The organism is Cellulomonas sp. NPDC057328 (assembly GCF_042667215.1).
Classification (GTDB): domain Bacteria; phylum Actinomycetota; class Actinomycetes; order Actinomycetales; family Cellulomonadaceae; genus Cellulomonas.
In genome coordinates this window covers 1-53,895 of record NZ_JBHUZW010000015.1, presented here as the reverse complement: position 1 = coordinate 53,895, position 53,895 = coordinate 1, and the positions used below count along the sequence as shown (strand labels likewise).

Annotated in this window: 39 protein-coding genes and 1 pseudogene; 29 read left to right on the top strand and 11 right to left on the bottom strand. The window is 77.0% G+C overall.

The features are described from left to right. Positions 1-78: 78 nt before the first annotated feature. Together ACFUMH_RS04905 and ACFUMH_RS04900 are read left to right on the top strand one after the other, a co-directional pair. Positions 79-1,032, top strand: a complete 954-nt coding sequence (locus ACFUMH_RS04905) for a 5'-3' exonuclease H3TH domain-containing protein (RefSeq protein WP_378201255.1) — start codon at positions 79-81, stop codon at positions 1,030-1,032. 69 nt (positions 1,033-1,101) lie between these two features. Next, the gene (locus tag ACFUMH_RS04900) at positions 1,102-1,704 is read left to right on the top strand and encodes a ribonuclease H (RefSeq protein WP_378201252.1); all 603 of its coding nucleotides are present in this window, start codon (positions 1,102-1,104) and stop codon (positions 1,702-1,704) included. 304 nt (positions 1,705-2,008) lie between these two features. On the opposite strand, the gene ACFUMH_RS04895 is transcribed toward ACFUMH_RS04900, so the two are convergent. The 3 genes from ACFUMH_RS04895 to ACFUMH_RS04885 all read right to left on the bottom strand — a co-directional run bounded on the left by ACFUMH_RS04895 (position 2,009) and on the right by ACFUMH_RS04885 (position 8,008). Then, positions 2,009-2,950: a DUF3806 domain-containing protein gene (locus tag ACFUMH_RS04895; RefSeq protein WP_378201249.1), complete on the bottom strand. Its 942-nt coding sequence runs from the start codon at positions 2,948-2,950 to the stop codon at positions 2,009-2,011. 105 nt (positions 2,951-3,055) lie between these two features. Next, the gene (locus ACFUMH_RS04890; protein ID WP_378201246.1) at positions 3,056-7,180 is read right to left on the bottom strand and encodes a S8 family serine peptidase; all 4,125 of its coding nucleotides are present in this window, start codon (positions 7,178-7,180) and stop codon (positions 3,056-3,058) included. Positions 7,181-7,420: 240 nt separating this feature from the next. Beyond that, positions 7,421-8,008, bottom strand: a complete 588-nt coding sequence (locus ACFUMH_RS04885; RefSeq protein WP_378201243.1) for a protein-L-isoaspartate O-methyltransferase — start codon at positions 8,006-8,008, stop codon at positions 7,421-7,423. 195 nt (positions 8,009-8,203) lie between these two features. Here ACFUMH_RS04885 and ACFUMH_RS04880 point away from each other — a divergent pair, with 195 nt between their 5' ends. Next, on the top strand, positions 8,204-9,835 hold the full coding sequence (locus ACFUMH_RS04880; protein ID WP_378201240.1) for an esterase/lipase family protein: 1,632 nt from the start codon (positions 8,204-8,206) through the stop codon (positions 9,833-9,835). Between the two features lie 67 nt (positions 9,836-9,902). Here ACFUMH_RS04880 and ACFUMH_RS04875 read toward each other — a convergent pair whose 3' ends face one another. Next, the gene (locus ACFUMH_RS04875; RefSeq protein ID WP_378201237.1) at positions 9,903-10,496 is read right to left on the bottom strand and encodes a hypothetical protein; all 594 of its coding nucleotides are present in this window, start codon (positions 10,494-10,496) and stop codon (positions 9,903-9,905) included. 266 nt (positions 10,497-10,762) lie between these two features. Here ACFUMH_RS04875 and ACFUMH_RS04870 point away from each other — a divergent pair, with 266 nt between their 5' ends. The 4 genes from ACFUMH_RS04870 to ACFUMH_RS04855 all read left to right on the top strand — a co-directional run bounded on the left by ACFUMH_RS04870 (position 10,763) and on the right by ACFUMH_RS04855 (position 16,776). Beyond that, a complete protein-coding gene (locus tag ACFUMH_RS04870; protein ID WP_378201234.1) occupies positions 10,763-11,929 on the top strand; it encodes a D-alanyl-D-alanine carboxypeptidase family protein in 1,167 nt (388 codons plus the stop codon). 38 nt (positions 11,930-11,967) lie between these two features. Continuing rightward, the gene (locus tag ACFUMH_RS04865; RefSeq protein WP_378201231.1) at positions 11,968-13,143 is read left to right on the top strand and encodes an AAA family ATPase; all 1,176 of its coding nucleotides are present in this window, start codon (positions 11,968-11,970) and stop codon (positions 13,141-13,143) included. Positions 13,144-13,304: 161 nt separating this feature from the next. Next, positions 13,305-13,745 carry an OsmC family protein gene (locus tag ACFUMH_RS04860; RefSeq protein WP_378201228.1) on the top strand — a complete coding sequence of 147 codons (441 nt, stop codon included), beginning with the start codon at positions 13,305-13,307 and terminating at the stop codon, positions 13,743-13,745. A gap of 79 nt (positions 13,746-13,824) precedes the next feature. Then, positions 13,825-16,776 carry an FAD-binding and (Fe-S)-binding domain-containing protein gene (locus tag ACFUMH_RS04855; protein ID WP_378201224.1) on the top strand — a complete coding sequence of 984 codons (2,952 nt, stop codon included), beginning with the start codon at positions 13,825-13,827 and terminating at the stop codon, positions 16,774-16,776. Positions 16,777-16,810: 34 nt separating this feature from the next. On the opposite strand, the gene ACFUMH_RS04850 is transcribed toward ACFUMH_RS04855, so the two are convergent. Both ACFUMH_RS04850 and ACFUMH_RS04845 read right to left on the bottom strand, forming a co-directional pair. Continuing rightward, the gene (locus tag ACFUMH_RS04850) at positions 16,811-17,224 is read right to left on the bottom strand and encodes a VOC family protein (protein WP_378201221.1); all 414 of its coding nucleotides are present in this window, start codon (positions 17,222-17,224) and stop codon (positions 16,811-16,813) included. A gap of 104 nt (positions 17,225-17,328) precedes the next feature. Further along, positions 17,329-17,844, bottom strand: coding sequence for a TetR/AcrR family transcriptional regulator (locus ACFUMH_RS04845; RefSeq protein WP_378201218.1), 516 nt, complete (start codon positions 17,842-17,844; stop codon positions 17,329-17,331). 155 nt (positions 17,845-17,999) lie between these two features. Here ACFUMH_RS04845 and ACFUMH_RS04840 point away from each other — a divergent pair, with 155 nt between their 5' ends. From ACFUMH_RS04840 to ACFUMH_RS04830, 3 genes are all read left to right on the top strand, one after another. Continuing rightward, positions 18,000-19,583, top strand: coding sequence for an MFS transporter (locus ACFUMH_RS04840; protein ID WP_378201215.1), 1,584 nt, complete (start codon positions 18,000-18,002; stop codon positions 19,581-19,583). A 212-nt stretch (positions 19,584-19,795) separates the two neighbouring features. After that, positions 19,796-20,092, top strand: coding sequence for an MTH1187 family thiamine-binding protein (locus ACFUMH_RS04835; protein ID WP_378201212.1), 297 nt, complete (start codon positions 19,796-19,798; stop codon positions 20,090-20,092). 199 nt (positions 20,093-20,291) lie between these two features. After that, positions 20,292-21,803 carry a hypothetical protein gene (locus tag ACFUMH_RS04830; RefSeq protein WP_378201209.1) on the top strand — a complete coding sequence of 504 codons (1,512 nt, stop codon included), beginning with the start codon at positions 20,292-20,294 and terminating at the stop codon, positions 21,801-21,803. A 37-nt stretch (positions 21,804-21,840) separates the two neighbouring features. Here ACFUMH_RS04830 and ACFUMH_RS04825 read toward each other — a convergent pair whose 3' ends face one another. The 4 genes from ACFUMH_RS04825 to ACFUMH_RS04810 form a co-directional block, all read right to left on the bottom strand. Then, positions 21,841-22,848 carry an alpha/beta hydrolase gene (locus ACFUMH_RS04825; protein ID WP_378201267.1) on the bottom strand — a complete coding sequence of 336 codons (1,008 nt, stop codon included), beginning with the start codon at positions 22,846-22,848 and terminating at the stop codon, positions 21,841-21,843. A gap of 117 nt (positions 22,849-22,965) precedes the next feature. After that, positions 22,966-23,937, bottom strand: a complete 972-nt coding sequence (locus ACFUMH_RS04820) for a zinc-binding dehydrogenase (RefSeq protein ID WP_378201206.1) — start codon at positions 23,935-23,937, stop codon at positions 22,966-22,968. A 33-nt stretch (positions 23,938-23,970) separates the two neighbouring features. Beyond that, a complete protein-coding gene (locus ACFUMH_RS04815; protein WP_378201203.1) occupies positions 23,971-25,293 on the bottom strand; it encodes a homoserine O-acetyltransferase in 1,323 nt (440 codons plus the stop codon). Positions 25,294-25,322: 29 nt separating this feature from the next. Then, positions 25,323-26,642, bottom strand: coding sequence for a bifunctional o-acetylhomoserine/o-acetylserine sulfhydrylase (locus ACFUMH_RS04810; RefSeq protein WP_378201200.1), 1,320 nt, complete (start codon positions 26,640-26,642; stop codon positions 25,323-25,325). 706 nt (positions 26,643-27,348) lie between these two features. On the opposite strand from ACFUMH_RS04810, the gene ACFUMH_RS04805 reads away from it, so the two are divergent. Next, positions 27,349-28,914 (top strand): NlpC/P60 family protein, encoded by a 1,566-nt coding sequence (locus ACFUMH_RS04805; RefSeq protein ID WP_378201197.1) that lies wholly within the window; start codon positions 27,349-27,351, stop codon positions 28,912-28,914. Between the two features lie 132 nt (positions 28,915-29,046). Here ACFUMH_RS04805 and ACFUMH_RS04800 read toward each other — a convergent pair whose 3' ends face one another. After that, positions 29,047-29,547, bottom strand: coding sequence for an inorganic diphosphatase (locus ACFUMH_RS04800; protein ID WP_135975607.1), 501 nt, complete (start codon positions 29,545-29,547; stop codon positions 29,047-29,049). A 148-nt stretch (positions 29,548-29,695) separates the two neighbouring features. On the opposite strand from ACFUMH_RS04800, the gene dacB reads away from it, so the two are divergent. The 18 genes and pseudogenes from dacB (at position 29,696) to ACFUMH_RS04710 (ending at position 53,859) form a co-directional block, all read left to right on the top strand. After that, positions 29,696-31,108 (top strand): D-alanyl-D-alanine carboxypeptidase/D-alanyl-D-alanine-endopeptidase, encoded by a 1,413-nt coding sequence (gene dacB, locus ACFUMH_RS04795; RefSeq protein WP_378201192.1) that lies wholly within the window; start codon positions 29,696-29,698, stop codon positions 31,106-31,108. A 53-nt stretch (positions 31,109-31,161) separates the two neighbouring features. Further along, positions 31,162-32,265, top strand: coding sequence for a zinc-dependent metalloprotease (locus ACFUMH_RS04790; protein ID WP_378201190.1), 1,104 nt, complete (start codon positions 31,162-31,164; stop codon positions 32,263-32,265). A 7-nt stretch (positions 32,266-32,272) separates the two neighbouring features. Next, positions 32,273-33,310: pseudogene (gene tilS / locus ACFUMH_RS04785) on the top strand (tRNA lysidine(34) synthetase TilS); the annotation flags it as partial. 111 nt (positions 33,311-33,421) lie between these two features. Further along, positions 33,422-33,976 carry a hypoxanthine phosphoribosyltransferase gene (gene hpt, locus ACFUMH_RS04780; protein ID WP_378201264.1) on the top strand — a complete coding sequence of 185 codons (555 nt, stop codon included), beginning with the start codon at positions 33,422-33,424 and terminating at the stop codon, positions 33,974-33,976. A gap of 132 nt (positions 33,977-34,108) precedes the next feature. After that, on the top strand, positions 34,109-36,154 hold the full coding sequence (gene ftsH / locus ACFUMH_RS04775; protein WP_378201187.1) for an ATP-dependent zinc metalloprotease FtsH: 2,046 nt from the start codon (positions 34,109-34,111) through the stop codon (positions 36,152-36,154). A gap of 76 nt (positions 36,155-36,230) precedes the next feature. Beyond that, positions 36,231-36,833, top strand: coding sequence for a GTP cyclohydrolase I FolE (folE, locus tag ACFUMH_RS04770; RefSeq protein WP_378201261.1), 603 nt, complete (start codon positions 36,231-36,233; stop codon positions 36,831-36,833). Between the two features lie 79 nt (positions 36,834-36,912). Continuing rightward, positions 36,913-37,815, top strand: a complete 903-nt coding sequence (gene folP, locus ACFUMH_RS04765; protein ID WP_378201258.1) for a dihydropteroate synthase — start codon at positions 36,913-36,915, stop codon at positions 37,813-37,815. Then, positions 37,812-39,695: a 2-amino-4-hydroxy-6-hydroxymethyldihydropteridine diphosphokinase gene (folK, locus tag ACFUMH_RS04760; protein WP_378201184.1), complete on the top strand. Its 1,884-nt coding sequence runs from the start codon at positions 37,812-37,814 to the stop codon at positions 39,693-39,695. Before folP ends, folK begins: the two co-directional genes overlap by 4 nt. Beyond that, entirely contained in the window at positions 39,692-40,183 is a 492-nt protein-coding gene (locus tag ACFUMH_RS04755) for a DUF3180 domain-containing protein (protein ID WP_378201181.1), read from the top strand. Before folK ends, ACFUMH_RS04755 begins: the two co-directional genes overlap by 4 nt. A 99-nt stretch (positions 40,184-40,282) precedes the next feature. Continuing rightward, positions 40,283-40,804, top strand: coding sequence for a PH domain-containing protein (locus ACFUMH_RS04750; RefSeq protein ID WP_378201178.1), 522 nt, complete (start codon positions 40,283-40,285; stop codon positions 40,802-40,804). Next, the gene (locus ACFUMH_RS04745) at positions 40,801-42,486 is read left to right on the top strand and encodes a PH domain-containing protein (protein ID WP_378201175.1); all 1,686 of its coding nucleotides are present in this window, start codon (positions 40,801-40,803) and stop codon (positions 42,484-42,486) included. Before ACFUMH_RS04750 ends, ACFUMH_RS04745 begins: the two co-directional genes overlap by 4 nt. Beyond that, entirely contained in the window at positions 42,483-43,556 is a 1,074-nt protein-coding gene (locus tag ACFUMH_RS04740; protein ID WP_378201172.1) for a Rossmann-like and DUF2520 domain-containing protein, read from the top strand. The genes ACFUMH_RS04745 and ACFUMH_RS04740 overlap by 4 nt, the downstream gene beginning before the upstream one ends. Next, positions 43,553-44,485 carry a pantoate--beta-alanine ligase gene (gene panC, locus ACFUMH_RS04735; RefSeq protein WP_378201169.1) on the top strand — a complete coding sequence of 311 codons (933 nt, stop codon included), beginning with the start codon at positions 43,553-43,555 and terminating at the stop codon, positions 44,483-44,485. Before ACFUMH_RS04740 ends, panC begins: the two co-directional genes overlap by 4 nt. After that, positions 44,482-45,003: an aspartate 1-decarboxylase gene (gene panD / locus ACFUMH_RS04730; protein ID WP_378201166.1), complete on the top strand. Its 522-nt coding sequence runs from the start codon at positions 44,482-44,484 to the stop codon at positions 45,001-45,003. The genes panC and panD overlap by 4 nt, the downstream gene beginning before the upstream one ends. Further along, on the top strand, positions 45,000-46,742 hold the full coding sequence (locus tag ACFUMH_RS04725; RefSeq protein ID WP_378201163.1) for an L-aspartate oxidase: 1,743 nt from the start codon (positions 45,000-45,002) through the stop codon (positions 46,740-46,742). Before panD ends, ACFUMH_RS04725 begins: the two co-directional genes overlap by 4 nt. 35 nt (positions 46,743-46,777) lie before the next feature. Next, positions 46,778-48,115, top strand: coding sequence for a sensor histidine kinase (locus tag ACFUMH_RS04720; RefSeq protein WP_378201160.1), 1,338 nt, complete (start codon positions 46,778-46,780; stop codon positions 48,113-48,115). Next, positions 48,094-48,816, top strand: a complete 723-nt coding sequence (locus ACFUMH_RS04715) for a response regulator (protein WP_378201157.1) — start codon at positions 48,094-48,096, stop codon at positions 48,814-48,816. The genes ACFUMH_RS04720 and ACFUMH_RS04715 overlap by 22 nt, the downstream gene beginning before the upstream one ends. A 165-nt stretch (positions 48,817-48,981) precedes the next feature. Beyond that, complete coding sequence (locus tag ACFUMH_RS04710) at positions 48,982-53,859, top strand: endo-1,4-beta-xylanase (RefSeq protein WP_378201154.1); 4,878 nt, start codon at positions 48,982-48,984, stop codon at positions 53,857-53,859. Positions 53,860-53,895: the final 36 nt, after the last annotated feature.

The window sequence follows — 53,895 nt, the reverse complement described above, 5'->3', positions numbered from 1 at the left end:
GGTGCCGGAGGGGCACCGCCCGGCCCGCGCACGTGCTCGGCCCGCCCGCGCGTCGGTGGACGTCGGTAGCGTTCGCCCATGCCCGGCGACCGCCTGCTGCTCCTCGACACCGCGTCGCTCTACTTCCGCGCCTACTTCGGCGTGCCCGACTCGGTGAAGGCGCCCGACGGCACGCCGGTCAACGCGGTCCGCGGGCTGCTCGACATGATCGCCCGGCTGGTCACCGACCGGCGCCCCACGCGGCTCGTCGCGTGCTGGGACGACGACTGGCGGCCGCAGTTCCGCGTCGACGCGATCCCGTCGTACAAGGCGCACCGCGTCGCGCAGGAGGTGCCGGGCGGCACCGCGGTCGAGGAGGTCCCCGACACGCTGTCGCCGCAGGTGCCGGTGATCGTGGACGTGCTCGCGGCGCTCGGCGTCGCGCGCCTCGGGGCCCCGGGGTTCGAGGCCGACGACGTCATCGGCACGCTCGTCGCGCGCGAGACCGCGCGGCCGGCGGGGGAGCGCGCCGCCGTCGACGTCGTCACCGGCGACCGCGACCTCTTCCAGCTCGTCGACGACGAGGTGCCGGTACGTGTGCTCTACACCGTCAAGGGCATCAAGGACCTGCTCGTCGTCGACCAGGCCCTGCTCGCCGAGAAGTACGCCGTGCCGACCGGCCGGGCCTACGCCGACATGGCGACGCTGCGCGGCGACGCCAGCGACGGCCTGCCCGGCGTCGCGGGCATCGGCGAGAAGACGGCCGCCGCGCTGATCCACCGGTACGGGACGCTCGAGGGCGTGCTCGCGGCGCGCGACGCCGGTGACGCCGGCCTCACGGCGACGCAGCGCCGGCGGCTCACCGAGGCCGCCGACTACCTGGCGGTCGCGCCGACCGTCGTCCGGGTGGCCGCCGACGCCCCCGTGGCCGACGTGGACGACCGGCTGCCCGCCACGCCCGCCGACCCGGACGCGCTCGTGGCGCTCGCCGAGCGGTGGGGGCTCGCGTCGAGCGTGCGACGGGTCGTGGACGCGCTGACCGCCGCCGCATGACGGCCGCGCCGGACGGCGGCGACGTCCGCCGTGCGGGGCAGGTCCGGCGGCGTGGCACGATCGTCGACCGTGATCACGGTCAGCACGGACGGCTCCTGCCTGCGCAACCCCGGCGGCGCGATCGGGTGGGCGTGGGTCAACCACGACGGCACGAGCGCCAGCGGCGGCGCGCGCTCCGGCACCAACCAGGTCGCCGAGCTGACGGCGGTGCTCGAGGCCGTCCTCGCGCACCCCGGTGACGAGCCCCTGCGCGTCGTCGCCGACTCGCAGTACGCCATCAAGTGCGCCTCGGAGTGGCTGCCCGGGTGGCGCCGCAAGGGCTGGCGCACCGCGTCCGGCGGGCCGGTGCAGAACCTCGGGCTCGTGCAGGCCATCGACCGCGCGATCGCCGAGCGCACCGGTCCCGTGACGTTCGGCTGGGTGCGCGGGCACACCGGCGACCGCTTCAACGAGCGCGCCGACGAGCTCGCCGGTGCCGCCGCGCGCGCCGCCCGCGACGGCACGCTGCCCGCGGGCACGATGCGTGAGACGCCGGTGCTCGAGCCGGTCGGTGCGGCCCCGGTGCGCCGCGCGCGGACGACGACGTCGACGACCGCCCGCACGCCGTCCCGCCGCACCGGCACGGCACCCGCGACGCGTTCCCGCCGGCCGGAGCCCGACGCCCTCTTCTGACCGCCCCGCCCGTGGGACCGGCACCCGCGGGACCACACGTCGCCGACGTGCCGGTCTCACGGTCGCGGACGTGGACGTGCGGCCGTGCGCGGCGGTGAGACCGGCGTCCGCGGGAGAACACGTCCCCGATCCGGCGGTCTCACGGCCCGGCGGACCGGGGTCCTCGGCGCGGCGGGCGCACCGGGCGGGACCTCGTCGGGCCGGAGGGGGCCGGTGCGCCGACGAGGTCCCGCCGGCGGGACCCGCCCGGGGGGAGGAGCGGGTCGTCCGGCCGCGGGCGGGAAGGGGGCCCGCCCGCGAGTCGTCAGCCCGGTGCGGCGAGCGCCGCCCGGACGGTCTGCGTGAGGCGCTCGACCTGGCCGGCGAACCAGCCCGGACGCGCGTCCTCCCAGTACTGGCCGACGGACGCCAGCGGGTACACGAGCACCTCGGGCGTGCCGTGCGCGAGCACGATCTCCGTGCCGAACCGGTCGCTGGCCGCGGCCCACCGCAGCGCCGGCGCGTGCGCGACGACGAGGTCGCCGAGCGCCACGCCGAACGCGTCCGCGAGCGGTCGCGGGTCGGGGCGCTCCGCCGCGTCGGCCCACTGGGCGCGGACCCGGTCGAACAGCGCGGCGACCGCGGCGGCGTCCGTCGGGTCGTCGCAGAGGTCCGCGAGGAGGGCGCGCTGCTGCGCGAGCCAGATGCGCTCCGCGGGGTTGAGCTCGTCGACGGTGTGCCGGTCGGCGGGCGCGGACGTCGGCGCGTCGGTCGGTGCCGCGACGGGCGCCGGCGCGACGGGCGGCGGCGAGAGGGGTGCCGGGGGCTCCGGGACCGGAGGGACGGCGGTCGGCGGCTCGACGACCGGCGGTGCCGGGACGACCGGCGCCGCCGCGACGGCCGGTGCCACGTCCGCGACCGGAGCAGCCTCCGCCACCGGCCCGGCCTCCGCCACGGACGTATCCGCCCCCGGCCCGCCCCGTGCCTCGCGGGCGTCGGCGAGCACGGCCGGGACGATCGGCACGAGCGGCAGGTGGTCGTCGGCGGAGTCGTCGTGCGGACCGCCGGGACGCGCGGGCCACACGGGCGTGATCGGGGCGTCGTCGAGGTCGTCCTCGTCGTCGAGGTCGTCGGCGACGTCGTCCGCGTGGGGGTCGGCGGGCTCGTCGACCGCGACGTCGGCGGCGCGCAGGGGCGTGTCGGCCGGGCCGTGCGGCGAGGGCAGCACGGAGCCCGGCGGCGGAGTCCGTCGGTCGAAGAGGCCCATGCGTCGTGCATCGGCGTGGGCGGTGGGTCCCTTGACAGGCGGAGGGCCGGTGTCGCCCGGACGGACGTCCGTGCGGCACCGGCCCTCGTCACCGGTCGGGGTGGGTCAGCCGACGCGGATCACCTTCGCCGCGGCACCCGGCAGGTAGCCGTCGTCGCCGCCGTACAGGACGGTCACGACGTTGGTGGAGCGCACCGCCGGGAGCGTCACCTGGGCCGTCCCGTCGGCGAGCTCGACGACGTCCAGCGGGCGCAGGCCCAGCAGGACGCGCACCGAGCCGGTGCCGGCGGGGGCGCCCTCGACCGTGCCGCCGACCGTCACCGTGACCGTCGGGGTGCTGCCCCGCGGCACGGTCCACGTGTCGGCCGACAGGGTCACGCGGGGCGCCGCCCGGGTGATCCGCAGCTCGGCACGGGCCGACTGCGACCGCTCGACGTCCGCCGAGCCGCCGTAGTGCGCGACGAGGCGGTGGCGGGCGGCCGGGAGGTCCCGCGGCAGCTCGACGGTCGCGGTGCCGACGAGCCCGTCGACGGTGAGCTCGCCGGTGGCGACGAGCCGTCCGTCCGCGCGGATCTCGACCGGGCCGGACGGGGCCCAGCTGGTGCCGGTCACCGTGACGGTGGCCGTGACGGGCGACCCGTACCGGGTCGTCGCGGGCGACACCGCCAGCGTGGTCGTCGAGGCCGACTTCGCGAAGTCGTACTCGACGACGTTCGACGTCGAGCCCGCGTACAGCGGCGTGTCCGGCACGAACTCCGCCCGGAACACGTGCGGGCCGGCACCCAGCGCGGTGGTGCTGAAGATCCCCGCACCGTCGACGACCTCCGCCTCGCCGAGCAGCGTCTCACCGTCGTAGACGCGGAACACGCCGGTCGCCTCACGGGGGCTGACGCTCATCTGGAACAGGTTGTCCTCGCCCGCGATGCGGATCGAGTCGACCTCGAGCGTCGTGGTCGTGGCGATCGCCTCGGGCACGGTCACGTCGACCACCTGCGCGCGGTCGCCCCGCGCGTTGAGGTGGTGCAGCGCGAGGATCCGCGCGTCGTCGGCGCCCGGGCCCTTGTGCACCTCGACCGTCGCGCCGTCGAACGACGCCGACACGAACTCGGCACCGATGTTCGACTCGAACCACAGCGGCGGGTCGTACGGGTCGACCGTGAACGGCCCGACCTGGTCGACGACGCCGTCGGCGGGGAACGCGTACTCGCTGTACATGGCCGCCCAGACGCCCACCTGCGTGCCCGGCTCCACGCCGAGCGCCGCAAGCGGCACCGGCACGGTGATCACGTTGTTGTCGAACGCGCCCGCCTCGACCTCGCCCGCGAACGGGAAGGCGAGCTCCGGACCGGCCAGCAGGTCCTCCGTCGCGAGGTCGTACGTCTCGACGACGGTGTAGTCGGTGTCGACGAGCTTGCGGACGATGCTCACGACGTCCGGCTCGGCGTCGCCGTCGGTGTCGACGAGGACGCGGGGCTCGAGCGAGTGGCCGATGACGGCCCAGTCGCCGTCGGTCGCGATGCCGACGCCGAGGTAGCCGTCCGCGGTCGGGTCGCCGCCGGCCGCGTCGACCGCGGGTGCGGTCGACGCCCAGCCGACGTGCCGGATGTCACCGGCCGCGACCGTGGACGGCGACGTCTGGGCGGTGGCGGGCAGCGCCTCGAGCCGCGGGCTGTCGGCGGCGTGCACGAGCGGCGTGACGAGCCCGTACCAGCCGTCGGCGACGACGTCGCGCCCGCTGATCGCGAGCTCGGCCGTCTCCGCGCCGGCGTCCGCGAACTCCACGGGCGCCGCCTCGAGGTCGGTGGTCGGCCGCGGTGCGGCCTGCACCGGCAGGCGCCACTCCTGGTCGCCCGAGGTGAGGACCAGGCGCCCCGAGACCTGCGAGACGAACTCGCGGGCGAGGCCCTCGAGCTGCTCGACCTGCTGGGTCGGGTCGATCTCGCGGGCCAGCGTGGCGGGGTCCGCCGTGAACGTCAGGGTGACGATCCCGGTGCCGCCGGCCGGCACGCGCAGCGACGCGGGGCTCGCGGTGATGCTCGCCTCGCCGGACGTGGTGCTCTCGGTGACCGACGTGGAGTACGTCCGCGCCGTGCTGCCGAGGTTCTGCACCGTGACGGCCTTGCGGATCGTCACGTCGTCCGCGCCGACCTCGACGACACCGAAGCTGACCGAGGTCTGCTGCGGGCGCTCCGCGTTGTAGAGCAGCGTCTCGTTGGTGACGGCCGAGAGGGCGTCGACGCGGCCGGAGCCCACGCGGGCCGGGCCGTAGAACAGGTCGCCGCCGGGCTCGGTCGACACGTCGTGCGTCGCCGTGTTCATGATCCCGGCCTTGACCTGCGCCGCGGACCAGCCCGGACGGGCCTCCTTGACGAGGGCGGCGATGCCCGCGACGTGCGGGGCCGCCATGGAGGTGCCGTTGCTCGTCGCGCCGCCGTTGCCGGAGCCGACGCCGGCGGACACGATCTGCTGGCCGGGCGCCGCGACGTCCGGCTTCGCCCAGCCGAGCGAGCCGTGCGCACCGCGCGAGGACGACGCGCTGAGCGTGTCGGCGCCGACGTCCTGCCGCGTGGACAGGGCGAGCGACGGGCCGATGCGCGCGACGAGCGTCTCCGCCTCGATCTCGGGCAGCAGCGCGTCGGTCGTGGCGTTGGTCATCTGGAAGCCGGGGATCTCGGTGTTCCCCGCGATGCCGGCGGGGAAGATGGTCTCCTCGGTCGGCAGCAGGACGCCGACGGCACCCGCCGCGGTGGCGTTGTTGAAGCGCGCGCCCGAGCCGCAGGCGCGGGTGGCGTCGTCGTCGTCCCACCACAGGTAGGCGATCTTGCCGGCGACGTCCGCGGCCTGGTCCGGCGTGAACGGCGTGCAGCCGTCGAACGTCGGGCCGACGTACGCGACCGGCGCCGTGACGTCCTCGCCGGTGTAGTTGACCGAGTTCTGACCGGCGTGGCGGCCGACGAGCGACGCGTCCGCCGCCTCGGTGACCTCCATGGCGTCGAACGCGAGGTCCTTGCCGATGGACCACGCGACGGTCAGGCCGGCGGGGCCGTTGCCGGGCGAGCCGCCGATGTCCTCGACGTCGCCCTCGTTGCCGGCCGACAGCACGACCACCGTGCCGAGGGTCGTCAGCTCGGCGACCTGGAGCGACTCCGGGTCGTCGGCCGGGGCGCCGGCGGCGCCGAGCGACAGGTTGAGCACGTCGAGGCGGTCGGAGAAGTCGCCGTCGCCGTTCGGGTCGGCGGCGTGGTCGAACGCGAGCGGCGTGAGGTTCGTGGAGCCCGCGATGTCGCCGAACACCTTGAGGGCGTACAGCTGCGCGGCCGGCGCGGTGCCGGGGCCGACGGGCCAGTCGGCGACCGTCTCGAGCGCGCTGTAGTCGCCGCGGAACGTCTCGCCGTCGGGCGTCACGCCGTAGCCGGCGGCGGTCCCGGCGACGTGCGAGCCGTGGCCGTTGACGTCGATCGGGTTGTCGTCGGGGACGGGGACGAGCTCCGCGCCCTCGCCGCCGGCGTTGTAGATCTCGCCGGCGAAGTCGATGCCGCCGATGAACTTCGCGGGGTCGTACGAGCCCGCCGGGATCGGCGCGCTGCCGTCCTCGCCGTAGGCGGCCTCGTAGGCCTCGACCGTGCCGGGGCCGCCGAAGTCGGCGTGCGTGTAGTCGATGCCGGTGTCGACGATGCCGACGCGGACGTCGGTGCCGAGGACGCCGGTGTCCTGCCACGTCGCGAGGGCACGGGTGAACTCGACCTGCGCGGCGTTGTCGAGGGTGCGCTCGGCGACGAGCCGGACCGACACGACGTCGGGGCGGTCGGCCAGCGTGCGGACCTGGGCGGCGTCGCCGACGACGAGGGCGCCGGAGACCAGGTTGGTGAGGGTGGCGATGCGGGTCGGCTCGGCGGCGAGCGTCTGCGTCGCGCCGGCCTCGGCGGGCACGACCTCGGCCGCCTTGGCCTCGGTCGTGCCGGCCGCGGCGAGGACGTCGGCGGGTGCGCCGCCCTCCTGCGCGACCTCGACGCCCGCGGGGGTGTCGAGCTCGACGAACGCGGTGACCTGACCCTCCGCCTCCGCGAGGGCGTCGCCGACGCCCTCCTTCTCGACGCGGACGGCGGGGTCGCCGACGAGCAGGCCGGACAGCTCGTCCGGCGGTGGGGCCGCGGCCGCCGGCGGGGCGAGCAGCGCGGAGGTGAGGACGACGGACGCGGCAGCGATGCCGGCGAGTGCGCGACGTGGCATGGGCTCATCCCGGGTGTCGGACGGCTGGTGCTGGGCACGGTGGGCGCCGCGGACGGCGTCCACGGCGTCACACCCGGTATGGCTGCTGTCACAGTTCCCCCCGGGCACGGTGCACGCTACTGACCGGTAGGCGATTCGTCACCCCTCTGGCGGAATCCGTGACCCGTCCGGGTCCGTCGGGTTCGTCGGGGTCCTCCCGGGCAGGTCAGCCGCCCACCGGCGCGCCGCGGCGACACGCCGTCAGCGCAGCGGGACGAACAGGTACGAACCGTGCGTCGTGACGTCCGTGCCGCCGTCCGGGCGGCGGACGACCCGGTGCATCGTCCGGCCCACCGGCACGACGAGGACGCCGCCCGGCGCGAGCTGGTCGACGAGCGCCGCCGGCAGCTCGTCCGCCGCCGCGGACACCAGCACGCGGTCCCAGCCGCCGGGTTGCGGCCGCCCGAGCACCCGCGGGTCGGCCGGCTCCAGCCGTGCCCACGGCACGCCCGCCGCCGCGAGGTTGCCGGCGCCCCACGCGGCGACCTCCGGCTCGAGCTCCAGCCCGAGCACCTCGCCCGTCGGCCCGACGAGCCGCGCCAGCAGCGCCGTCGTCCACCCGGACCCGGCGCCGACGTCGAGCACGCGCGCGCCGGCCGGCACGGCGAGCAGGCGCAGCATCGCCGCGACCGTGCTGGGCTGCGAGCCCGTCGAGCCGTGCCCGAGCGGCAGCGCCCGGTCCTCGCGGGCGTGCGGCCGCTGGTCGGGCGGCAGGAAGCCGGCACGGTCGATCGCGCGCACCGCCTCGGCCACGTCGGCGGCGCGGTCGTCCGGCGTCCGGCCCGCCATACGCGGCAGCCTACGACCGTCGACCGCGCGCCGCCCCGCCGCCGCCCGTACCGCCTCGCGGCCGCCCTCGCCCGCTCCCGCCCGCCTGCCCGGCCGCGTGTATCTGCGGGCACGCCCCGCGCCTCGTCCTGGGTGGCGGGGCGACCCGCCCCGGTGCGGCAGGGCCGCCGTGCCGCGCGGACGCGAGGAGCACCCATGCCGTACGAGGGCGACGGACGACTGCCCGTCATCTACGTCCGCGGTTTCGCGGGCGGCACCGGCGGCATCGACGCCGCCGTCCAGGACCCGCTCTGCGGCTTCAACGAGGGCTCCGTGCAGGTGCGCGTCGACGGGGCCGACCGTCCCGCGTACCACCAGTTCGAGAGCCCGCTGCTGCGGCTCATGACCGACCACCGCTACCAGCTGCTCGTGCACGGCGACCAGGAGGCGTACCTGCGGCAGCAGCCGGCCGGCACGGTGCCGGCCGCCACCGTGTGGGTGCACCGCTTCTACGACGAGTTCGCCCCGGCGCTGACGCGCGACCCGAACCCCTTCTCGCTCGAGCGCGCCGCGCAGAGCCTGCTCGAGCTGGTCCTGCTGGTGCGGCGCGCGACGGGCGCGCCGCGGGTGTTCCTCGTGGCGCACTCGATGGGCGGGCTCGTCGCGCGGTCGCTGCTGCAGCGCGTGCTGCCCGACCGCGACGAGGAGCACCGTCTCGACGCGGCGACCGACCTGGTCGACCGCGTCTTCACGTACGCGACGCCGCACGGCGGCATCGAGTTCGAGGGCTACGGGCTGCTCGAGCGGGTCCGCGACCTGACCGGCGTGCTGGGCGCCGACGTCTTCGGGCCGGACCGCATGTTCGAGTACCTGACGCCGACGCGCGCCGACGGGGCGCCGGCACGTGCGGACTTCGCGCCGGCGACGATGCCGGCCGGCGGCTTCCCCGTCGACCGCCTCTTCTGCCTCGTCGGCACGAACTCCGACGACTACTCCGCGGCGCTGGGCATGGCGGCGCGCGTGGTCGGGCCCCGCAGCGACGGGCTCGTCCGCGTCGAGAACGCGTACGTCGAGGGTGCGCCGCGGGCGCTCGTGCACCGCAGCCACAGCGGGCGGTACGGCATCGTCAACTCGGAGGAGGGCTACCAGAACCTGCGCCGCTTCCTGTTCGGGGACCTCGCGGTCGAGGCCCGCCTCGTCCGGCTGCGGCTGCCGGGTGACGTGGACGACGACACGTCGTGGCAGCTCGAGACGGCGCTGTCGATCCGCGGCCTGCCCGTGGTGCTGCACCAGCAGAGCGCCGCCCACCTGTGCCCGATCCAGATCGAGCGGCACGGCGAGCGCGACGCCACCGACACGCCCGTGCCGCTCGTGACGACGTTCCTGTCGAGCGACGCGACGCGCCCGACGGACGCGCGCACCGGCACCCGGGCGCCCGCGATGCGGCACGTGCTGCGCCTGCGGCTGGTGTCGCTGCGGTCGCACGACCACGTGCTGTCGTTCCTCGACCACCTCGAGCAGACCGCCGACTGGGCGGACACGCTCGTCGTCGACATCGGTCCGGACGCCGGCGGGCGCTGCGTGACGTGGGCGCGGTGGAACTCGCAGATCCCCGGCGCGGTGCGCGACTGGTCGTCGGCGGACGACGAGCCCCTCGAGGACCTCGACCCGCGCGCCGGGCGCTGGCGCGTCGAGGTGCCGGTGCCCGCCGGCGCGCGGGCGCTGCTCGGGCCCGACGCGGCGGTGGAGATCACCGTGGCGCCGCGGGCGACGCTCGACGCGACGGGTCTCGGCACGACGTCCGGCGCTGCCGCGCCGGCACCGGCCGCGGCGGGTGCGGGCGGCTGAGGAGCCCGGCCGGACGTGGGGTCAGGCCGACCCTCCGGTCAGGTCGACGGTCCGGTCAGGTCGACGGTCACGTCACCGCGTCGGTGCGCGGTGCGACGACCGGCACGGAGCCGGTGAGCGCAGCGTGGCGGCCGCGGCGCTGCACCACGGGGATCTGGCCCGTCATCGCCGCGACGTGCGCGGACGTGGCCGCGACCGGCACCACGGGGATCTGCCCGGTGGCGGCGGCGACGGCCGCGACGGCGGCCGTGCGCGCGGCCGGCTCGACGATCGGGATCTGCCCCGTGAGCGGCCCGGTGCGCGGGACGTCCGCGGCGGCCGGTGCCGTGACGAAGCGGGGCTTGCGACCGGGGCGGCGGCGGAACCGCCGCTCCTCGACGCCCTCGAGGGTGGACGCGCGCCACACGGCGCCGCCGTTCAGCCGGCCGTCGGGCGGGGGCAGCCACGGCACCTTGCGGGACAGCCACACGCGGATCGTCGCGTGCTCGACCCCGAGCCGGCGGGCGAGCCGCGCGATGTCGTAGAGGTCGTCGAGCCCGCCGCCGTCGGCCTGCGGGGCCGGCTGCGCGGCGGGCTGCTGAACCGGCTGCAGGGTCGGCGGGGCGCTGACCGGGGTCGAGAGGCTCCCGGGGGAAGTTGGCGGCGCGTCCAGGTCGGGCACGGGGAGAGCGTAGTGCCCCGGGCCTGCGCTCGGTGTGACGGCCGCGTAACAGGATGTGCACGAGATCACCACACCGGTTCGGGCTCAAGTGTTCAGGTCGCGCGTCCGACACACTTAACGTGTTGCGTGTGAGTGACAGATTGCCGAGCCGTCGGCGTCGGTCGGGCGGCAGGCATGCCGCTCCGCGCCGTCAGCCGATCGTCCTCCGCCTCCCCGAGGGGCGGAGCACCCCCCTGCCCGCACGCCTCGCGCAGGGTGCCGTCGCCGTGGGCCTCGTGCTCAGCACCGGCGCCGTCGTCGTGACCGCGACCGCCGAGGAGCCGCCCGCGTCGCTCCTCGCCGACGGTCGCGACGAGGCCACCCTCGCGCGGCACGCCGAGGAGCGCGCCGCGCTGGTCCGCACCGAGCAGCTGCGGTCCGAGGCCGTCGAGGTCGCGTCCGGCGCGATCGAGCAGGCGTCCGCCGTGCGCGCCGAGGCCGAGCAGGTCGCCGTCGCCCCCGAGGTGATCGCCGAGCTCGACGCCGCGACGGCCGAGCTGCAGGCCGCCATCGCGTCCGTCGACGTCGCACCGCTGACGCCCACCGACCCGCTCGCCGACCGCGACGGGACCGTCTCCCGGTCCGCGCAGCGTGACGGCGGGGCGGAGCCCGAGGGTGCGGCGCAGGACGACGGCGGCACGCCGACCGCGTCGCCCACGGCCGACGGCGCGTCGCCGACCGCGTCGGCCGACCCGACCGCCGTCCCCGCCGACCCGGCCGCCGAGGCCGCCACGGACGCCCCCGCGGACCCCGCCGCCGCCGACGCCACGCTGACCGGGCAGGCCCCGGCCACCACCACCGTCCCGGACTCCGGCGACCCGGCCACCGAGCCGCTGCGCGAGGCCCTCGAGCGCGTCGCCCGCGCGTCCGACGCCGCGAAGGCGTCCGCCGAGCAGAAGCGCGCCGAGGCCGCGGCCGCCCAGGCCGCCGCCGACGAGGCCGCCCGCGTCGCCGCCGAGCAGGCCGCCAGGCGCGCCGCGTGGAAGGCGTCGCTGCAGGGCTACGCGAACGGCCAGGTGCCCGAGTCGGCGCTGTGCGGCGTCTCGTTCGCCGAGTCGGTGCGGCTGCGCTGCGACGCCGCCGAGTCCCTCGACGCCCTCGACGCCGCGTTCGCCGCGCGGTTCGGCAAGCACCTGCAGGTCTCCGACTCCTACCGCTCCTACTCCCAGCAGGTCGCGTGCCGCGCCAACAAGGGCTCGCTGTGCGCCCGCCCCGGCACGTCGAACCACGGCATGGGTGTGGCCGTGGACCTGGGCGGCGCGGTGCAGTCGTTCGGCACGGCGGAGCACGTGTGGATGCGCGAGAACGCTCCCGCGCACGACTGGACGCTGCCCGAGTGGGCCCGCGCCGGCGGCAGCAAGCCCGAGCCGTGGCACTGGGAGTACGTGGGCTGAGCAGGGAGGTCACGGCTCCGCGGTCCTACGATCGCGGTATGACCGCGACGCCCCCGTCCGCCCGGGACGAGCCGTTGGTCGGCCGGGCCGCCGAGCTCGACGACCTGGACGCGCTGCTGTCCGGCGCGACGGCCGGCGAGGGCGTCACCGTGCTCCTCGAGGGCGAGCCGGGCGTGGGGCGCACCCGCCTGGTCGAGGCGCTGCAGCGCACGGCCGACCTGCTCGGGCTCGAGGTCCGCACCGGACGCGCCGTCGGCCCGTCCGCGCCGCCGTACGCGCTGCTCTCCGACGCCCTGCTGGGCCCGGCGGGCGGGCGCGGCGCCCGCCCGGGCGAGTCCCGCGGGCCGGTCGTCACCGAGCTCGCCGACCTCCTCGACGTGCTGCCGGCCGACCGCGCCGACGCCCCCAAGCGCTACGCGCGCGCCGACGAGCTGTTCGCCGCGCTCGTGCGCCGGCACGGCGAGCACGGCGCGTGGGTGCTCGTGCTCGAGGACCTGCACCTGGCCGACGCGTGCTCGCTGCGCCTGCTCGCCGACCTGGCGGGCGAGGGCACGCTGCCGCACGCGTTGACGGTGATGACGACGCGTGCCGTGCCGCACCGCGAGGAGCTCGCGGTGCTCGTCGCGGCCTGGACGCGCGCCGGTGCCCGGTACGTGGAGCTGCGGCCGCTCGGCCCGGCGGCGACCGTCGAGCTCGCGCAGTCGCTGCTGCACGCCAAGGTCGGCCCGCGCCTGCGCGGCGTGCTCGCGACGACGGGCGGCAACCCGCGGCTCGTCGTCGACGTCGTGCGCACCGCGCAGGCGTGCGGCGTGCTGGAGCAGCGCGGCGGCGTCGTCGAGGCCGTCGGCAGCGGGTGGCTCGACGACCTCGACCGGGTGGGCCGGGCCCACGTGGCACACCTCGGCGCGCACGTGCTGACGATGCTCGGCCAGGCGTCGGTGCTGGGCACGTCGTTCGTCGTCGGGGACCTCGCCGCGCTGTCCGGGGAGCCCGTCACCGAGTGCTGGCGCACGCTGCGGCACGGGCTCGCCGCGGGCGTCGTGCATGCGCGCGGCGACCGGCTCGTCTTCCGGCACGACCTGGTGCGCTCGTCGCTGTACGCCGGGCTGGAGGAGGAGGAGCGCCGGGCGCTGCACGCGCGCGCGGCGTGGGCGCTGCGGGAGGCGGGCGCGCCGACGCACGTCGTGTCCGCGCACCTCGAGCGCGCCCGCTGACACCGCGCGCGGACCGGCCCCGCGCCGCCGACACCTCGCGCGCACCCGCGCCGGGCTCCTAGGTTGGACGCGGGGGCGTGCGCCGCGCGCCCCCGGCGGGCCGCCACCGGCGGTCCCGGCCACGACCGGCCACATCCCGGCACGACAACCGAGGAGCGCACATGCCCACGCGTACCGCCCGCACCGCCTGGAACGGCTCCCTGCAGGAGGGCAGCGGCCAGGTCGAGCTCACGAGCTCCGGCGTCGGCACCTACCACGTCTCCTTCCCCAGGCGCGCGGCCGACGAGGCCGGCGGCACCACGAGCCCCGAGGAGCTCGTCGCGGCCGCGCACTCGTCCTGCTTCGCGATGCAGCTGTCCGCGCTGCTCGGCGAGAAGGGCCACACGCCCGAGTCGCTCGACGTGACGGCCGACTTCACGCTGTCGCCCGACCCGGCCGGCGGCTTCCGCATCTCGGGCATCGCGATCACGCTGCGTGGCGAGGTCCCCGGCATCGACGCGGACGGCTTCCGCGAGGCGGCCGAGGCCGCGAAGGCCACCTGCCCGGTGAGCAAGGCGCTCACGGGCACGGACATCACGCTGGACGCGCAGCTCGAGTCCTGACGCACCGCACCCCGGCCCGGGGGCCGCGCGGGCGGACGCCCGACGCGGGTCCCGGGCGCGGGGTGCGACACTGCCGCCCGTGGCTGTGACGACCGAGAGGCCCGGTGCGGACGTCCGGGACGTGGTGCACGCGCTGCGCGGGGCCGTCCGCGGCGCGGTGGACGACACGACCCGCCGGCGGGCCGAGTACTCCACCGACGCGTCGAACTACCGCGTGGTGCCGCAGGTCGTGGTCTTCCCGCAGGACCCCGACGACGTGCTCGCGGCGCTGCAGGTCGCGCGCGAGACGGGCACGCCGCTGACGTCGCGCGGCGGCGGGACGTCGGTCGCCGGCAACGCGGTCGGCCAGGGCATCGTCCTCGACTTCTCCCGGCACGTGAACCGCGTGCTGGAGATCGACCCCGAGGCGCGGACCGCGCGCGTCGAGCCGGGTGTCGTCATGGCGCACCTGCAGCGCGAGGCGGCGCCGTTCGGCCTGCGGTTCGGGCCCGACCCGTCGACGCAGGCCCGCGCGACGCTCGGCGGGATGATCGGCAACAACGCGTGCGGCCCGCGCGCCGTCGCGTTCGGGCGCACCGCGGACAACGTGGTGGACCTCGACGTCGTCGACGGCACGGGACGGCGCTTCACCGCGCGCGCCGGGACCGGCGCGCTGGACGTCGTGCCGGGGCTGGACGGTCTCGTCCGCGGGGGCCTGGAGGTCATCCGCACCGAGCTCGGCCGGTTCACGCGGCAGGTGTCCGGCTACTCGCTGGAGCACCTGCTGCCCGAGAACGGCACCGACCTGGCGAAGATGCTCGTCGGCACCGAGGGCACGCTGGTCACGCTGCTCGGCGCGACCGTGCGGCTCGTGCCGGTGCCGTCGGCGCCCGTGCTCGTCGTGCTCGGCTACCCCGACATGCCGGCCGCCGCCGACGCCGTCCCCGCGCTGCTCGCGCACCGGCCGCTCGCGATCGAGGGCATGGACGCGCGGCTCGTCGACGTCGTGCGGCGCGTCAAGGGCGCGTCCGCGGTGCCGGACCTGCCGCCGGGCGCCGGCTGGCTCATGGTCGAGGTCGGTGGGGACACCCTCCACGCGGCGCTCGCGACGGCGCGCGCGCTGGCCGCCGACGCGGGCACCGACGCCGTCGGCGTCTTCCCGCCCGGTCCGCAGGCCGCCGCGATGTGGCGCATCCGCGAGGACGGCGCCGGCCTCGGCGGGCGCACGCCCGCGGGGGAGCAGGCGTGGCCCGGCTTCGAGGACTCCGCGGTGCCGCCGGAGCGGCTCGGCGGGTACCTGCGCGAGCTCGAGGCGCTCATGGCGGACCACCGCGTCGACGGGCTCGCGTACGGGCACTTCGGCGACGGCTGCGTCCACCTGCGCATCGACATGCCGATGGCGGAGTCGGGCCGGCCGCTGCGCGCGTTCATGGAGGACGCCGCCCGGCTGGTGGCCGCGCACGGCGGGTCGCTGTCGGGCGAGCACGGCGACGGGCGCGCGCGCTCCGAGCTGCTGCCCGTCATGTACTCGCAGCGCGCGATCGACCTGTTCGGCGCCGTGAAGGACCTCTTCGACCCGCGCGACCTGCTCAACCCCGGCGTCCTCGTGCGGCCGGACCCGCTCGACGCCGACCTGCGCCGCCCGGCGGCGCGCTCGCTCCTGGCCGGGCAGGGCGGGTTCTCGTTCGCGCACGACGGCGGCGACATGACGACGGCCGTGCACCGCTGCGTGGGCGTCGGCAAGTGCCGCGCGGACACGCGCGCGACGGGCGGCTTCATGTGCCCGTCGTACCTGGCGACGAAGGACGAGAAGGACTCGACCCGCGGCCGCGCCCGCGTGCTCCAGGAGATGGCCAACGGCTCGCTCGTCACGCAGGGCTGGTCGTCGCCCGAGGTGCACGACGTGCTCGACCTGTGCCTGAGCTGCAAGGCGTGCTCGTCCGACTGCCCGGCGGGCGTCGACATGGCGCAGTACAAGGCCGAGGTCCTGCACCGCACGTACCGCGGCAAGGTGCGGCCGGTGAACCACTACGCGCTCGGGTGGCTGCCGCGGTGGGCGCGGCTCGTCACCGGCCTGCCGGGGGTCGCGTCGCTCGCGAACGCCGTGCTGCGCGTCCGCCCGCTCGCGAAGGCGGTGCTCGCCGCGGGCGGCATGGACACGCGGCGGAAGATGGTCACGTTCGCGCCCGTGCCGTTCCGCGCGTGGTCGCGCACGGCCGGTGCCCGCTCGGGCGACGTGCGCGTCGTCCGGGGAGCGGACGCCGACGGCGTGCCGACCGTGCCCGAGGGCGCGACGTCCGGTGGCCGCCGCCCGCCCGTCGTGCTGTGGACCGACTCGTTCAGCGACACGCTGTCGCCCTCCGTGCCGCACGCCGCCGTGCGCGTGCTGCGCGACGCGGGCTACGACGTGCTGGTCCCCGACCACGACGCCTGCTGCGGCCTCACGTGGATCAGCACCGGCCAGCTCGACGGCGCCCGCAAGCGCCTGTCGCACCTGCTCGGGGTGCTCGGGCCGTTCGCCGTCAACGGCGTGCCGATCGTCGGGCTCGAGCCGTCCTGCACCGCCGTGCTGCGCAGCGACCTGCTCGACCTGCTCCCGGACGACCCGCGCGCCGTCGCGGTCGCCCGCGAGACGCGCACGCTCGCCGAGCTGCTGACGGCCCCGGCGCCCGTCGGGCCGGGCGACCGCTGGTCGCCGCCGGACCTGTCGGACGTCACGGCGGTCGTGCAGCCGCACTGCCACCACCACTCCGTGATGACGTACACCGCGGACCGCCGCCTGCTCACCGCGGCGGGCGCGCAGTTCTCCGCGCTCGCGGGCTGCTGCGGGCTGGCCGGCAACTTCGGCATGGAGAAGGGCCACTACGACGTGTCGGTCGCCGTCGCCGAGGCGTCGCTGCTGCCGGCGCTGCGCGACGCCGAGCCGGGCGACGTCTTCCTTGCCGACGGGTACTCGTGCCGCACGCAGGCCGACCAGCTCGCGGGCGTCCAGGGCGTGCACCTCGCGGAGCTGCTGGCGGCCCACCTGCCGGAGCGGTCGCCGACGGCGTGAGGGACGGCGTGCGGCGCTGCCGGGCGCCGCGCCGTCAGCCGGTCAGGCCCTGCGCGGCCATCCATGCCGGGTCCGCCGGCACCGGCTGCACGAGCTCCACGAGCAGCCCGCCCGGGCCGGCGGCCTGGAAGCGCCGCTGGCCCCACGGCTCGGTGACGAGCGCCTTCAGCACGGTGACCCCGGCGCTCGCCATGCGTGCGTGCGCCGCGTCGACGTCGTCCACGACCAGGGCGAGCATCGCGCCCGCGACCGCGTCCGGCGCGGTCGGCCACGTCTCGTGGTCCGTGCGGACGAGGTCCACACGCAGCTCGTCGCGGTCGGGGTGCTGCATGCTCACGTACCAGCCGAGGTCGACGAGCACGCGGAAGCCGAGGTGCTCGGTGAACCAGGCGCCGGCGTCGGTCGGGTCCGGCACCGCGTAGGCGGCGCCGATCTGCTGGACGTGCACGGGGGCTCCTGCCGTTCGTCGGGACGGGCGACCGTCACGGTGCCACGGTGCCACGGTGCGGCGGTACGCGCGCCGCGGGCGGCGACCCGGTGTCCGCGGGCGACCTAGTCGCCGCCGACCCGGCCGAGCACGTGCGCGATGACCCGGCCGTCGAGGTCGGTGTCCCCCGCGGACAGGAGCGCGTGCAGGAAGAGGCCGTCGCCGACGAGCTGGACGAGGCGCGAGAGCACCGGGTCGTCGATCGTGCGGCGCAGGCCCGCGGCCCAGCCGTCGAGGTAGGCCGCCATGCGCCCGCGGGCCGGCGGGTAGGTGCCGAGCAGGCGCAGCGCGGCCAGCATCGTGCGCTCCTCCGGGCCCTCCGCGGTCTGCGAGCCCTCGAGGAACCAGCGGGCCGCCGCGACCGGGTCGGCCGGGGTCGCGGCCTCCGCGGCGGCGGCGCCGGCGTCGAGGCGGTCGAGCAGGGCCGCGAAGAGGTCGTCCTTGGAGCGGTAGTGGTAGAGCAGTCCGCCCTTGGAGACCCCCGCGCGCTGCGCGACCACGTCGAGGGTCGCGCCGGCCGGGCCCTCCTCGAGGAGCACGTCCTGGAGCGCGTCGAGGATGCGGTCGCGCGTCGAGGACATGCCGGGAGCGTAGTCGTGGGCGACGTCACCCTTCCCGGCGGAGGGCGACGGCGGTACTGTACCGGCTGGACGGTATAGCCGCGCGGCCCTCGGGTCGCGCCCGTCGCGGGGCAGGACCCGCGACGCGTGCCCGTCCCCCGGGACCCCGCCCGGTCATGCGGGAGACCACGACAGGAACCACCGTGCCCACGCACACGACCACGCCCTCCGCACCGCTCGCCGCCGTCCCTGCGCGCGCCGGCGCCCGCGAGTGGCTCTCGCTCGCCGTCCTCATGCTCCCCGTGCTGCTGGTGTCGATCGACACCACGGTGCTCTCGTTCGCGCTGCCGCAGATCTCCGTCGCGCTCACGCCGTCCGCGGACCAGCTCCTGTGGATCGTCGACGTCTACCCGCTCATGCTCGCGGGCCTGCTCGTCACCATGGGCACGCTCGGCGACCGCGTCGGCCGCCGGCGCCTGCTGCTGGTCGGTGCCGCGGGCTTCGGCCTCGTCAGCCTGCTCGCCGCGTTCGCCACCGACGCCGGCCACCTCGTCGCCGCCCGCGCGCTGCTCGGCGTGTTCGGCGCGACGCTCATGCCGTCCACGCTGTCGCTGCTGCGCAACGTCTTCCTCGACGACGCCCAGCGCCGCCTCGCCATCGCGATCTGGGCGTCCGGGTTCGCCGGCGGGTCCGTGCTCGGGCCCGTCGTCGGCGGCTGGCTGCTCGAGCACTACTGGTGGGGCTCCATCTTCCTGCTCAACGTGCCCGTGCTGCTGGTGCTGCTCGTCGTCGGGCGGCTGCTGCTGCCGGAGTCGCGCAACCCGTCGGCGGCACGGCTCGACGTGCCGAGCGTCGTGCTCGCGACCGTCGGCATGCTGCCGCTCGTCTACGGCATCAAGACGACCGCCGGGCACGGGGTCGGCGCGCTGGGCCTGGGCGCGCTGGCCGTGGGTGCGGCGCTGGTCGCCGTGTTCGTGCGCCGGCAGACGCGCCTGGCCGAGCCGCTGCTCGACGTCGGCCTGTTCCGCCGGCCGGTGTTCTCCGCGTCGGTGGCCGCCAACTTCACGGCGTCGTTCGCCCTCGCGGGGCTCGTGCTCGTCGTGTCGCAGGTCCTGCAGCTGGTCGTCGGGCTGTCGCCGCGCGAGGCCGGGACCGCGCTGCTGCCGGGGGCCGTCGCGTCCATCGTGTCCGGGCTGGTGGCGGTGCGGCTCGCGCGCACGGCCCCGCGGTGGGCGCTCGTGCCGGCGGGCATGCTGCTCGCCGTCGCGGGCTACGCGCTCGGCGCCGTGGTCGCGCAGGACGTCGGCACGGGCGGCATCGTCGCGGTGTTCTGCCTGGTCGGCGCCGGTGTCGGCCTCGCGGAGACCCTCACGAACGACGCGATCCTCGCGTCCGTCCCGCCCGAGCGCGCCGGTGCGGCGTCCGGCATCTCCGAGACGTCGTACGAGCTCGGCGCCTCGCTGGGCGTCGCCGTGCTGGGGTCCGTGCTGTCGGCCGTCTACCGCGCGGACCTCGTGCTGCCCGACGCCGTCGAGCCCGGCCAGGCGCACGCCGCCCGGCAGACGCTGGGCGGCGCCGTGACGGTCGCGGAGGGCCTGCCCGGCGCGGTCGGCGCGCAGGTCCGCGCCGCCGCCGAGGCCGCGTTCACGCACGGCGTCGCGGTGACGTCGGCCGCCGCAGCCGTCGCCCTCGCCGTCGTCGGCGTGCTGGTGGGCGTCGTCCTGCGCCGCGCGGGCCTGGGCCGCACCACCGACGCCTGACCCCACCCACCCCCCACCCCGGGAACCCGCCCCGCCCGCCGCCCCCACCCGGCCCCCCACCGCCGACTGCGGTACATGCGTCACCAGTGCGGGTGTTGCACCCACCGCGGTCGTGACGCATGTACCGCAGTCGCGGGGTGCGGGTCGGGGTGGGGGGACGGGGGGGTGGGGCCGGGTGGACGCGGGCGGTGGACGCGCGACAGGGTGGGCGCATGCTCGTCGCCTTCTCCGTCGCCCCGCTCGGTGCGGGCGAGTCCGTGTCCGAGGCCGTCGCCGACGCCCTGCGCGTCGTCCGCGCGTCCGGGCTGCCGCACCGCACCGACGCCATGTTCACCACGCTCGAGGGCGAGTGGGACGAGGTGATGGACGTCGTGAAGCGCGCGACCGAGGCGGTCGGGCGGCACGGCGACCGCGTCAGCCTCGTGCTCAAGGCCGACATCCGGCCGGGTCGCACGGGCGAGATGCAGGCGAAGGTGGACCGCGTCGAGGCGCTGCTCGCCGACGACTGACCGTCCCGCCGCACTGCAGCCCGAGCAGGACGCGCCCGGCGACGGACATGACCACCGCCACCCCTTCGACGGGCTGACGCGGCCCGGCGCGACGTGGGACAGTGGTGCCTCCGCGAGGCGCGCGAGGCGGACGCGCCGCCCGCGGCGACGGTGCACGGCCCGGGGGCGGGCGCGTGCCCAGGAGGGGCCCGGACGCGACATGCCGATCTTCGAGCTCGACGAGGGACGTCCCCGCCTCGTCCAGCCGATGCAGCCGCTCGCCGGGTCGTTCGCGCAGGAGGTCGGCGCGCTCGTCACCCACCACCTCGCCGCGATCGCGGGGGAGCCGCTCTTCGTCGTCCGCACGCGCGCGGCCGCCGCCGACCGCGGTGACCTGCCCGAGCTGCTCGCGCTCGACGCCGCCGGCCGGCCCGTGGTCGTCGAGGTCGCGCAGGTGCTCGACGACGACGCGATCGTGGCCGCCCTGCGCCGCGGCGGTGCGGCCGCGCGGCTCACGACGTCCGACCTGGCGCGCGCCTACCACGCGGACCCCGGCCGGTTCGCCGTGGACTTCGCCGCGTTCCGGGAGCACGTGCCGGTCGGTGCCCAGACGAGCCGCCGCGACGGCGTCCGCCTGCTGCTGCTGTGCTCGGAGGTCGCCGCCGAGGCCGCCGACACCCTGGCGTTCCTGCGGGGCCCCGCGCGACAGGTCGACGTGCTGCAGGTCGGCGTCGTGCGCGGCGACGAGCGGCGCCTGCTCGACGTGTCGCCGCTGGCGCTGCACGAGGGCTCCCGCCGCTCCGTCGAGCCGACCGCGCTGCGGCTCGTCCGCTCGAGCGAGGCGTTCGCGACGGCCATGGCCTACGACGACCAGCGCGGTACCGGCACGCCCGTGCGGAAGGCCCCGCCGACCGGGGAGCTGCGCGCCGTCGCGCCCCCGCCGCGCCCCGAGCCGCCCGCGCCCACGCCGATCGGCCGGCGCGGCAGCGTCACCGAGCCGACGCCGCTGCCGTTCCGCACCGCCGGCCCGACCGCGGAGCCGCCGAGCACCGGCGGCGCGCCGCGCCACGGCCGCCGCGACCCCGCCGACTGGCCGCGCGACCCCGCCGACCAGCCGCCGTCCGCGACGCTCGCCGGCCCGCCGACGCTCACGCCGATCGCGGGCCTGCGCGCCGCGGTGCCGCCGGTCGCCGACACGCCCGCCGCGGACGTCGACGACCTCACCGCCGACACCGCGCCGACGCCCGTCGTCCCCGCCGCGCCCGCACCCGCAGGGACCGGTCGCCGCGCCGACGGCCCGCCCGCGGACGCGCCGCGCCACGACGCCCTCCTCGTCGACGGCCGGCGCCCCGACGCCACGGCCGGCGACGCGCGCGCCCCGCGGACCGCTCCGACCGACCGCACCGCGGACCGCACGACCGACCGCACCGCCGACCGCTCGACCGACCGCCCCGCGCCCGCCCGCGACGGCTGGCCGTACCCGGAGCTCGCGATGCTCGCGAAGCGCCGGCGCGCCGTCACGACCCTCGTGTGGGCGCGCGAGCGCCGCGGTCAGCGCTTCACGGCGATCCTCCTGCCGGACGGCCTGATCGAGCTGCCCGACGGCAGCACCGTCGCCGACCCGGACGAGGCGGCGACGCGCGTCGCGGGCGTCGAGGCCGTCGACGGCTGGCGTGCGTGGCGGCTCGGCGACGGCGGCCCCACGCTCGCGGAGGCCACGGGCACGCTCTGACGCGGTCGCGTCCCGGCCGGCGTGCGGCGGGCGCCCGTCAGCCCCACCCGTACGCCGTGAGCCAGCGGGTGACCTCCGCGTAGAACCGCTCGCGCGCGGGGCGCGCCGACAGGGTGAGGTCGTGCATGCCGCCGGGGATGCGCACGAGCGTGCTGACCGGCCCGAGGTGCACGGTGCGGCGCGCGATGGCCTCGGTGTCGAGGACGACGTCGGCGGAGCGCATGTCGTCGGTCCAGCGCGGGCTGATGAGCGTGCGGGACGAGAGCGCGGTCAGCACCGGCACGTCGATCGCGAGGCCGCGCGCGACCGTCGCGTGCCCGGCGATGACCGCCCGCAGCCACCCGGCGCGCACGGGGAACGACGGCGTGGGGCGCCACCGGTCGTCGACGGTCCACTCGCCGCCCGTCGCGGCCGCGATGGTGCGCGCGTAGTAGCCGGGGTCGATGTTGGGCAGCGGCGCGCGCGGCTGGAACCGCGCGATCTGGTGGATCGCCGGCGCGCTGACGTGCCGTGCGACGGCCGACCCCTGCAGCTCGAGCCACGGGCTGTTGAGGACGAGCCCGCTGACCGTGCCGGGGTGCCGCGCCGCCCACAGCGACAGCGTCAGCCCGCCGGTCGAGTGGCCCATGAGCACCACGCGCGCGACGGGGCCGAGCTCGGCCCGCACCCGGCGCAGCGCCGCGGCGATCTCCTCGTCGTAGGTGCGCAGGTCGTCGACGTACCCGGGGGTCTGGTGCGGCCGCAGCGACCGGCCGTACTTGCGCAGGTCGAGCGCGTAGAAGGCGGCGCCGAGCCCGTGCCAGTACTGCGCGAGCGGCGCCTGGAAGAAGTAGTCCGACCACCCGTGCACGTACAGCACGGCGCGCGCGGGGCGCACCGCGGGGTCGGGCACGTACCGGACGAGCGTGGCGACGACCGGCCCCTCGTCGTCGTCGGCGAGCGGCAGCAGCCGGGCCTCGAAGCCGTCGCCGAGCACGTCGGGCGTCCACCGGTCGGCGCGCAGGCCGTCGGACGTCCACGCGGGCGGCGCGGTGCCGGCCGGCACCTCGGGCGCGGCGGGCACCGGCGCGGCGGGCACCGGCGCGGCGGGGACGGGCGCGGCGGACGGCGTGCCCGTCGTCGGCTCCACGTCCACCCCCGTCCGGTCCCTCCGACCTCTGCCTCACACCTCGAGGACGATCTTGCCGAACTGCTCGCCCCGCCACATCCGGCCCAGCGCGTCAGCGGTGCGCGCCAGCGGGTACGTCGAGTCGACGAGGGGGCGCACGCCCGTCCGCGCGAGGAACGCGAGCACCTGCCCGAGCTCGTCGCGCGTGCCCATCGTCGCGCCCACGACGCTGATCTCCTGGAAGAAGACGCGGGTCAGCGAGGCGGGGGCGGGGTCGCCGGACGTGAGGCCGGCCACGACGACGCACCCGCCGGGCCGCACCGAGCGCACGGAGTGCTCCCACGTGGCCTTCCCGACGCTGTCGAGGACGACGTCGAAGCGTCCGGCGCGCGCCCCGGGCTCGACCGCGGCGGCCGCCCCGAGCGCCAGCGCCCGCTCGCGCCGGCCCGCGTCCCGGCCGGTCACGACCATCTCGAGCCCCGCCGCGGCGCCGAGCTGCACCGCCGCGACCGCCAGCCCGCCGCCGGCGCCCTGCACCAGGACGCGCTGCCCGGGCTGCGCGCCGCCCGACCGGAACAGCATGCGGTAGGCCGTCAGGTACGCCGTCGGCACGCACGCCGCCTCGACCCACGTCAGCTCGGGCGGCTTCGGCACGACGTTCCACGCGGGCACCGCGACGTGCTCGGCCAGCGTGCCGGGGTACCGCTCGGACAGCAGCGTGCGCGGCTCGTCGGGGTCGACGCCGCGTCCGTCGGGCCCGCCGACGACCGCGTGCACCACGACCTCGCGCCCGTCCGCGGTCACCCCGGCCGCATCGGTGCCGAGCACCATCGGCAGCTGCTCGGCGCGCAGGCCGACGCCCCGCAGCGACCACAGGTCGTGGTGGTTGAGCGACGCGGCCCGCACGTCGACGGTCGTCCAGCCGGCGGGCGGGTCGGCGACGACGTCGGGCGCGGGGGCGTCCCCGACGACCAGGCCCGACAGCGGGTCGTCGGCGGAGAACGCGGTGACGCGGGCGCTCAGCATGCCGTCACGCTAGCGGCCGGCGCGCGACCGGGGTCAGCGGTGCGTCGCGCCCTCGCGCAGGAAGTCGGTGACGAGCGCCCCCACCTGGTCCTCCTCGATGAGGAAGCCGTCGTGGCCGTGCGGCGAGCGCACGTACCGGACCGGCCCGGCGCCGGGCACGCCGGCCGCGACGCGCTCGGACTGCGCGGGCAGGAACAGCCGGTCGGAGTCGACGGCGACGACGAGCCCGCGCGCGGTGACCTGCGCGAGCGCCGCCTCGACGCCGCCGCGGTCGCGGCCGAGGTCGTGCGTGATCATCGACCGCGTCAGCGTGACGTAGGTGTTGGCGTCGAACCGCCGGGCCAGCTTGTCGCCGTGGTGGTCGAGGTACGACTGCACCGCGAACCGGCCGCCCTCGAGCGGGTCCTCAGCCCCCTGGGGGATGCGCCCGAACCGCTCGTCGAGCTCGGCCGCCGACCGGTACGTCTGGTGCGCGATCTGCCGCGCGATGCCGAGCCCCACGTGCGGGCCGTCGCCGGCGGCGGCGTCGTAGTAGTCGCCGTCGCGGTACCGCGGGTCCGCGCGGATCGCGCTCAGCTGCGTGTGGAACCCGGCGATCTGGTCGCCGCTGGTCTGCGCGCACGTCGCGATCGCGGCGAACGCCTCGACACGCTCCGGCGCGGACGCCGCCCACTCCAGCACGCGCAGCCCGCCCATCGACGCGCCGATGACGAGCGCCCACTGGTCGATGCCGAGCAGGTCCGCGAGCCGGACCTCCGCCGCGACCTGGTCGCGCACGGTCAGCAGCGGGAACCGGCTGCCCCAGGGGCGGCCGTCGGGCGCGGTGGACGCCGGGCCCGTCGACCCCTGGCAGCCGCCCAGCACGTTCGGGGCGACGACGAACCAGCGGTCGGTGTCGATCGGCGCGCCGGGGCCGACCATCGACTGCCACCAGCCCGCCGTCGGGTGCCCCTCGCCGGCCGGGCCGGTCACGTGCGAGTCGCCGGTGAGGGCGTGCAGCACGAGCACCGCGTTGCCGCCGTCCTCGTCGAGCTCGCCCCACGTCTCGTACGCGAGGCGCACCGCCGGCAGGCGCCCGCCCGACTCGAGGGCGAACGGGCCGAGGTCGGCGAACTGCCGGCGCCCCACCGGGTCCCCGTCGCGCCACGCGGCGGTCGCGGGCACGGGGCTGCCGGTCGCCGGGCGGCGCGAGCCGAGGGTCGCGCCGCGGCGGGTGCGCCGCCCGACACCCGGGACGGCCGCGACTCCGGGGACGTCGACCGCGCCGCCGCCCGGCAGCGCACCGCCGGGCACGACGGGTCCGGAGGACGCGTCGTGCGGGGCGGGCGTGCCGGGGCGGGGGCGGGGCGTCGTCATGCGGTGGGGCTCCTCGGGGTGGCGGTCGCTCAGGCGCCCTTGGCGGCGCGGAAGCCGGCGTCCAGGTCGGCCAGGATGTCGTCGACGTGCTCGATGCCGACGGCCAGGCGGACGAGCCCCGGCGTGACGCCGGACAGCTCCTGCTCCTGCGGGGTGAGCTGGCTGTGCGTCGTCGACGCCGGGTGGATGACGAGCGAGCGCACGTCGCCGATGTTGGCGACGTTGGAGTGCAGCTCGAGCGCCGACACGAACGCCTGACCGGCCGCCGACCCGCCCTCGAGCTCGAACGCGAGGACCGCACCGGCGCCCCGGGGAGCGTACTTCAGCTGGTTCGCGTGCCACGGGCTGGACTCCAGGCCCGCGTAGTGCACGCGCACGACGTCCTCGCGCGCCTCGAGCCACTCGGCGACCTTCTGCGCGTTGGCGACGTGCCGCTCGAGCCGCAGGGACAGCGTCTCGATGCCCTGCGCGATGAGGAACGCGTTGAACGGGCTGATCGCGGCGCCGAGGTCGCGCAGCAGCTGCACCCGCGCCTTGAGCACGTACGACAGGTTCGCGCCGAACGCGCCGCCCACGCCCAGGTCCCGTGCGAACACGAGCCCGTGGTACGACGGGTCCGGCTGGTTGAAGTTGGGGAACCGCTCGGGGTGCTGCGCGTAGTCGAACGTGCCGCCGTCGACGATCACGCCGCCTATGGCGGTCCCGTGCCCGCCGAGGTACTTGGTCGCGGAGTGCACGACGACGTCCGCGCCCCACTGCAGCGGGTTGACGAGGTACGGCGTCGCGACCGTGTTGTCGACGACGAGCGGCACGCCGACCTCGTGCGCGACGCCCGCGACCGCCTCGATGTCGAGGACGTCGGAGCGCGGGTTCGGGATCGTCTCGGCGAAGAACAGCTTGGTGTTCGGGCGGACGGCGTCGCGCCACGCCTGCGGGTCGTGCGGGTCGGCGACGAACGTCGTCTCGACGCCCAGCTTCGGCAGCGTGTAGTGCAGCAGGTTGTACGTGCCGCCGTAGAGGGACGGGCTGGCGACGACGTGGTCGCCGGCCTCGGCGACGTTGAGGATCGCGAGCGTCTCCGCCGCCTGGCCGGACGCGACGAGGAGCGCGCCGACGCCGCCCTCGAGGTCGGCGATGCGGTTCTCGACGACCTCCTGCGTGGGGTTGCCGATGCGCGTGTAGATCGGGCCGAGCTCGGCGAGCGCGAACCGGTCGGCGGCCTGCTTGGCCGAGTCGAAGACGAAGGACGTCGTCTGGTAGATCGGCAGGGCGCGGGCGCCGGTCGCGGCGTCGGGGGTCTGGCCCGCGTGGATCTGACGGGTCTCGAAGCTCCAGCTCTCGTTGCTCATGTCGGGCTCCTGGGGACGGCGCCGGGGTCGGCGGTCGGGGCGGGGGACACCCGGGGAGCGCGCAGCCGTCGCCCGCCCCGCGGGGGGATGGTGCGCACGGGACGAGCCGGGGCTCGGCGGCGGTCGCTGCGAGGCGACCGGCCGCGGGTACGGCCGAGCGTGCGCTGGGTCAGCGACACATTCGGCGGGACATGCGTCCGAGAGTAGGCCGCCCGTCCCGCCCACCGGTACGCGCGTCTCGTCCACCGGGACGAACCCGTCCGCGGCGGCGCGCGCCGGCGTCCCTCCCGCCGACGTCGCCGCCCTCCACCCGCCCACCCGACTCCACCGCCGACTTCGCCGGTTCGACGCCGAGGTCGCCGGTCGGGACCGGCGACCTCACCGCCGGGCAGGCGACCTCGCGGTGCACGGACGACGGGCGGCCGTGGCAGCTCGTCGTCCCTCCCGGACCGGTCGGCCATGGTGAACCGGCTGTTGTGCAGCAGGTCGGCTGCCGATGGGTGTGGAACCGCCGGTTCGACGTCGGAGGGTGGGTCGGCGGCCGTCCGGACGCCCGGTCCACGGGTGCCGGGCGTACCGCGTGAGACGGTTCACCCGGTCGGCCGAGCAGGTCTGTCCGGGTTCCTCCCGAACCACAGCGGTGTGACTTCTGGGACCTGTGTGACAGGTGTTCATTCCTGGGGAACGCGCAGGTAGCGTCGCCGACGTGCGTGACGAGCAGCAGCGGGCGACGACCCGTGCCGACGGTCCCGCGGGCCTCCCCGCGACCGCCCCCCGGACCTCCGGCGACGTCCCCGCGACGGGACGCCGCCCCTCCGCGTGGGTGCGCCACCGCCGGCTGCTCGGCGTCGCCCCGGTCGGCCTGCTGACGCTCGGCCTGGTCGCCTCGCCCGCGAGCCTCGCCGGTGCCGCGCCCAGCCAGGAGGACGTCCGGGACGCCCGCGCCGCCGTCGGGCAGGCGCAGCGCTCCGTCGCGCAGATGGAGGTCCGGCTCGCCGAGCTCGCCGCGTCGGCCGACGCCGCCGAGGTCGCCGTCCAGCGCGCCGGCGAGGACTACGCGCAGGCGCTGGCGGACGCGGACGCCGCCCGGACCCGTGCCGCCGAGGCGGCCGCCCGGTCGGAGGAGGCCGGCACGCGCGCCGAGGATGCGCGGCAGCGGCTCGTCGCGGTCGCGCGCCAGCTCGCCCGGTCCGGCGGGTCGGTGGAGGCGCTGGAGGCCGTGCTGTCGGCCGACGGCTTCCAGGACGTCGCCCGCCGCTCCACCGCGCTGAACCGTGCCACCGGCAAGGCCGACGAGGCGGTGCAGGAGTTCACGGCCGCGATGCTCGTCGCCGAGACGATGCAGAAGCGGTCGACGCAGGCCGCCGCCGCCGCCGAGACCGCCGCGGCCGGCGCCGAGGACGCGCTCGCCGCCGCCGAGGACGCGCAGTCCGCCGCGGACGCCTCCCTGACCGCCGGGCAGGCCGAGCGCGAGGGCCTCATCGCCGCCCTCGCCGCGGCCCGCCAGACGAGCGCCGAGGTCGAGCGCGCCCGCCAGGACGCCCTCGACGCCGAGCGCCGCGCCCGCGCGGAGGCCGCCGCCCAGGCGGAGCGTCTGCGCCCGGTGAGCGTCCCCTCGGCGCCGTCCGGCGGCGGCGGCGCCGCGGGCAACCCCGCGCCGGCCAACCCGGCGCCCGCGAACCCGGCGCCGGCCAACCCCGCGCCGGCCAACCCCGCGCCTGCCAACCCGGCGCCCGCCAACCCGGCGCCCGCCAACCCGGCGCCCGCGAACCCCGCGCCGGCACCCGCGAACCCGGCACCGGCCAACCCCGCCCCGGCGCCCGCCCCCGCACCGGCCCCCGCCAAGCCCGCGCCCGCCCCCAGCGCGCCGTACGGCCTCGGCACCGGCACCTCCCGCGGCTCGGCCGCCGCCGGCGCGGCGGCCGTCGCGTGGGCGCAGGGCAAGATCGGCCTCCCGTACGTGTGGGGCGGCACGGGCCCCGGCGGCTACGACTGCTCTGGCCTGACGTCGGGCGCGTGGCGGTCCGCGGGCGTGGGTCTCAACCGCACGTCGCGCGACCAGTACAAGCAGGTCCTCAAGATCTCGTACGACCAGCTGCGCCCGGGCGACCTCGTCTTCTGGGGCAGCAACCCGAACAACCCCGACTCGATCACGCACGTCGCGATCTACGCCGGCAACGGCCAGATCGTCGAGGCGTCGAAGCCCGGCGTGCCGCTGCGCCAGGTGTCGATGCGCTGGTCGGGCACGATGCCGTTCGCCGGTCGCCCCTGAGGTCGGCCGACCCGGCGCCGCAGACGCGGCGCCGCACGCACGACGACGCCCGGCCCGCCGCACCCCTCGGGGTGGGCGGACCGGGCGTCGTGGCGTCGTCGGCCGGCAGGTGCCTCGGGCGGCGCGGCTGCCTCAGTGGCCGGTGTCGTACCCGGTGTCGATGGCGCGCTGGCGCGAGCGCTCGATCTCGGCCTCCGCCTCGGCGCGGCCCACCCAGTGGGCGCCCTCGACCGACTTGCCGGGCTCGAGGTCCTTGTAGACCTCGAAGAAGTGCTGGATCTCGAGGCGGTGGAAGTCGGACACGTCGTCGATGTCCTGGCGCCAGGCGGCGCGCTGGTCGCCCGTCGGGACGCACAGCACCTTGTCGTCACCCCCGGCCTCGTCGCGCATGCGGAACATGCCGAGTGCGCGGCAGCGGATCAGGCAGCCCGGGAACGTCGGCTCCTCCAGGAGCACGAGCGCGTCGAGCGGGTCGCCGTCCTCACCGAGGGTGCCCTCGATGAACCCGTAGTCGTCGGGGTAGCGCGTCGAGGTGAAGAGCATGCGGTCGAGGCGGATGCGCCCCGTCGCGTGGTCGACCTCGTACTTGTTGCGCTGCCCCTTGGGGATCTCGATCGTGACGTCGAACTCCACAGTGCTTCCTCCACACGTCCCCACCCGCCGGCCCTCGTGGGGACGCCGGTGGCCGTGGCGCGTCGTCTCCCCGGGCGCCCTTGCTCAGGACAGTAGTGTGGCGCACCGGCGGGGCGGTACCGAGCCCCGTGGGGCAGGACGGGTGACGATGACCACAGCAGGCCGCGTGGCGGGCACCGTCGCGCTCGTCGCCGTGCTCGGCGCGGGGGCGTACGCGACGGCCGACGCGCACGACGTCGTCCCCGGGATCGTGACCCTGGCGCCGCCGGCGCCGGACCCGGCGCCGTTCCCGACGGCCCCCGGCGCGCTGCCGCCGGCGGTGGTGCCGCGGGCGCTCGCGGACCTCGACGCGCAGGTCCCGCCGCCGTCGTCGGCCGCGGTGCAGGCGCTGGTGGACGGCCTGGTGGCGGACCCGCGGATGGGCCCGTCGGCCGGCGTCGTCGTGGTGGACCAGCTCACGGGCGACGTGCTCGGCGCCCACCAGCCCGACGCGGGCCGCGTGCCGGCGTCGACGGCGAAGCTGCTCACGGGCGTGGCGGCGCTCGCGGAGCTGGACCCCGAGGCGACCCTGCCGACGCGCGTGCTCGCGCTCGACGGCGACCGCATCGCGCTCGTGGGCGGCGGCGACGTGCTGCTCTCGGCGGGCGTCGGCGACCCGGACGCGGTCGAGGGACGGGCGGGCATGGCGGACCTCGCGCGCCGCACCGCCGACGCGCTCGCGCTGCGCGGGACGACGTCGGTCCGCCTGGTGGTCGACGACACGCTGTTCTCGGGCCCGGCCGAGCACCCGACGTGGGACCCCGACTACGTCGACATGGGCTTCACGGCGCCGATCACGCCGCTCATGGTGGACCTGGCGAAGCTGCGGCCGGGGCCGATCGCGCCGCGCGCGGCGGACCCGTCGCTCGCGGCGGCGGAGATCTTCGCGGCGCGGCTCGCGGAGGTCGGGATCACGGTCGAGGGGCGGCCGACGCGCGTGACCGAGCCCGCCGACGGGCCCGAGCTCGCGCGCGTCGAGTCGGCCCCGCTCGCCGACGTCACGCACTTCTTCCTCGACACGTCGGAGAACACGGTCACCGAGGTGGTCGCCCGGCTCGTCGCCGTGGACGCCGGCCTGCCCGGCAGCTTCGACGGCGGCACGCAGGCCGTGCTGCGGGCGGTCGGCGCGCTCGGCGTCGACGTGTCCGGCGCGCGCCTCGTCGACGCGTCGGGCCTGGCCGTGAGCTCGTCGCTGTCGCCGACGCTGCTCGCGGACGTCGCCCGCCTCACCACCGACCCCGCGCACCCGCGCCTGCGCGACGTGGCCACCGGCATGCCGGTCGCGGGGCTGAGCGGCACGCTCGGCGACCGGTTCACCACGTCGCCCGCGCGCGGCCTCGTGCGCGCCAAGACGGGCAGCCTGCCGGGCGTGACGTCGCTGGCCGGCACGCTGCTCGACGCGCAGCGCCGCCAGCTGGTCTTCGTCGTCATGGCCGACCAGACGCCGGGGGTCGGGCAGGGCGCGGCGCGGCAGGCGGTCGACGGGTTCGTCACCGCGCTCGCGGGCTGCGGCTGCCGCTGACGGCCGACGACGGGCGCCCCGCCGGCGCGGGCGCGCGGGGTTACCGTGACCCGATGGACCCCGCCACGACCGGACCCGTCGACTGGTACGCGGCCGCCCGCGTCGCCGGGCGGCTCGCCGCACCCGGGCCGGTCGCCGACCGCGCCACCCTCGAGGCGCTCGTCGCCGAGCTCCGCACGTCCGCCGACGTCGCCGCACGGCACGTCGTCGACGCGACCGGCATGACGCCCGCCGACGGCCGCCGGCCCGAGGACGTGGCGCGCGTCGTCGTCGTCGACCGGCCCCGCTGGGCCCGCGCGAACGCCGAGATGTTCGCCGTGATGGCCGCCCCGCTGGCGCGCCGCAGCGACGGCTCGGCCGTCGAGGTGCCGGACGCCGCCCGGCTCGCCGCGGCCGCGCAGGCGGGCGGCGTGCTCGCGCTGCTGTCGGGCAAGGTGCTCGGCCAGTTCGACCCGTTCACGGCCGCGCCCGGGGAGCCGGGGCGGCTGCTGCTCGTCGCGCCCAACGTGCTGCAGGTCGAGCGGGCGCTGGGCGTCGACCCGCACGACTTCCGCCTGTGGGTGTCGCTGCACGAGCAGACGCACGCGCTGCAGTTCGCCGCCGCGCCGTGGCTCGCGGGCCACCTGCGCGCGCGGTCGGCGGCGCTCCTGTCGGACCTCGCCGACCTGACGCCCCGCCCGGGCGACGCGCGCGCGGCCCGTCCCGCCGGGCCGCGCCTGGACGACCTGCTGTCCGCGGTCGCGCGCGGGCTCACCGGCCCGGAGGGGTCCGGCGGCGTGCTGCACGTGCTCAGCCCCCGCCAGCGCGCGGTGTTCGACGAGGTCAGCGGCGTCATGGCGCTGCTCGAGGGGCACGCCGACGTGATGATGGACGAGGTCGGCCCGCGCGTCGTGCCGTCGGTGCGGGCGATCCGCCGGGCGTTCGAGCGCCGGCGCGACCAGGCGGCGCGCGCCGGCGGCGTCGAGCGCGTGCTGCGCCGCCTGCTGGGCCTGGACCTCAAGCTCGCGCAGTACCGCGACGGCGCCGCGTTCGTCCGCGGCGTGCGGCGCCGCGCCGGGGCGGACGGCCTCAACGCCGTCTGGTCGGGGCCGACGTCGCTGCCGACGCTCGCGGAGATCGGCGACCCGGCCGCGTGGGTCCGCCGCGTGCACGGGTGAGCGGCGGGTGAGCGGACCCGCTCCCGCCGTCGCCGCCGTGCGCACGGCGGTGCGGCGTGCGCTCGCCGACGTGCCCGCGGGCGCCACGGTGCTCGTCGCGTGCTCCGGCGGTGCGGACTCGCTCGCCCTGGCCGCCGGGCTCGCGTCCGAGGCGCGCCGCCGGGCGCGCCAGGGCGCGCCGCTGGTGGCGGGGGCGGCGGTCGTCGACCACGCGCTGCAGGCGGGCTCCGCGGCGGTCGCCGACGCCGCGGCGGCCGCGTGCCGCGGGCTCGGCCTCGACCCCGTGCACGTCGTGCGGGTGGCCGTCGGCGCCGACGGCGGCCCGGAGGCGGCCGCCCGCACCGCCCGGTACGCCGCGCTCGACGACGTCGCGCGCCGCACGGGTGCCGTCGCCGTGCTGCTCGGGCACACCCTCGACGACCAGGCCGAGGGGGTCCTGCTCGCGCTGGCCCGCGGGTCGGGGGAGCGGGCGCTCGCCGGCATGCGCCCCGTGCGCGGGCTCCTGCGCCGGCCCCTGCTGGCCCTGCGCCGCACGGCCACCGAGGAGGCCTGCGCCGCCGAGGGCCTCGTGCCGTGGCACGACCCGACGAACGGGCGCGCGGACGACCGGGTGGACGGCCTCCCGGACGCCCTCCCGCTGCGCAGCCGCGTCCGCCGGGACGTCCTGCCGCTGCTCGAGGACGTCCTCGGCCCGGGCGTCGCGCAGGCGCTCGCGCGCACCGCGGACGCGCTCGCGGAGTCGGCCGACGCGCTCGACGGGCTCGCGGACGACCTCCTGCGCGCCGCGGACGTGAGCGCCGACGCCGCCGGCGCCGCCCCGGACCTCGGCACGGAGGGGCCCGTCGTCGTCCTCGACGTCGCCGTCCTCGCCGCCGCGCCGCCGGCGGTGCGCCGCCGCGCGCTGCACGCCGCCGCCGTGCGCGCGGGCGTCCCGGCCGGGTCGCTGGCGCGCCGCCACGTGCTGGCCGTCGACGCGCTCGTCACCGACTGGCACGGCCAGGGCGACGCGCACCTGCCGGGGGCGCGGGCGGCCCGGCGTGCGTGTGGCAGGCTCTACCTCGGCCGGCTCGGCGCCCAGGCGCCGGCCCCCGCGCGCCGCGCGCCCGGGGAGCCGGCCGGCCACGAGCAGGACGAGCGCGACGGGCGGGAGTGGGACGTGGACGCGTCGGACATGGGCGACGACCTCGAGCGGGTGCTGCTGAGCGAGGACCAGCTGCACACCCGGCTGGACGAGATGGCGGCGCAGATCGACGCGGACTACGCGGGCCGCGACGTGCTGCTGGTCGGCGTGCTCAAGGGCGCGGTCATGGTCATGGCGGACCTCGCGCGGCGCGTGCGCGTGCCGGTCGCGATGGACTGGATGGCGGTGTCGTCCTACGGGTCGGGCACGAAGTCGTCCGGCGTGGTGCGGATCCTCAAGGACCTCGACACCGACCTCACCGGCAAGCACGTGCTCATCGTCGAGGACATCATCGACTCGGGCCTGACGCTGAGCTGGCTGCTGTCGAACCTGCGCTCGCGCGGGCCGGCGTCCGTCGAGATCGCGACGATGCTGCGCAAGCCCGACGCCGCGAAGGTCGAGGTGCCCGTGCGGTACGTCGGCTTCGACATCCCCAACGAGTTCGTCGTCGGGTACGGCCTGGACTACGCCGAGCGGTACCGGAACCTGCCGTTCGTCGGCACGCTCGCCCCGCACGTCTACGGCTCCTGACCACCGCGGACGCCGGCGCGCACCCGGCTGTGCCCTGGGCGAACACCCAGGGAACGTCCAGTGCCGCCGTGTACCGTCGTGGGCCGGAAGTCCCTGCGAGCGGAGGATGAGGGGCGCAGGCCCCGATCGCCCATGAACCTCAAGCGTCTCGTCCGCGGCCCCCTGGTCTGGGTCGCGCTGGCCATCGTCCTCACGGTGGTCGCCCTCAGCATGCTGCGCATGCCCAGCGTCCAGCAGGTCGACACCTCGACCGGCCTCGAGCTCCTCGAGGACGGCAAGGTCGAGCAGGTCCTCATCACGGAGGGGACGCAGCGCGTCGACCTCACGCTGACCGAGGCGTACCAGCCCGACGAGGACACCGACCTCGGCACGCAGGTCTACTTCTTCTACGTGACGCCGCAGGGCGAGCAGGTCGTCGAGGCGGTCACCGCCGCCGACCCCGCCGAGGGCTTCACGTCGAAGGTGCCGCAGCCGTCGTGGTGGGGCAGCCTGCTCGGCATCCTCCTGCCGTTCGTCATCATCCTGGCGCTGTTCTGGTTCCTGATGTCGAACATGCAGGGCGGCGGCTCGCGCGTCATGAGCTTCGGCAAGTCCAAGGCCAAGCTCGTAAGCAAGGAGTCGCCGAAGGTGACGTTCGCGGACGTCGCGGGCGTCGACGAGGCGGTCGAGGAGCTGCAGGAGATCAAGGAGTTCCTCGCGGAGCCGGCCAAGTTCCAGGCCGTGGGCGCGAAGATCCCCAAGGGCGTGCTGCTCTACGGCCCGCCCGGGACCGGCAAGACCCTGCTCGCGCGCGCCGTCGCGGGCGAGGCGGGCGTGCCGTTCTACTCGATCTCCGGCTCGGACTTCGTCGAGATGTTCGTGGGCGTCGGCGCCAGCCGCGTGCGCGACCTGTTCCAGCAGGCCAAGGAGAACTCGCCGGCGATCATCTTCGTCGACGAGATCGACGCGGTCGGCCGCCACCGCGGCGCCGGCCTGGGCGGCGGGCACGACGAGCGCGAGCAGACGCTCAACCAGATGCTCGTCGAGATGGACGGGTTCGACGTCAAGACGAACGTCATCCTCATCGCGGCGACGAACCGCCCCGACATCCTCGACCCCGCGCTGCTGCGCCCGGGCCGCTTCGACCGCCAGGTCGCGGTCGAGCCGCCCGACCTCAAGGGTCGCGAGCACATCCTCAAGGTCCACGCGCAGGGCAAGCCGATGGCGCCCGGCGTCGACCTCGCCGTCGTCGCCCGCCGGACCCCCGGGTTCAGCGGTGCCGACCTGGCCAACGTGCTGAACGAGGCCGCGCTGCTCACGGCACGCCGCAGCGCCCAGGTGATCGACGACGCCGCGCTCGACGAGGCGATCGACCGCGTCATCGCCGGCCCGCAGAAGCGGACCCGCGTGATGAACGTCAAGGAGCTGAAGATCACCGCGTACCACGAGGGCGGGCACGCCCTGGTGGCGGCCGCGATGCGGTACACCGACCCGGTGACGAAGGTGACGATCCTGCCCCGCGGGCGCGCCCTCGGGTACACGATGGTCATGCCGATGGAGGACAAGTACTCCACGACGCGCAACGAGCTGCTCGACCAGCTCGCGTACGCCATGGGCGGCCGCGTCGCGGAGGAGCTCGTGTTCCACGACCCGACCACGGGCGCGAGCAACGACATCGAGAAGGCCACGTCGACGGCCCGCAAGATGGTCACGCAGTACGGCATGAGCGCCCGGATCGGCTCGATCAAGCTCGGTCAGGAGTCGAGCGAGATGTTCCTCGGCCGCGACGTCGGCCACCAGCGCGACTACTCGGAGGACGTGGCCGCGGCCATCGACCTCGAGGTGCGGGCGCTCATCGAGCGGGCGCACGACGAGGCGCGCGACGTCCTGGTCGAGTACCGCGACGTGCTCGACCACCTGGTGCTGGAGCTCCTCGAGAAGGAGACCCTCAACGGCGAGCAGCTGGCCGAGATCTTCCGGCCGATCACGAAGCGCCCCCCGCGCGACGTGTGGATCTCGGGCGACGACCGCTCGGTCAGCGACCGCGGGCCCGTGCTGACGCCGGCCGAGAAGGCCGCGCAGAACGGCCACCCGGTGGTGCCGCAGGACGAGGCGGCCGCCGCGAACGACGAGCGCCCCGCGACCGTCGTCGTGGAGGTCCCGCCGGGCCAGACGCCGGACACGGGCGGGCAGCACTGACGTGACGGACGAGCTGCAGGTCGACGGGGCGGAGGCGGACGTGGCGCAGCGGGACCCGGACTCGGTGATCGTGCCGATCGGCGAGACCGGCCGCGGTGCCGGTCGCGCCGTCGGTCCGTTCGACGAGGCGCGCGCCGAGCGGGCGGTCCGCGAGCTGCTGCTCGCCGTCGGCGAGGACCCGGACCGCGAGGGCCTGCGCGAGACGCCGGGCCGCGTCGCCCGCGCGTACCGCGAGATCTTCGCCGGCCTGTACCAGGAGCCGCGCGACGTCCTGACGACGACGTTCGACCTCGGGCACGAGGAGATGGTCCTCGTGCGCGACATCGAGGTGTACTCCACGTGCGAGCACCACCTCGTGCCGTTCCACGGCGTCGCGCACGTCGGCTACATCCCCGGCGAGCACGGCCGCATCACCGGCCTGTCCAAGCTCGCGCGGCTCGTCGACGTGTACGCCCGCCGGCCGCAGGTGCAGGAGCGGCTCACGTCGCAGGTCGCCGACGCGCTCGTCGAGGTCCTGGAGCCCCGCGGCGTCCTCGTCGTCGTGGAGTGCGAGCACCTGTGCATGTCGATGCGCGGCGTGCGCAAGCCGGGCTCGCGCACCGTGACGTCGGCGGTGCGCGGCCAGATGCGCGACGTCGCCACGCGCGCCGAGGCGATGAGCCTCGTCGCCGGGCGCTGAGCGCGGCGGCACCGTGCCCGGCGACGAGCGGCTGACCGCCCTCCCGGCGGCGCTGCGCGCGCCGGGGCGCACGCTCGTCATGGGCGTCGTCAACGTCACCCCCGACTCGTTCTCCGACGGCGGGCGCTGGTTCGACGCCGACGCGGCCGTCGCGCACGGCGTCGAGCTCGCCGCGCAGGGCGCGGACCTGCTCGACGTCGGCGGCGAGTCCACCCGTCCCGGCGCCGCCCGGGTGCCGGTCGACGAGGAGCTCGCGCGCGTGCTGCCCGTGGTCCGCCGGCTCGTCGCCGAGGGGGCGGCCGTCAGCGTCGACACGACGCGCGCGTCGGTCGCGGAGGCCGCCGTCGACGCGGGCGCGGTGCTGGTCAACGACGTGTCGGGGGGCATGGCCGACCCCGGCATGGCCGCCGTCGTCGCCCGCACGGGCGCCGCGTACGTGGCGATGCACTGGCGCGGGCACGCGGACGTCATGGACGCGCACGACCGGTACGACGACGTGGTCGCCGACGTGCGGCGCGAGCTGGCCGACCGGGTCGCGGCGCTGCGCGGCGCGGGCGTGCGCGACGACCAGGTCGTGCTCGACCCGGGCCTCGGCTTCGCCAAGACCGGCGCGAGCAACTGGCCGCTGCTCGCGCACCTGCCGGAGCTCGTGGCGGACGGGTTCCCCGTGCTGGTCGGCGCGAGCCGCAAGCGCTTCCTCGGGCACCTGCTCGCCGGCGCCGACGGGCAGCCCGTGCCGCCGGCCGCGCGCGACCACGCCACGGCGGCCGTGACGGCCCTCGCGGCGGCGGCCGGCGTGTGGGCGGTGCGCGTGCACGAGGTCGCCGCGTCGGCGGACGCCGTGCGCGTCGCCGCCGCCTGGCGGGCCGCGGCCGCCCCGGCGGCGGACGTCCCTGCGGCCACGACCACGAAGGCCGGGCGCGCGACGGTGCGCGTCGGGCATGCTGCGGGCAGGACGCCCGGACCGGAGGGAGTGCGGTGAGCGCGCAGGACGACGTGCAGGACGGCGGCGGACGACGGCTGGACCAGATCCGGCTCGACGGCATCCGTGCGACCGGGTACCACGGGGTGTTCGCGCACGAGCGGCGCGAGGGGCAGACGTTCGTCGCGGACGTCGTCGTGCACCTCGACACGCGCCGGGCCGCCGCGACCGACGACCTCGCGCACACGCTGAACTACGGCACGCTGGCGGAGCACGTCGCCGCCGTGCTGGCGGGCGACCCGGCCGACCTGATCGAGACCGTGGCCGAGCGCATCGCGGCGACCGTGCTCGCGCAGCCGCACGTGCACGCCGTCGACGTGGCGGTGCACAAGCCGCAGGCGCCGATCACCGTGCCGTTCGGCGACGTCGTCGTCTCCATCCGCCGCGACCGCACCAAGCTGCCTGCCGCCGAGCCGTACCGCCCCGGCTCCGGCGAGGTCCGCCGCGCCGACACCGGGCCGCGGCCCGCCGTGCCGCACCCGCCGACGGCGCCGCTGCCCGTGACGCCCCCGCCGGGCGTCCACGTGACCGCCGAGGCGGCGGACCTGCCGCACGACCCGGCCGGGCTGCCGGTCGACCTGCCGGGCGACCCGCTCGCCGCGCCCCCCGCGGGGCCGGCCGGCGCGCCCGCCACCGAGCCGCCCGCCGTGCCCGCCCGCCACGCGGCCGGTGCGGACAGCGGTCCCGACGGCACGCGTCCGCTGGTGATGGGCGGGGCGCCCACGGGCGCCGTGCCGACGGGCGTGCAGCCGGCCGTGGCCGCCGGCGCGGGCGCCGCGCTGGCCGGTCCCGGCCCCGGTGCCCCCGCACCCGTGGGGCCGCCCGTCGCGTCGCCGTCGTCCGGGCTCCCGCTGCACGCCGCGCGGCACGAGCCCGACCACGCCGGCGCCGGCGAGGGCGGCGCCCCCGCGCACGACGACGCCGCGGAGGCGCGCACCCAGTTCCTGCCGCCGCTGCGCGAGCCCCTCGACGGGCCGCTCGACGGACCGCTCGACCGCCCGCTCGACGACCGTCGCGCGGACCCGCTCGACGACCCGCGCACGCAGGTCATGCCGCCGGTGCGCGACGACGACGCCGTCGAGGGCGAGGTGCTCACCGACGAGCTCGACCGGGCGCCCGCGCAGCCCGTCGAGACGGTGCTCGCGCTGGGGGCGAACCTCGGGCCGGCGCAGGAGACGCTGCGCCAGGCGGTGTCCGACCTGGCCGCCGTCCCCGGGCTGGACGTCGTCGCGGTGTCGCCGCTCGCGCGGACGGCGTCGGTCGGCGGCCCGGACCAGCCCGACTACCTCAACGCGGTCGTCCTGGCGCGCACGACCCTCGCACCGCGCGACCTGCTGCGCGCGGTGCACGCGGTCGAGCAGCGGCACGGCCGCGAGCGGCTCGAGCACTGGGGCCCGCGCACGCTGGACATCGACATCGTCGTGCACGGCACGACGCTCGCCGTCACGGACGACCTCGAGCTGCCGCACCCGCGCGCCCACGAGCGCGCGTTCGTGCTCGAGCCGTGGGCGCAGGTCGACCCCGAGGCGGTCCTGCCGGGGCTCGGCGGCGGCCCCGTGGCGCAGCTCGCCGCGACGGCGCCCGACCGCGACGGCGTGCGGTGGATGGCGCTCGACTGGCTGACGGCGCCCGTGCCGGCGGCCAGCCCCGAGCCGGACGGCCCCGACGCCGGGCAGACGGTGCGCCCGCACGTCGAGGACGCGCACCCGCAGACGGCGACGTCCAGCCCGTTCGACCCGGTGGGCTCGGTCGACCCGTCCGCCACGCCGGAGGGCCCGCGCCCGTTCCTGCCGGTGACGGGGACGTCGCCGGCGGTGCCGCCGCCGCCCGCGCCGGGGCCGTGGGCCGGCGACCCGCGCGGGGACGCGCACCGCCCGTGACCGCCACCCGCCTGCGGACGCTGCTCCTGGTCGCCGCCGCCGCCACGGCGGTGACGTGGTGGCTCATGCAGATGACGGTCGGCCGCGGGGCGAGCACGCCGCCGGAGGTGCCGTGGCTCGTCGTCGCGGTGGAGCTGGTCATCGCCGGCGTCGTGCTCGCGCTCGGGTGGGCGGTGCGGCAGTACCAGCAGGGCAGGCGCCCGTCGCTGAGCCCGCTGCGCGCCGCCCGCACGGCCGTCCTCGCGAAGGCGTCGTGCTACACCGGCGCGCTGCTCGTCGGCTGGTACGGCGGGCAGGCCCTGTCGCTGCTCACGGACGCGGACGTGCCCGGCAACCCCGGGCGTGCGGGGGCGGCGGGCCTGGCCGTGCTGGGCGCCGCGGTGCTCGCCGCCGTCGGGCTCGTCGTCGAGCACTTCTGCCGCGTGCCGCCGCCGGACGGCGACGCCGAGCGGCGCCCCGAGCCGGACGCCGACCCGACCGCAGGCTGACCCCGCGCCCGGCCGGCCCGCGCCCGGCGGCTCCGCACGCAGCCGGGCTCCGTCCCGGGACGGAGCCGGGCGGACCCCGCCGGTGCCAGGATGGTGGCCATGACCACCCAGACCCCGGCGCCCGTCCCCGCGCCCGCCGCCGGACCGTTCGACCCCGCGGACGTCACGTGGACGCCGGTGTCGACGCGCCTGGCCACGGTGCGCCTGCTCATGCTCGCGCTGTGGGGCGGCGGCCTCGTCGTGGTCCTCGCACTGGTCGCCGGGCTGATCGGCGTCGGCTGGGTGTGGGTGTTCCCCGCCGTGGCCGCCGTGCTGGTGCTGTGGCCGGCGCTGCTGGTCCGCCGGCAGGTGCGCGCGCTGGGGTACGCGGAGCGCGCCGACGACCTGCTGATCCGGCGCGGCATCCTGTTCCGGCAGCTCGTCGTGGTGCCGTACGGCCGCATGCAGTACGTCGACGTGAGCGCCGGCCCGGTGCAGCGCCGGTTCGGCATCGCGACCGTGCAGCTGCACACCGCGGCCCCCGGCACGGACGCGACCATCCCCGGCCTGCCCCCGCAGGAGGCGGCCCGCCTGCGCGACCGTCTGGCGTCGCGCGGCGAGGCCCGGCTGGCGGGCCTGTGAGCACCGACCTGCGCCCGGTGCCGGAGCGGGCCCCGGAGGACGCGTACGACTGGCGCCGCATGCACCCCGTCACGCCGGCGCTGCGCGGGTGGAAGGTCTTCGCCGCGTTCGTCGCGGCCATCGGGTTCCAGGCGGCCGACAACCTGCGCGACCTGGGGGAGTGGCTCGGGCCGGGCCGGGCGTGGCTCGCGATCCTGGGCGTGCTGCTCGTGGTCGCGCTCGTCGGGTTCGTGTACTCGGCGCTCGCGTGGCGCGTCACGAGGTTCGCGGTAACGGACGAGGCGGTGCACCTGCGCCAGGGCCTGCTGTTCCGTCAGCAGCGCCAGGCGCGGCTGGACCGGCTGCAGGCCGTCGACGTCGTGCAGCCGCTGCTCGCGCGCCTGCTGGGCCTCGCGCAGCTCAACCTCGAGGTCGCGGGCGGCACCGGGTCGGCCGTGCAGCTGGCGTTCCTGCGAGAGCCCGACGCGGAGCAGCTGCGCGCGCAGATCCTCGCGCTGTCGGCGGGCCTGCGGCCGGGCGGCGCCCCGGCTGCGACGGGCGCGGCGACCGGCGTCGGCCCGGCCCGGGACGGCACCGCCGACGGCACGCCCCACGGCACCGCCGCCGGCACGTCCACCGGTGCCGCGCCGACGGACGGCACGGCGCCCGGCGCGACGGCGGCGCCCGCGACGCCCGACGGGACCGGCGCCCCCGCGCCGCAGCCCTTCGTCGCCGCACCCGAGCAGCAGGTCTACGACGTGCCGATGCCGCGCCTGGTCCGCTCCATCCTGCGCTCGGCCTCGCCGTGGGTGTTCGTCGTCGTGGTCGTCGCGGCGGTCGTCGCCGTCGTCGTCACGGGTGACGTCGGGCCGCTGTTCGTCGTGGTGCCCGGCGCGCTGGGCGTCGGCGGGTACGTGTGGGGACGGCTCAACGTCGCGGCGACGTTCCGCGCGGCCACGTCGCCGGACGGCATCCGGCTGCGGCACGGCCTGACGGAGACGCGCACGCAGACCGTGCCGCCGGGGCGCGTGCAGGCGGTGCGCCTCACGCAGGGACCGCTGTGGCGGCGCCCCGACTGGTGGCGCGTCGAGATGAACGTCGCCGGCTACGGCGCCGAGGCGGCCAACGAGTCGGTGCTGCACCCGGTCGCGACGCGCCAGGAGGCGGCGGTCGCGCTGTGGCTGGTGCTGCCGGACCTCGGCACGGACGACCCGCTCGGCGCCCTCGACGCGGCGTTCGACGGCCAGGGCGACGCGGGCGGCTTCACGCCCGCGCCGGAGCGTGCGCGCTGGCTGGACCCGCTGGGCTGGCGCCGGCACGGCGTGCTGGTCACGCGCACCGCGCTGGTCATGCGGTCGGGGCGCTGGTGGCGGACCGTCGTCGTCGTCCCGCACGAGCGCACGCAGAGCCTCGCGGTGACGCAGGGCCCGGTGCAGCGGCGGCTGGGGGTGGCGACGTTCGTCGCGCACTCGACGCCCGGGCCGGTCAGCCCGCAGGTGGCGCACCTCGACGGCGCCGTCGCCGGGGCCCTGCTCGGCGAGCAGGCCGAGCGCGCGCGGCAGGCGCGGGCGGTCGCCGGACCCGAGCTGTGGATGCGCGCGGCGGAGGCGCCGCACGCGCCCGCGTCCCTCGGCGTGGTGGAGCCCGCCGCCGGCCGGGTGCCGCCGCCGGACGCACCGGACGCACCCGGGGACGTGCGGTGAGCGCCGACCCCGCCGCCCGCCCGGGGCGCCTCGGGGTCGGCGTCGTCGGGGCGGGCCGCGTGGGGGCCGTGCTCGGCAGCGCGCTGCGCGGTGCCGGGCACCCCGTCGTGGCGGTCAGCGCGGTGTCGCAGGCGTCGCGCGAGCGCGCGTCGACGCTCCTGCCGGGCGTGCCGGTCGTCGACGTGCCGGAGGTGGTGCGCCGCGCCGAGCTCGTCCTGCTGGCCGTGCCGGACGACGCCCTGCCGGGGCTCGTGCGCGGCCTCGCGGGGACGGGCGGCTGGCAGCCCGGGCAGATCGTCGTGCACACGTCCGGACGCTTCGGCGTGGACGTGCTCGCGCCGGCGCGCGCCGCGGGCGTCATCCCGCTCGCGCTGCACCCGGCCATGACGTTCACCGGGACGTCGCTCGACCTCGCCCGGCTCGTCGGCTGCGCGTTCGCGGTGACCGCGCCCGCCCCGGTGCTGCCGATCGGCCAGGCGCTCGTCGTCGAGGTCGGCGGCGAGCCGGTCGTCGTCGCCGAGGAGGCGCGCGGGCTGTACCACGCGGGGCTCGCGCACGCGGCGAACCACCTCGTCGTGCTCGTCGCGCAGGCCGCGCAGGCGCTGCGCGCGGCCGGGGTCGGCGAGCCCGGGCGTGTGCTGCGGCCCCTGCTGGACGCCGCGCTCGACGGCGCCCTGCGCGCCGAGGACGCCGGCGGCGGCGACGGCCCGGGCGCGATCACGGCGCTGACGGGACCGGTCCGCCGCGGCGACGCCGGGACCGTGCAGGAGCACGCTGTGACGCTCGCCGCACTGGGGGCCGCGACCGGCGCGGTCGACGTGCCGAGCGGGTACGGTGCCCTGGCTCGCGCGGCCACGTCGCGCGCGCTCGCGGCCGGCCTGCTCGGGCCCGCGGACGCCCAGCGGGTGCTCGACGCGCTCGCGGGCATCAACGCGGCGCCCGGGGTGTTGGACCCTCAGGACGGCCCCGGCGCCGCCCCGGGCCCGGACCCCCGGCGCGCGGTGGTGCAGGACGACGCGCAGGACGACGCGCACGACGACGGCGGCACGTCGCCGCAGGAGGACGCATGACGACCAGTCCCGTGCTGGTGCAGGACCGCGAGGCCCTCGAGGACGCGCTCGACGCGCAGGACGAGGCGGCGCTCGCCGTCGACGACCCGGCCGGCGGGCGCCCGTACCTGCGTGCCGTGGTGATGACGATGGGCGCGCTGCACGACGGCCACCTCGCGCTGGTGCGCCGCGCGCGCGAGCTCGCGGACGCGGTCGTGGTGACGATCTTCGTCAACCCGCTGCAGTTCGGCCCGTCCGAGGACCTCGCGCGCTACCCGCGCGACCTCGACGGGGACCTCGCGCTGCTGACCGGCGAGGGCCTGCTCGGCGCGGGCGACGTCGTGCTGGCGCCGACCGTCGACGTCGTCTACCCCGACGGCGACCCGGTGGTGCACGTCGGCGCCGGCCGCCTCGGCGACGTGCTCGAGGGCGCCGCGCGCCCGGGGCACCTCGACGGCGTCCTCACGGTCGTGCTCAAGCTCCTGCACCTGACGCGCCCCGACGTCGCGGTGTTCGGCGCCAAGGACGCGCAGCAGCTCGCCGCCGTGCGCCGCATGGTGCGCGACCTCGACGTCCCGGTCGAGGTCGTCGCGGAGCCGACCGTCCGCGAGGACGACGGCCTCGCCCTCTCGAGCCGCAACGCGTACCTGTCCGCCGCGGAGCGCGCCCGCGCGCTCGGGCTGTCCGCGGCGCTGCGGGCGGGCGCGGCCGCGGCCGACGCCGGCCCCGACGCGGTCCGCACCGCCGCCCGCGCGGCCCTCGACGCGGCCCTGACCGCCGACGACGCGGTCGACTACGTCGCCCTCGTCGACCCGGCGACGTTCGCGGACGCCGACGACGCGACGTCCGACGCCCTGCTGCTCGTCGCCGCCCGCGTCGGCGCGACGCGCCTCATCGACAACGCGCCCGTCGCCCTGCGGGCCGCGGCCACGGCCGGGGGTGCCGCATGACGACGCTCCGGCGGACGATGATGACCGGCAAGATCCACCGTGCCACGGTGACGGCGGCGGACCTGCACTACGTCGGCTCCATCACGGTCGACGCGGACCTGCTCGCGGCGGCGGACGTGCTGCCCGGGCAGCAGGTCGACGTCGTCGACGTCACCAACGGCTCGCGCCTGACCACCTACGCGATCGCGGGCGAGGCCGGGTCGGGGCAGGTGTGCGTCAACGGCGCCGCCGCGCACCTCGTGCACCCGGGCGACGTCGTGATCGTCATCGCCTACGGCACGATGTCCGACGCCGAGGCCCGCACGTACACGCCGCACGTCGTGCTCGTCGACGCGGACAACCGGGTCGTCGACACGAACGAGGACCCGGGGCAGGTGCCGCCCGCGTGGACGGCCGAGGCCGGGCTCGTGCCGAGCGGCCTGCCGTTCGGCGAGGGCCGCGCGGCCGTCGCGTCGGCGCCGCACGGCACGCAGCCGCACGGCACGGACGCCGACGCCCCGCCCGTCGACGCCCGGTGACGCACCTCGCGACCCGCCTGGCGGCACCCGCCCCGGGCTGGACCGTCCGCGCCGACGCCGTGGTCGTCGGGTCGGGCATCGCGGGGCTCACGGCCGCGCTGGAGCTGCGGACGCGCGTGCGCCGCGTGCTGCTCGTGACGAAGGACGTGCTGTCGTCCGGGTCGACGGTGTGGGCGCAGGGCGGCATCGCCGCGGCGCTCGACCCGGGCGACTCGCCGGCCGCGCACCTGCGCGACACGCTCGTCGCGGGCGCCGGCCTGTGCGACCCGCGCGCGGTCGAGATGCTCGTGACCGAGGGCCCGGCGCGGGTGCACGAGCTCGTCACGCGCGGCGCGGTGTTCGACACGGGCCCCGACGGCGCGATCAGCCTGACCCGCGAGGGCGGCCACCTCGCCGACCGCATCGCGCACGCCGGCGGCGACGCGACGGGCGCCGAGATCTCCCGCGCGCTCGTCGCGCAGATCGAGGCGGTGCGCGACGACCCGGGCATCGAGGTCGTCGAGCATGCGCTCGTCCTGGACGTGCTGACGGGGGCGCCGGGCCCCGACGGCGCCCCCGGCCCGGTCCGCGGCGTCACGCTGCACGTCATCGGCGAGGGCTCGCGCGACGGCGTCGGCGCGGCGCTGGCGCCGGCGGTGGTGCTCGCCACCGGCGGCATCGGGCAGGTGTACCGGTCCTCGACCAACCCGGCGCTCGCGACGGGCGACGGCATCGCCGCGGCCCTGCGCGCGGGCGCGCGGCTCGGCGACCTGGAGTTCGTGCAGTTCCACCCGACGGTGCTGTGGCTCGGCTCCGGGGTGAAGGGGCAGCTGACGCTCGTCTCGGAGGCCGTGCGCGGCGAGGGCGCCTACCTGCTCGACACCGACGGCGTCCGGTTCATGCCGGACGAGCACCCGCTGGCCGAGCTCGCGCCGCGGGACGTCGTCGCGCACGCCATCGTCCGCCGGACCGCCGCCACCGGCGCGGACCACGTCTGGCTCGACGCGCGCCACCTCGGCGCCGACTTCCTGCGCCGCCGCTTCCCGACGATCCACGCGCGGCTGCTCGAGCACGGCATCGACCTGACGACCGACCTGGTGCCGGTCGCGCCGGCGCAGCACTACCACTCGGGCGGCGTCGTCACGGACCTCGACGGACGGGCGTCCGTGCCCGGCCTGTACGCGGTGGGGGAGGTCGCGTGCACCGGCGTGCACGGCGCGAACCGGCTGGCGTCGAACTCGCTGCTCGAGGGCCTGGTGTTCGCGCACCGTGCCGCGCGCGACGTCGTCGCCCGCCTCGAGGGCGGCTTCCTCGCCCCCGGCGACCCGGTCGAGCGGCCCGGGGACGCGGCCCTCGTGGCAGCCGCGGCGCGCTCGCGCGTGCAGCGTGCCGCCACCGACGGGCCGGGTGTGCTCCGGTCCGGGGACGGCCTGCACCGGGCGGCCGACGTGCTCGCGGCCGTCCCGACGGACGCGCACCGCCGGCACGACGACGGCCGCGCGCTCGCGGCGCCGCAGACCGCCGAGTGGGAGACCACGAACGTCCACCAGGTCGCGACCGTGCTGACGCAGGCCGCGCTGGCGCGCGAGGAGTCGCGCGGCGGGCACGCCCGGACGGACTTCCCCGCGACGTCGGACGCGTGGCGCGTGCGCGTGGAGGTGGCGCTCGACGCCGACGGGCGCGTGGGGGTCGCCCGCGCCCCCGTCCGCGCGGCCGACGGCCTCCTCCCCGCGGGGGAGACGGCCGTGCCGCGGGGCTGATCCGCCCGCGCGGCGGCGAACCTAGGCTGCCGGGCATGCCCGCTCCCGTCCCCGCGCCCCCGGCGCCCGCGTCCGCCCCGCCGGCGCCACCGCCCCTCGGCCCGTGGTCGCGCACGTGGCGCTACCTCGTGGCGGCGGCCGTGGGCCTGGTCGTCTGGGCCCTCTTCGTCGAGGACGTGTCGACGACGACGCAGGCGTGGCAGCCGTTCGCGGTCCTCGCGCTCCTCCTCGACCTCCTGCTCGGCGCCGTGGCGACCGGGCTGCTCGCCCTGCGTCGGCGGACCCCGCTGGCGACCGCCCTGGTCACCGCCGCCCTCACGGCCGTCTCGTCCGCCGCGGTCGGCGCGGCGGTGCTGGCGCTCGTGTCGGTGTCGACGCGGCGCCGGTGGCGCGAGGTGCTGGCCGTCGGGGCGACGTGGCTCGTCGCCATGGTCGCCAGCGAGCTGGTCTACACGACGCTGTACGGCGGCGAGCGCACCGAGCTGCTGCCCGTGCTGGCACTGGCCGTCCTCCTCGTCGGTCTGTTCGTCGCCGTCGGCTTCTACGTCGGCGCCCGCCGCGAGCTCGTGCGGTCCCTGCGCGAGCGTGCCGAGGCCGCCGAGGCGGCGCAGGAGTCGCGCGCGGAGCAGGCCCGCGCCGCCGAGCGCACCCGCATCGCCCGGGAGATGCACGACGTGCTCGCGCACCGCATCTCGCTCGTGGCGCTGCAGGCGGGCGGGCTCGCGTACCGCGACGACCTGACGCGCGAGCAGGCGCACGCGGCCGCGGAGGCGATCCGCGACAGCGCCCACCGGGCGCTCGAGGAGCTCCGCGAGGTCCTCGGCGTGCTGCGTGCCGACGACCCCGCGCCCGCGGAGCACGAGCCGCCGCAGCCGACCCTCGACGAGCTGCCCGCCCTGCTGGCCGACCTCGACGAGGCGGGCGCGACCGTGGCGCTCGACGTGTCGGGGCTGCCGGGGGCCGCGCGCGCGTCGCTCGCCGACGTGCCGACGTCCGTGTCCCGCACGGCGTTCCGCCTGCTGCAGGAGGCGCTGACGAACGCGCAGAAGCACGCGCCCGGCGCGCCCGTGGCCGTGCGGCTCGCCGGGGCGCCCGGAGGGCGGCTCGAGCTGACGGTGACGAACCCGCTGCCGGCGGGCGTCCCCGTGCCGGCCGGTGGCCGCGTGCCCGTGGGCGGTGCCGTGCCGGTGGGCGGTGCCGTGCCGGTGGGCGGTGCCGACGACGGCCGGCGCGTGCCGGGTGCGGGGCTCGGCCTGGTGGGCGCGCACGAGCGCGCCGCCCTCGCCGGGGGCGGGCTGGCGCACGGGCGCGAGCGGGGGCCGGACGGGACGGACCGGTTCGTCGTGGGAGCGTGGCTGCCGTGGTCGGCGTGACGGGGACGGGTGCGGACGTGCCGGGGACGGACGGCACGGCGAGAGGGGCGACGGTGCGCGTGGTCGTCGTCGACGACGACGCGATGGTCCGCTCGGGGCTGCGCCTCATCCTCGGCGGGGACCGTCGCATCGAGGTCGTCGGCGAGTGCGCCGACGGGCAGGAGGCGGTCACCGAGGTGCTGCAGCTGCGCCCGGACGTGGTGCTCATGGACGTCCGCATGCCGCGCGTGGACGGCGTCACGGCGCTGCGCACGCTGCGGTCGCGCGGCTCCGGCGCGCGCGTCGTCGTGCTGACGACGTTCGACGCGGACGAGCTCGTGCTGCGGGCGCTGCGCGAGGGCGCCGCGGGGTTCCTGCTCAAGGACACCCCGCCGGCGCAGCTCGTCGACGCCGTGCACCGCGTGGCGGCGGGGGAGCCCGCGCTGTCGCCGACGGTGACGGCGCAGCTCATCGCGACGGTCGCGCAGCCGCAGGACGCCGCACGCCGGGCGGCCGCGCGCCGGCTGCTCGCGGGCCTGACGCCGCGCGAGCGGGACGTCGCGGTGGCCGTCGCGCAGGGCCTGTCGAACACCGAGGTGGCGGCGCAGCTGCACCTGGGCCTGGCCACCGTAAAGACGCACGTGGGGCACCTGTACGCGAAGCTCGGCGCGGCCAACCGGGTGCAGGTCGCCCGGGTGGTGCACGACGCGGGCGACGCCTGAGGTCGCCGCGTCGCGTGCGCCGTCACCCGAGAGCCTGAACGACCGATATTTTCGATCACGATCGCGCAACGCCGTCCGGGCGAACCTTCCGTCGGACACTGGTTCAGCTTCATGATGCTCGCGTAGTTTGCAGCCACATTGCCGTCGTTGCGCAAGGGAGCGTCGATGCGTCGGACCCGGAGGCCCAGAACAGGCCTCGAAAGTATCGGAATCGGAGCGGTCGTCCTCGGCCTGGTCGCCGCTCCTCTCATCGGGACGCAGGCGCTCGCCGCCGGCACCGAGCCCGTCGTCGTCCTGGAGGCGGACTTCGACGACGGCACCCTGGGCGACCTCCAGCAGAGCGGGAGCCCGACCTTCGGCTACGTCGACGAGGGCACGGGCAAGGCCCTCAGCATCACCGACCGCGCCAACTCGTGGGACTCGGTCGCCTCCGCGGCCGGCGTCATGGAGGCGGGCGTCGAGTACACGCTGTCCGCCCGGGTGCGCCTGGTCGACGACGTCGCGGGCGCCACGGCGCGCTTCACGATGTTCGACGGCAAGGAGGCCTACGACTGGCTGGCGAACACGCCCGTGACGGCGTCCGGCTGGACGACGATCGAGGGCACGTGGACGCTGCCGGCCACGGCCGACCCCGCCGCGGCGAAGTTCACCTTCGAGGCCGGCGCGGGCAGCACGAACGTGTCCGTCCTGCTCGACGACGTGCTCGTCACGCGTCCTGCCGCCGAGCCGACGGTCACCGAGGTCCTCTCGGCGACCTTCGACGACGGCACGCTCGGCCCGCTGCAGCAGAGCGGCAGCCCGACGTTCGGCTACGTCGACGAGGGCGCCGGCAAGGCGCTGAGCATCACCGGCCGCGCCAACTCGTGGGACTCGGTCGCGTCGCCGGCCGGCCTCATGGAGGCGGGCGTCGAGTACACGCTGTCCGCGCGGGTGCGCCTGGTCGACGACGTCGCGGGCGCCACGGCGCGCTTCACGATGTTCGACGGCAAGGAGGCCTACGACTGGCTGGCGAACACGCCCGTGACGGCGTCCGCGTGGACGACGATCGAGGGCACGTGGACGCTGCCGGCCACGGCCGACCCCGCCGCCGCGAAGTTCACCTTCGAGGCCGGCGCGGGCAGCACCAACGTGTCCGTCCTGCTCGACGACGTGCTCGTCACGCGTCCCGGTGCGGGCGGCGGCGAGCAGCCCGAGCCCGTCGTCCCCGGCGGCGCGCTGAACCCGACAACCACCCCGGTCACCGCCGCGCGCGGCACGGGCGACGTCGCGGCGCTCACGTTCGACGACGGCCCCAACGGCGCCGACACCACCGCGCTCCTCGACTTCCTCGCGGAGAACGACCTGCCCGCGACGTTCTGCGTCATCGGCCAGAACATCCAGGCGCCGGGCGGTGCGGACCTGCTCAAGCGGATCGTCCGCGAGGGCCACACCCTGTGCAACCACTCCACCGGCTACGCCGACATGGGTGGCTGGTCGGCCGACCGCGTCCGCGCGGACCTCGTCGAGAACCTCGAGATCATCCGCACGGCGCTCGGCGACCCGCAGGCGCAGGTGCCTTACTTCCGCGCGCCCAACGGCTCGTGGGGGAGCACGCGCCCGGTCGCCGTCGAGCTCGGCATGCAGCCGCTCGGCGTCGTCAACACGATCTCCGACTGGGAGACGCAGGACGAGGCCACGCTCACGGCCAACCTCCGCCGCGCCATGAAGCCCGGCGAGATCGTGCTCGTGCACGACGGCGGCGGCGACCGTGCCGGCTCCGTCGCGGCGACGCGCACGGTCGTCACCGAGCGCCTGGCCGACGGCTGGACGTTCACGCTGCCCGCGGGCGGCGCCCCGGAGAACCCCGCCGGCGGCACCGTCGTCAGCGACTTCGAGGACGGCACCCTGCAGGGCTGGTCCCCGCGGGACGACGGCAACGGCGCACCGACCGTCGAGGTCGTCGAGCCGGGCCACGACAGCGACCACGCCGCCCGCGTCAGCGGCCGCGTGTCGCAGGGCCAGGGCATGCAGTACCCCGTCGCGGGCGTCCTCGTGCCCGGCACGACGTACGACCTCGACGCGTGGATCCGCTTCGAGGGCACGCCGGGCGACATGACGCTCAGCGCGCACACCCGCACCGGCGAGACGGACGGCTACAGCAACCTCGTCCAGATCACCGGCGTCACCGGCGAGTGGACGCACGTCACCGGCCGGTTCGCCGTGCCGGCGGGCGTCCAGGAGATCTACTTCGAGACCGAGTGGGCGAGCGGCGAGGCGGGCAACACCTCGACGTTCCTCGTCGACGACGTCGCGATCACGCCGACGCCCCCGGGCACGGTGCAGGACCTGCCGCCGCTCAAGGGCACGGTCGACTTCCCGCTCGGCGTGGCGATCGACAGCCGCGAGACGACCGGCTCGGCCGCGCAGCTCACCGAGCTGCACTTCGGGCAGCTCACGCCCGAGAACCACATGAAGCCCGAGGCCTGGTACACGGGGCGGACGTTCACGCCGCACCCCGAGGCGGACGCCATCATGCGGTACGCGCAGGAGAACGACCTGCGCGTGTACGGGCACGTGCTCGCGTGGCACAGCCAGACGCCGGCCTGGTTCTTCCAGGACGACGCCGGCAACCCGCTGCCCGCCGACGAGGCCGGCAAGCAGGTCCTGCGCGACCGGCTGCGCACGCACGTCTTCGACATCGCCGAGTACCTCGCGTCCGAGTACGGCCTCTTCGGGTCGGACACGAACCCGCTGGTCGCCTGGGACGTCGTCAACGAGGTCATCTCCGACGGCTCCGAGTACGCCGACGGCATGCGCCGCAGCGAGTGGTACCGGATCCTCGGCGAGGAGTTCGTCGACCTCACGTTCGAGTACGCCGAGGAGGCGTTCAACGACGAGTACGCCGCGCCCGGCACCGACCGCCCGGTGACGCTGTTCATCAACGACTACAACACCGAGCAGGCCGGCAAGCAGCAGCGGTACTTCGACCTGGTCCAGCGCCTGCTGGCCCGGGGCGTGCCGATCGACGGCGTGGGCCACCAGTTCCACGTCAGCCTCGCGATGCCGGTCTCCGCGCTCGAGGGTGCCATCGAGAGGTTCTCCGGCCTCGGCCTCACGCAGGCCGTCACGGAGCTCGACGTCACCACCGGCACGCCGGAGAGCCAGGCCAAGTTCATCGAGCAGGGCTACTACTACCGCGACGCGTTCCGGATCTTCCGCGAGCACGCCGACGAGCTCTGGTCGGTCACGGTCTGGGGCCTGACGGACGGGCGCAGCTGGCGCGACTCGTCCGGCGGACCGCTGCTGTTCGACGACGACCTGTCGGCCAAGCCCGCCTACTACGGCGCGGCCGACGGCGAGCTGCCGGCGCGCCTGCGCACGGCGGACGTCTTCGCCGGTGACGTCCCGCTCGACGACGACGCCACGTCGGCCGCCGACTGGGACCGCCTGCGGCTGCACGCGATCGACGACGTGGCCGGCTTCCAGCTCCGCTGGGCGCCCGACCACCTCACCGCGTACGTCACGGTGGCCGACGCCACCGAGCAGGACGCCGACGCGGTGACGTTCGTCGCCGGGACGCAGGAGTACACGTTCGGGCGCGACGGCGAGGGCGACGTCGACGGCGTCGTCTCCGAGTCGGAGGACGGCTGGTCGGCCGTCGTGCACCTGCCGCTCTCCGGTGCCGCCGAGGGCGACACGCTCGACTTCGACGTGCGCGTCACCGACGGCTCCACGACGACGGGCTGGAACACGCCCGGCGTGGTCGGGACGCTCTCGCTGGTCGAGGCCCTGTCCTTCCTCGAGGTCGTCGAGACCGGCACCGCGCCGGCCGTCGACGGCGAGGTGGACGAGGCGTGGTCCACGGCGAACGTGGTCACCACGGACAAGCAGGTCGAGGGCACCACCGGCGCGACCGCCGAGGTGCGCACCCTGTGGCGCGGCAACCTCCTCTACGTCCTCGCGGACGTGGCGGACCCGGTCGTCGACGTCACGGGCTCCGACCCGTGGATCCAGGACTCGGTCGAGCTCTACGTCGACGCCGGGAACTTCAAGAGCACCGCCTACCGGTACGACGACACGCAGATCCGCATCAGCGCGGACAACGTGGTGTCGTTCGGCACGGGTGACACCGCGTTCCAGCAGGCGCGGCTGGTGTCGGCCGTGGTCCGCACGGACGGCGGCTACCGCGTCGAGGCGGCGATCAGCCTCCTCGACGAGGCCGGGCTCGGCACGTTCCACGGCCTGGACTTCCAGGTCAACGACGCGGCCGCCGGTGCGCGCACGTCGATCCGCAACTGGGCGGACCCGACGGGCGCCGGCTACCAGACCCCCGCCCGCTGGGGCGTGGGTCAGCTGGTGGCGGCCGAGGAGGAGCCGGAGCCGACGCCGACGCCCACCCCGACGGTGACGCCGACGCCGGAGCCCACGGACGAGCCGACGGAGGAGCCCACCGCGGAGCCGACGCCGACCCCGACCGTCGACCCGACGGACGAGCCGACGCCGACCCCGACGGACGAGCCGACGGCGACGCCGACGGCCTCCCCGACGGGTGAGCCGACGGCCGGGCCGACGACCGCCCCGACGACGTCGCCGACGGCCCCGGCCGACGGCACGCCGTCGATCACGGTGGACTCGGCGCAGGTCCGCGCCGGCGGGCAGGTCCAGGTCCGCCTGGCCGGCTTCGACGCCGGGCAGCGGGTCGCCGTCTCCCTCGGCGCCGGGGCCACGGCCCGCGGCGGCGCGGGCGTCGGTGCGGCGGCGGCCGCCACGGCGCCGGCGGGCAGCACGCTGCTCGGCACGGTGACGGTCGCGGCGGACGGCACGGCCACCCTGCGGGTGACGGTGCCGGCACGCACGACGGCGGGCGTCTACGTCCTGCAGGCCTCGACCGACGGCACGGTGCTCGCGAGCACCACGCTGACGGTGCTGGCCGCGCAGGCGGCGACCGGTGGCCTCGCGGTCACCGGTACCGGGATCGGCATCGGCGTGGTCGCCCTGCTGGTCCTGGCGGCGGGCGTCGCGCTCGTCGTCGCCCGTCGGCGGGGGCTGCTCAGGCGGTCCTGACGCGGACGTGGCCCGGCCGGGACGCCGATCCCGGCC

Coding starts and splice junctions, on each gene's coding strand:
- ACFUMH_RS04905 (WP_378201255.1), top strand. CDS start 79: ATGCCCGGCGACCGCCTGCTGCTCCTCGACACCGCGTCGCTCTACTTC.
- ACFUMH_RS04895 (WP_378201249.1), bottom strand. CDS start 2,950: ATGGGCCTCTTCGACCGACGGACTCCGCCGCCGGGCTCCGTGCTGCCC.
- ACFUMH_RS04890 (WP_378201246.1), bottom strand. CDS start 7,180: ATGCCACGTCGCGCACTCGCCGGCATCGCTGCCGCGTCCGTCGTCCTC.
- ACFUMH_RS04885 (WP_378201243.1), bottom strand. CDS start 8,008: ATGGCGGGCCGGACGCCGGACGACCGCGCCGCCGACGTGGCCGAGGCG.
- ACFUMH_RS04880 (WP_378201240.1), top strand. CDS start 8,204: ATGCCGTACGAGGGCGACGGACGACTGCCCGTCATCTACGTCCGCGGT.
- ACFUMH_RS04865 (WP_378201231.1), top strand. CDS start 11,968: ATGACCGCGACGCCCCCGTCCGCCCGGGACGAGCCGTTGGTCGGCCGG.
- ACFUMH_RS04860 (WP_378201228.1), top strand. CDS start 13,305: ATGCCCACGCGTACCGCCCGCACCGCCTGGAACGGCTCCCTGCAGGAG.
- ACFUMH_RS04845 (WP_378201218.1), bottom strand. CDS start 17,844: ATGTCCTCGACGCGCGACCGCATCCTCGACGCGCTCCAGGACGTGCTC.
- ACFUMH_RS04840 (WP_378201215.1), top strand. CDS start 18,000: ATGCGGGAGACCACGACAGGAACCACCGTGCCCACGCACACGACCACG.
- ACFUMH_RS04835 (WP_378201212.1), top strand. CDS start 19,796: ATGCTCGTCGCCTTCTCCGTCGCCCCGCTCGGTGCGGGCGAGTCCGTG.
- ACFUMH_RS04830 (WP_378201209.1), top strand. CDS start 20,292: ATGCCGATCTTCGAGCTCGACGAGGGACGTCCCCGCCTCGTCCAGCCG.
- ACFUMH_RS04820 (WP_378201206.1), bottom strand. CDS start 23,937: ATGCTGAGCGCCCGCGTCACCGCGTTCTCCGCCGACGACCCGCTGTCG.
- ACFUMH_RS04815 (WP_378201203.1), bottom strand. CDS start 25,293: ATGACGACGCCCCGCCCCCGCCCCGGCACGCCCGCCCCGCACGACGCG.
- ACFUMH_RS04810 (WP_378201200.1), bottom strand. CDS start 26,642: ATGAGCAACGAGAGCTGGAGCTTCGAGACCCGTCAGATCCACGCGGGC.
- dacB (WP_378201192.1), top strand. CDS start 29,696: ATGACCACAGCAGGCCGCGTGGCGGGCACCGTCGCGCTCGTCGCCGTG.
- ACFUMH_RS04790 (WP_378201190.1), top strand. CDS start 31,162: ATGGACCCCGCCACGACCGGACCCGTCGACTGGTACGCGGCCGCCCGC.
- ftsH (WP_378201187.1), top strand. CDS start 34,109: ATGAACCTCAAGCGTCTCGTCCGCGGCCCCCTGGTCTGGGTCGCGCTG.
- folP (WP_378201258.1), top strand. CDS start 36,913: ATGGGCGTCGTCAACGTCACCCCCGACTCGTTCTCCGACGGCGGGCGC.
- ACFUMH_RS04750 (WP_378201178.1), top strand. CDS start 40,283: ATGACCACCCAGACCCCGGCGCCCGTCCCCGCGCCCGCCGCCGGACCG.
- panC (WP_378201169.1), top strand. CDS start 43,553: ATGACGACCAGTCCCGTGCTGGTGCAGGACCGCGAGGCCCTCGAGGAC.
- panD (WP_378201166.1), top strand. CDS start 44,482: ATGACGACGCTCCGGCGGACGATGATGACCGGCAAGATCCACCGTGCC.
- ACFUMH_RS04720 (WP_378201160.1), top strand. CDS start 46,778: ATGCCCGCTCCCGTCCCCGCGCCCCCGGCGCCCGCGTCCGCCCCGCCG.
- ACFUMH_RS04710 (WP_378201154.1), top strand. CDS start 48,982: ATGCGTCGGACCCGGAGGCCCAGAACAGGCCTCGAAAGTATCGGAATC.